The sequence below is a fragment of the Vibrio sp. OPT41 genome (assembly GCF_015163595.1).
GTDB lineage: Bacteria > Pseudomonadota > Gammaproteobacteria > Enterobacterales > Vibrionaceae > Vibrio > Vibrio alginolyticus.
Genome location: NZ_JADDYH010000014.1, coordinates 1 through 57,671 on the forward strand (window position 1 = coordinate 1; position 57,671 = coordinate 57,671).

Below are 57,671 nucleotides of genomic sequence, written 5' to 3' on the forward strand. Positions count from 1 at the left end.
TCAAGAGTGATTCGGCACGCGTGGCATTTTTACTATGCGTTGGTTTTAGTGGTTAAGGTGGTATGCGGAAGCTTCGGTATTGCGCGCCTCACACCTTAACAAGGCGTTAGCTAAAAGGGGTAGATATATTGTCAATTGATCGTCCTAAGCTATATAAAAAGCTAGAAGAGAATGAGATCGAAAAAGTATTGTTTTCAGATCCTCTTACTGAAACGACCAGAAAATCACGCAGAAATTTAATGATTGCATCTGTGATGTGTTTACTAATCTCAATTTTAAATCTAAAAGTCACAGGGTTTCTTGGTCTCAAAGCGGAAACTGAAGCAATAGAAAGTGAGTTAGTTAAGGGGATTGGTGCAATTATTGTTATCTACTACTTTGTTGTTTTTATTCTTTACGCCACCATAGACATACTCGCATGGAAGTTTGATCGAGAAAAAACATTAATATCTGGGCATCAAGAGCTTGTCGAAGCTATCGAACGGCACTTTTCAGTTACGATTGAGCATATTGACTATTCTGTACGCGACTTAAGTAATCTATCTCCAGACAGTAGAATGCAAGACCAAATATACAATAGTGAAGCTATTGGTAGGGCAACACAGCTAATACAAGGAACTAAAGATGGTATCGATAGCTTCCGCAAAGATGCTGAGCCATTTATCAATCAATGGCTCAAACGAGTCAATAAAACAAGTATTCTCAACACTAGGTTTTTTATTCGCTTAGTAAGCCTATATGGCTTTGATTTAATCTTTCCATCTTTGATGGCTTGTTTAGCTGTTTACAAATCATACACAGGTATTCATTTAGCTGTGACGGCAATTTTTAGCTAACAAATTGTTCAAGAGGGATTCGCAACGCGTGGCATTTTTACTATGCGTTAGGTTTTGTGGTTAAGGTGGTATGCAGTGGCATCAGTATTGCGTTGCTCACCCCTTAACAAGGCGTTATATTTTTTGAGGGGCTATGAAGAAACAATTAGCGTTAATTTTTTCATCAGCTACAACTATATTGAGTGCAGTCTGGTTGTGGAAAGAGGGCGGTTATGAACCAGCAATTGTTTTAATTGGTGGTGTTGGTGGTTTGATTCTTTCCTTGTACCCCACTAAGGATGAAAATTCTGATAAGTTTCCAGCCCCGACACATATAGAGCATGAAGTTTTAGATGAACTCTATATACACATCTTGCATGTTGAAGGAACTATTAATAAGAGTTTTCTTGATCGACGACTTTGGAATGAACTTCAAGACAACTTAGATCAACTAAAGCGTTTTTATCATAAAAATAAGATTAAGTTCCCTGATACATTAGATCAAAAGGTGCTTGAGGTTATTATGATTGGGCGGAACGTGATGAGTTCGGAAATTAATCAATCTATACCAACAGAGCTAGCAAGTGCTTATCGTAGTTCAAAAGACAATGTTATCGCTGAAATTCGGTTACTAAAAGGTATCGAGCACTAAAATATAACAAACTGTTTAAGAGTGATTCGCAACGCGTGGCATTTTTACTATGCGTTAGGTTTAGTGGTTAAGGTGGTATGCGGCGGCTTCGGTATTGCGTTGCTCACACCTTAACAGGGCGTTATATTCTAAGGAGAAAATTTGAGCAATTTTGATTTTAAACCCAAAGATAAATCTGAGTATATTTCTATATTCTCTCTATGGGACAAAAAGTTAGGGGTTATCGCCAACCTCAAGTTTCTGATTATTGAAATGTTTTTTGGCATCCAGATTGTAGAATTATTGACCGATACAAACTCTATTGAGTTGTCAAAATCAGGACCTATTTCCTTGGGTAAGGCTGGTGAATCCGACAATGGTATGGTTGGAGGTTTGAGTAAGTTTATTCCTGCTACGTTAATGACAAAAGTAATCGAGAAATCGATTGCTGAAATGTTGTTCTATAAATACTTAGGTACGTATAAGTTCATTATTATTGCGGATAAAGACTGTATACCTTCTGGTTCTTGGCGAGTTGCAGAAGTAACTGAAGTTCTTTATCGGTTAAATAAACATGAAGCACACCAGTTGGTACCATATAAAGGAAAAATGACTCTGATTTGGACGTCTTTGGAAACGCTTGTAGCTTCAGTTTCATGGATTAGCACAAATTCACTTGAAATTACGTTGTTGTTAACTGGTGTAATGGAGTTTCTTCGTAGGTTCCGAATATAACAAACAATTTAAGAGTGATTCGTAACGCTTGGCGGTTTTACTATGCGTTGAGTCATGTGTTTAGGGTGCAATACTGTAGCTTCGGTGTTGCGTTACTCACACCTTAATTGGGCGTTACATGCTTTTTAATATCTGAGCTAGCGTTTAAAGAGTGCTACAAAACTTAAGGATATAGTTATGAATGAAGGCGATCATTTAGTTTCACCCCGGTTGGGCTACACCCATCATGGCTTATATATCGGAGACGGTATGGTTATTCACTATTCGGGTTTTTCAGAGTTTTTGGATAAAGGTAGTATTGAAATCACGACGCTTAGCGAATTCTCACAAGGACATAATGTGAGTATTAAAACTCATTTGGTTCCAGTTTATACTGCAGAAGAAAGGGTTCAGAGAGCTTACGAAAAGCTCGGAGAAGATAGTTACAACTTAGTTTTTAATAATTGCGAGCATTTTGTTAACTGGTGTTTTAATGGTTTTAAATCTAGCTCGCAAGTAAATAATGTTGTTTCAGTAGCTGGGGCAGCAGGACATGAATACATGAAAAGAAAAGCTGTAGAAACTACAGCTTCAGTAGTGGCACAGCAAGCAACTAGAATGACCGCAACCAAGACAGCGGAGGTAGCTTTAACTTCTGCAGTTGCGAAGACAGCTGTGTCTACAACAGCAGGAACTGTAGCTGGTGTAACAGCCGCTAGTACAGTAGGAGGTTCAGCTGCCACTGGTGTTGTCGCCGCTGTTGCTACTGGGTCTCTTGCCTCAGCTGCTGCGCCTGTCGCTATTGCTGTTGGTGTTGGGTACGGCGTTAAGAAAGTGTTTGATTGGCTTTGGGATTAAATAGTGACAATCATGTAACAAACTGTTCAAGAGGGATTCGCAACGCGTGGCATTTTCACTATGCGTTGGTTTTAGTGTTTTAGGTGGTATGCGGCGGCTTCGGTATTGCGTTGCTCACCCCTTAACAGGGCGTTAGCTTGCGATGTCAATATTTGAGGCTATTCGCGTCAAAATTAGAATCAATTTTATTAGTGATAGTAATATGAATTATAAGTGTTATGGGCATTTCTACTCATCTAGTGAACTAAATTTTCGGGATGTGCTCCTAATTACAGACTTAGATGATATTTCGGATGACACCCAGATTGATTTACTAATGGTTATGATGAACCCAGGTAGTTCTGAACCAAAAGACCAGAATGTTAAAGTCACAATATTCTCAAAATCATGTGTGCTGACAAAGCCAGATAATACTCAATCTCAAATTATGAAGGTCATGGCCGATAACAACTTTCGCACTGCTATTGTTATAAATTTATCAGATGTAAGAGAATCGAAAAGTAGTCTGTTTACAAGAAAGTTAAAGGGGCTTTCATTTGGCTCGTTTGGCGACAGGCACTCGATCTTCTCCGAGAATAGGAGCGAAGAACTGGATCAGATTTTAGAAAAATGTAAGACATCCTCAGTTGTTTTTGCTAGTGGGGTTAATTACAAACTACGTTTTCTAACATCCCGAGCAGTCTCTAAGTTTGATGCGTATCGAATAGCTGGAAACAAGAGTAAAAAAGGTCTTTTCTACCACCCGTTACCTCGTTCAAAAGAAAAGCAGCGGGAATGGGTTCGTGATATAAATGAACAACTTAAACGCTTAACAAGCTAACAAACTGTTTAAGAGGGATTCGCAACGCGTGGCATTTTTACTATGCGTTGAATTTAGTGATTAAGGTGGTTTTCGGCGGCTTCGGTATTGCGTTGCTCACCCCTTAACAGGGCGTTATGTAGCAAGGAGGATAGATATGCTTAAGTTTATGAATAAAAAGGCTTATGTTCAGTCAGTGGCTAAAGATGTAGCTCCTAAGCTGTGTGCTAAATTTGGGAAAAAGAACACCTATTCGTTTCATGAGATTAGTTGGGTATTGAACCAGATTAATCGCAGCAATGACCGATTCTATAAGTCAGTTTCTTATGGCATGTTGCTGCCATACAGTAAAGAGTTGGCTTTGGAACTACATGAAGATCTAGGCGACTTGTTGGATTTTCAAAAGTCTGTTGGAAAGATCCTATTTAACGTATCTGAAGTCCCATCATTTGAAAGCTACTTACTATATGCAGAAGTAAATGTAGAACCTAATAGTAAAGTGACGAATACCAGTCTAGATAGTTCTGGTGGTATAAACCTTTTTGATTTGGGTAATGGCGAATAGCTACATAACAATCTGTTTAAGAGTGATTCGCAACGCTTGGCATTTTTACTATGCGTTGCGTTTAGTGTTTAAGGTGGTATGCGGAGGCATCGGTATTGCGTTGCTCACACCTTAACAGGGCGTTAGGTTTTCTGGAGACTTTATGGATATATCGGATTGGCTGAAAATCCCTGCAGCACTATCTGCTTTTGTCGTTTTGAGCAAGTTTCTATACGACGTAGCTAGTGGTAAACGAACAAAGCTAAGAGAAGAATACAGGTTTGCTAAAGAGTTGCTGAGTGATATTAGTACAGAGGAATTACATCCCTATGTGAAAGAAAAGGGTTATCAAGCGTTGGTAGGTTCTCCGGATATTTCCGTAGAAGAAATCGAGTACATTCTAACATTAAAAAATCCAGTTAAATGTTTAAAGGATTATGTTCTTGCTCGCGGATACTTAGAGAAAATAGAATCTAGGGGAAACACGCATCTACGATTTAAGCCTAAGTATCAATCGAAAAGAAAAAGGCTTATTTTAATCATTTGGTATCTCGTGTGGTACGTTGTGTTTGCTTTTTTAGTCGCGAGCCCATTTGTTTTGAATCATTGGTATGACTTTACGCCTACAGACCTTTTAATACTTGTTAGTATTTCTGGTGCTACTTTTGCTTTCCCTGCATGGATAAGTTTGCAGAGTGGGGCAAGAATAGTTAGGGGGCAAAGTTTGGTGGAAAATCAAAGGTGTCATTCGTGGGAGCTAGTGACACAAACCTAACAAAGCATTTAAGAGTGATTCGCAACGCTTGGCAGTTTCGCTTCGCTCAAGTTTAGCCAAGCGCCACTCACACCTTAATGCGGCTTTAGCCGAATTTGGAGAGTTCAGTGGAATTTTATAGAGACCTATTTACAAGTGTTGGCTGGTTTATACCCTCTAACTCTACAATGGGCTATATCAGTACTATCGCAAAAGAAATCGAAAGTACTGAAAAGCCAAATATTGAACCATTTCTCGAAGAGCTGTATTCCAGCCTTAATCAAGCTGCTATGGTTACTGAGCGCTATCCTGCTGTGCCTTATATTTGCGAGTATAAGGATATTATTGCTGGATCCATTGAAGCTCATTTTTTGGGGCTAAACTATGCGGCGGTGACGACTTTAATGCCAGTGGTTGAGGGAGTTGGTAATAAGTTAGTAGATGAGTGGGGAGTTGAGCGGAAATTTTGGAATGGCAAGAGGATGGTAACAAAAGGTACAAGAGTTTTGTTTTCCGATCTAGCCAAAAAATGTAGAGAACATGTTATAAGTAATGAACTTGGCATGGTAAGTGAAATAGTTCCCGCTTTAGAAGCATTTGAGCACTATTTAAAGAATAATTTTTATATTAGCTCTACTAAGTATGCTTTTGAAGATAAAACTAATAGGCATGGAATTTTACATGGCTCATTCAAAGATTCTGATTATGGTGTACCAATGAACTTTTACAAAACTATTGGTGCTGTAGAGTTTTTGTGCTTCATTATATCTCTTAAAGAGCCTATCAGTTTTTTTGCACCGTCACCTACAGATAAATCCTATCAGCTTGCTTCATACTATGATTCTTGCAAAACAAACAGTTTAGTCAGGCGAAAAATATTCGGCTAACAAAGCATTTAAGAGTGATTCGCAACGCTCGGCATTTTCGCTTCGCTCAAGTATAGCCGAGCGCAGCTCACACCTTAATGCGGCGTTATGCGCTCGCAGAAATGGAGATAATCAATCATGGAAGATTTAGCTAATTCGTTAAGAAGTTCTGGCCTAAAAGTCAAAATTAAAAAAGGAAAAATTGCAGTTCGGCTTGACGGGCTTTCAAATCCGGTTTCGATAATAAAAGATATACCTGCTGATGAGTATAAAGTGAAAACTAATGATTCGATTCTATCGATAATTGCCTGTCTTTTGCTATTTATTGGTCTGTCAGGTATTTATGAGTTTAGTGGTAATGCTTTGATAAATATTGCACTTATCTCCGTTTCTATATTGTCTTTTGTTACAGTGTTACTTACAGAGTTTAAGCTGACTAAATTACGCGCTACTGTAGTTGCGTTCAATCGTGGAGAACGCGCATAACAAATTGTTCAAGAGTGATTCGGCACGCGTGGCATTTTTACTATGCGTTAGTTCTAGTGGTTAAGGTGGTATGCGGAAGCTTAGGTATTGAGTGCCTCACACCTTAACAAGGCGTTATGCAGCAAGGACGACATTGGTGTTTTGAGATGAACATTGATGAAAGAATAAAATCACTTAGTAAAGTTCTTAATAACTTAATTAGCGCAAAATCAATAATGTATAACGAGTGGTCACCAAAGTTATACTCGAAAGAGTTGCAAGGTTCTGCAGGGGTTTATCATTTCTACGAGGAATCCGGCAAAGGCATAAGATCACTGTATATTGGTAAAGCTGGAGTAGGCAAAGGTGGCAATTGGGACCTGTACCAAAGGCTGAAACAGCATTTTCAACCATCTCAGGAAAACACTTACCTGGGTAAATTTGCCAAATCAAAATCGTTATCTGGAGAAGAAGCGTTGGAACTTCTCAATGGTTCTCAAGTTAAACTTCAATGGGTTAGTTTTAAACCAACTAGCAACCTTGAGAAAAAACTCATGAACATCGAGTGTTTCTGCAAAGCAGTTTTAGATCCTAAATATACCGATGAATGATCTGCATAACAAAGCGTTTAAGACGGATTCCCAACGCTTGGCATTTTCGGTTTGCTTCAGCTTTAGTGATTACGGCACAATGAGTTAGGTAAGGTGGTAGCGTTGCTCACCACTTAACGCGGCGTTAGGCACTTAAATTTAAGTATGTAAGATGAATATAATTGAAAAAACAGAAACCCTATTAAAGAGTTATATCGAAGATATAGGTAGTAATGATAGCCTGAGAGATCATGACAGGAGATTTGGAGAGCATTCTAATCAATTAGAAAAAAAGTTTAAAAATCTTACTCCACCATTAAATGTAATATCTAAAAGATTATATAAAATATCAAAAGATGCGTTCTATTTAATAGAGCTTTTTGATTACAAGATTTACCTTTTAGCTAAAGGTGTTTTAAGTAGCATTGAAACAAAGAATCCTCTTACTTTGGCAAATAATACAAGAGCCATAATGGAGCAAATGGCAGTGTATCATCATTGTATGTCTTCAATTAATGATATGCTCAATAACTTAAAAGATCAGGGCTCTTTAGAAAAGATAAATACAATTATCGAAAAGTGTGAAAAAACACTGCATAGAACATACTCCGGACAAGGCAAAGCCTACGCAGATGACGGAGCAAAAGCAATCCATATTAATGAAGCCATTAAATCACTAAGTAATGAAGTTAATGATGCTCCTAAAGTGTATGCTTATCTGTGTGAGTTTGTACATCCAAATTATGGTGGCAACCTTTTGGTTTCATCAGGTGACCTTGGTAAGGGAATCATTGGGTCGAAAAAACTAGAAGATAAAAACATTGAAAAAATGTTAAACGTTATTTGTTCAGTAATTGAACATTTAGGCTTCAAGAAGCTTGTAAATCCAACATTGACTTGGCAATTAGAGCACTACGTAGAGCTTTGCTTTATTCCAAAAGCTAAGCTAAGTAGTATCTTTTCCGTAAAAAAAGCAGTTCCAGTTGGTGATGGTAAAACGATCAAGACTGCGTTTTTCTTTAAAAATGCAAGAACTTCACAAGAAGCAATGCAACTTATGTATAAATATCTCACTGATATTGGATATGAGCCAAACTTAAATGATCGCCATCAAGTTGGGGATATTGAGTCAATAAAATCAGGGTATCACATTGACTGTTGGGAAACCGATAAAGGGAAGCTCTATTTTAAAACAATGAGGTACAATGGGTTATAATTGCCTAACAAACAATTTAAGAGTGATTCCCCACGTTTGGCATTTTTGGTTTGGGTTTAGTTCAGTGTTTATGGCGTCCATATTAAGTTTTGTGGTGGCGTGGCTCACACCTTAATTGGGCGTTATGCCTATAAGAGGAAGTATGGATAGTAAATGGGAGTGCTTTGGGTGCGGGCATAGCAATGAGCACTCATCATTGAAGTGTGAAAAGTGCGGGTCTTTAGGCAAAGAGCTTGCAAACAAGCAGATGGCAAACCACCTGCTAGGGAATGACAAAGTGAAATCGAAGTTCGAATACTGCTGTGATAAATGTGGTTCAGAGTCATATGAGGTTGGTGAGTTAAGAGCCAGTGGTGGATTTTGGAGTACATTTTTCAATTACAACAAACACCGTTTTTATTTCTTATCATGCAGTAGTTGCGGTCACACTGAGTTTTACAAACGAGGTCTAGGTACTGGACAAAAAATACTTGATTTTCTAGGTGGTTAGCATAGGCATAACAAACTGTTTAAGAGTGATTCTCAACGCGTGGCATTTTTACTATGCGTTGCTTTTAGTGTTTAAGGTGGTATGCGGAAGCATCGGTATTGCGTTGCTCACACCTTAACAGGGCGTTATGTACTTTGGAGAAAATATGGAAGTAGTCGCTACGGAAAAACACGTCTCAGAATATCCCAATCCGTTTTATTTGAAACAAGGTGATAAAGTGGCTCTCGGTGCAATTGACGACGAGTTTCCCAATTGGATTTTTATAACCAGTAGTGAAGGTCTGCAGGGTTGGGCTCCAGTTCAATATATCGAAAAGATTGAAGGAATCTCAGAAGGTGTTTTGCGTTATGACTATGACAATGTTGAGCTCAATACAGTCATTGGTGAAAAGCTGTCAGTGCAGTTTGAACTCAATGAGTGGTATCGAGTTTCGAGGTCAACGGGTGAAATTGGTTGGGTACCAGTGCGCTCGGTACAACGTACATAACAAATTGTTCAAGAGTGATTCGGCACGCGTGGCATTTTCACTATGCGTTAGGTTCAGTGGTTGAGGTGTTATGCGGAAGCTTAGGTATTGCGTGCCTCACACCTTAACAAGGCGTTAGTTGCCAGTGAGGCAAACGCAGCTTAAACAGAATGTTTAGAGTTAAAGTTAGTGTGTTTTTGGTGGGGTTTCGTACTTCAATTTTGAATCGTTCGGGTTCGTGAAAATCGTTCTCAGGTTTCTTTTGAGGTTGGATTTTCTGTTTCAGAAACCGGTTTATATGTTGAAAGTTAGCTCTGTAACATTGTCTGTCTAAAGGCGATTTTTGGTGTTGTTAGCCCGTTTTCTACGGCGTTGTATGTTCTAGGTGGTTTCAGTGACAGGCGCTTGGAAACTGCGCCTGATTTGAGTTTCTTAAAACACTTAAAAGTAGTGTTGGCAAAGCGGTAATTGACTTCAAATCAAAGTTTTAGGCTTGGCAACTAACAAGGCATTCAAGAGGGATTCACAACGCTTGGCAGTTTTGGTTTGAATCGGCTTTAGTGTTTACGACACAATGGTTTAGAACGGGTGGTAGCGTTGTTCACCCCTTAATGCGGCGTTAAGCACCTTCAACGTGCTCGCATCAAGAAACTTTAAGGATTTATATGTGGATTAAAGAAATAAATATCACAGGTGTCGGCGGGATAGAAGATCTTCATTTAACCTTAGATCCTAAGATGAATTTAATATGTGGACCTAATGGGATTGGAAAGACAACTATCCTTGAATCAATTGCCCACACTTTCTCAAATGGGAGAACAAACGTACTTAAACGAAACGCTAAGTCAGGAAAAAGTCATATTCGCGCGAAAGTAGATTTAGATGGCGGAGAAAGAATATCAAATGTTGAGTTTTCTGAGTTTGTTCCCAGTCAGCAGGCTCAAATAAATGGACTCAATGATCTATCGACAAAATTACTCTCGTTAAAAATTAATAGAACCTTCGAATATCAACCTCTTCAAGCTGTCGGAAAGGATACAGATAAACCTAATAGTAGCGCATGGAGCGAGGCTAGAGCAGGTGTTAGGTTAGATGACGTAAAAAACTGGTTTGTTAATCGCTACCTGTATTCACCTCATGGGACGTTGACTGATACCCAAATAGCTAACTATGAATTGGCTAGAGACAGCTTTTCAGCATTAAATGAAAGTTTCACCTTTAGTCGAGTTGACGCATCATCAAATGAGATTTTAGTGAACACGCCTAGTGGAGAGATTTATTATGAATACCTATCTTCTGGCTTTAAGTCATGTCTTTCAATTATATTTGGTATTATAAAAGAAATAGAGTTTAGATTTGTCGATCCTAAAATTAAAGCTAATGACTTTGATGGTATCGTTTTGATTGATGAAGTTGAACTTCATTTACATCCAGAATGGCAAGCAATAATAACTGCAGTCCTTACTGAAATATTCCCCAATGCCCAGTTTATTTGCACTACTCATAGTCCTCATATTATTCAATCGGCACAGCCTAACCAAATAATTGCAATTGAAAGCGTCGATGGAAAAGCTACACAGCGGTCATTGCCAGTCTCTCAACATGGGTTCAAGGGTTGGACTATAGAAGAAGTACTTATGGACGTTATGGGTATGTATGACTTGAGAACGGATGTTTTTACTGATTCAATTAATAGGTTTGAATCTGCTATAGAACAAGAAAATTATGAAGCTGCTTTACGCGCGTATAACTCTTTAGATTCTATGCTTCATCCGAGTAATCACATGAAGAAAATGCTGAAATTTCAGCTTTCTTCTATCAAGGGGGCTGCAATTGATTAAGCTACAAAAGCCGCTTGCTCCTGATTACCTTGATGATGAGACAGTTACTCGCCTTACAGAAATATTTAAAAAAACTGGGAAAAATGTATGGAACCACGAAAAGATTAAAGAGGCATTACTTTTAAGTAGCTCTAGTAAGTGTGCTTATTGTGAATGCAAGCTAAACTCAGAAAGTAATTATATGGAGGTAGAGCATTTTGAAGATAAAAGCTCAACCCCAGATAAGGTTGTACTTTGGGACAATCTTTTACCTTCTTGTAAACGATGTAATGGGGCTAAGGGAACTCACAATGTGTCCATCGAGCCTATCGTCAATCCTTTTGTAAATGACCCTAAATCTCATTTAGGGTTTAAATTGTACCGATTAACTGACAAGACAGATATTGGAAAAAATACAATAGATGCGCTAAATCTAAATCATTCAGAACGCGCCGTATTTAAACGTTTTGAGATTGGTGAGCAAGTTTTAAGTTCTATAAATGATGCTCACGACAGATATCATATCTGGTTAAATAGCGGAAAAAGCACACGTTCTAAAAATATACTAGTGGGTGGTGTTGAGGGTATTCTTTTAGAGTGCCAGCCAAATTCATCATACTCAGCTACTGCTGCAACGGTGTTACACAGCGAGTCACGTTATGTTCAATTGGTGGACTTACTTAAGACAGACGGTCTTTGGAATGATGAACTAGAAGAATTGCACAACCTGTCATTGAGTCTAGTTCTGGAATGTGCTTAACAAGCTGTTTAAGAGTGATTCGCAACGCGTGGCATTTTTACTATGCGTTGCGTTTAGGCGATTAAGGTGGTGTGCGGCGGCATCGGTATTGCGTTGCTCACACCTTAACAGGGCGTTAGCAGTCAAGGATGAATATGAAACAAAACTACCAAGTTCATGAACACATGTATGTTGAAGCTCGCGAAGCTGGCTGGGAAGGTTGGGGTGGCAACGAGCGAATGTCTAAAGCAGTTTTAGTTGAGCGTTTTCTCGAGCTATTTAAACGACCGGTGCAAGGTAAACTGCTCGAACTAGGTTGCGGTGAAGGACATCATTGCAGAGCTTTCCAGAAGTTAGGCTTTGAGGTGGCAGGTATAGATATTTCACCAACCGCAATTGAATGGGCAAAGGAAAAAGCCAGAGCAACAGGAGTCGAGGGTAATTATTATTTAGCGGACCTAACGGTAGCGTCTCTTGAACTTCCAGAACGTTATGATGTTGTCATTGACGGTAATTGCTTGCATTGCATTATCGGTGCAGATCGAGTCATATTTTTGAGTCATGTTTATCGTTCACTGTCTGAAAACGGGGTATTTTTTGTCAGTAGCTTGTGCTCTAAAAATGAAATTAGCTATGAAACTTATAGGGATGGCAGTCCATATCGTCATGTTACCTCTGAAAGTGATCTAGTTGTTGAACTAGAGAAAGCAGGGTTCCAAGTGCTTCATGTCAGTGTTTATGAGCGTGAAACTTCAAACCACATAACGGTGTATGCGATAAAAGCATAATTTTGTGTAGAAAAAACTGCTAACAAATTGTTCAAGAGTGATTCGGCACGCGTGGCATTTTTGCTATGCGTCAGGTTTAGTGGTTAGGGTGTTATGCGGAGGGTTCGGTATTGCGTGCCTCACACCTTAACAAGGCGTTAAGGCTCACGGAGTATTCATGAAATTTAAATATTGTATGCTTGTTGGTGGTCAAAGTATTCATCTGCGAGTAGCTGCTGATGTTATTGAACAATCAATAGAAGAATTCGAACTAGCTGGAGGTTGCTTTGACCCGAAAACATTTTCTAATGTCCCAAGCTTTAAAATCGACCAAAGGGTATATGCTGATGCTGGATTTACTAATGAGGTTCTTGTTGGCATTTGCGTTTTCTTTAGCACGTGGATGGGTAACATGATCTTAGATGAACTGTACGATAAAAGTCTCAAGTTCAGTTTCAAACGTTTTACTCAAGCTTTTCGTGCTGACAAACGTTGTGCCGAAAATCAAATAAGCCTGCTTGCATGTACCTACTTTTCAGATCTTGACTTAACAGTAGCCATCCGTCTAACGTCTAGAAATAAACTCGAAGAAGAACAACGTGATAGCTTGTTTGAGCAGGCTCATCTCAATGCAGCACAGTTTATTAGTGAAAATGGAAAACAGGCTCCAGTCCATTACTATCACATCCAAAATGGCACATTGAATCTTGAACCTTTGTTAAAAGAATCTATTGAACAAATACAGCGTGAGAAATGAGCCTTAACAAACTGTTTAAGAGTGATTCACAACGCGTGGCATTTTTACTGTGCGTCGGTTTTAGTGGTTAAGGTGGTATGCGGAAGCTTCGGTATTGCGTTGCTCACACCTTAACAGGGCGTTATACGAATAGAGGGAAATTATGTACAAAAGTAATGATTTTAACTTGGATTCAAAAGAGTTCAGGTTTAAGAAAGACTCATATCCTTTGTCTAAGATAAACAATGTTAGGGTTAAAAAGTTAAGTTTTCTTGATAATTTAGGTCAAGTTTTATTCTGGGTATGTGTTTTTTCAGGGGCAGTTTGGTTAGTTATTCCAAGGTTGGAAGAGGTGCCACAATGGCTACTAGTTTTAGTTCTTAGTCTGACGGTTGTAGGTTTGGTTTTTGCTCTTTTTCGTTGTTCTAAATATGCACTTCAAGTCGAGTTTCGTCACATAGATGAAACGGGCGTTCAATGGGTTAATGTCGCTAAGTCATACTCAAAGTCAGATTGTGAGTTATTTGAACAGCAAGTGTTGGCACTGAAGAAATTCGTATAACAAATTGTTCAAGAGTGATTCGGCACGCGTGGCATTTTTACTATGCGTTGGCTTTAGTAGTTAAGGTGTTATGCGGAACCTTCGGTATTGCGTGCCTCACACCTTAACAAGGCGTTAGCACAGGGTTGGCATCAAAGGCTAAAAGTTTCTGTTTTTATTGGTTTCTTTTCCTCGCTTTGCACCGGATAAAATGTGCCTTTCAGGTTCGCTCCGGTGGCACTAGATGTGAAGTTTTCGCTTTGAGTTTATCGTTTACGGATTCTAACTTTCGGGCTATTTCTCTGGCGTGGTTTCTTTGGCGCTGAGAAATTTTCGGCAAAACAAGCGTTTCTTTGACGCTGTTGTTCAAGTTCGAAGCCCGTATTCTTTGCTAATTTGAAAGCAGTGAAAAAAGGGCAGTTAAGCATGTTTTTCTTCAAGCCAACTTACGTCTTGATGTTTGTTTTTAGTTTGGCAGTTGTCCGTTTGGTTTGGTGTTTTAAGCCATAAGTTTCGTGCTATATTTCAATATCTTGGCGTGTACCAAAAGCTTAAAGGGCAGCGTGCTAACAAACAGTTCAAGAGGGATTCAGCACGCGTGGCATTTTTGGTATGCGGTGGTTTTGGTGTTGAAGTGCCATGCAGTAACATTGGTATTGCGTGCTTCACCCCTTAACTGGGCGTTAGCATACTTTGATAGGAGTTCAGATGACTACGATAGTCGAACAAATTGTTAATCGTGAAATTGACTCGGTCATCGTGTATGAATCTGACCAAGTTATAGCTTTTGCAGATCATGACCCAATCAACTTTGGACATATTTTAATCTGTCCTAAGACTCAATATCGTACTTTCATCGACTTGCCTGAGTCTGTGTTTTTAGAGATCACCGACGTTGCAAGAGATTTATATAAACGTATAGAAGCTAAGTTCAATCCCGATGGTATCGGCTTTATGCAAAACAATGGAGAGGCACCTCATTTCAACGAGCTCGATCACTACCATTTGCATATTTTCCCTAGGTTCCATGGCGACCAGTACGGTTGGGTTAGTAGTGAACTTGGAATTCAAACTATGGATAAACTAAGAGAATCACTTAAAGAACTATGAGCATTTAAAAAGTATGCTAACAAATTGTTCAAGAGTGATTCGGCACGCGTGGCATTTTTACTATGCGTTGGTTTTAGTGGTTAAGGTGGTATGCGGAAGCTTCGGTATTGCGCGCCTCACACCTTAACAAGGCGTTAGGAGTTTGCGCATGAAATTGATTTTTAGTGTCGTTTTAACATTGTTTGCATTCAGCTCTAACGGAGCAGAGCAAGTAACCACAAAAGATTTGTACGAGAAATTCAACATGAGAACTGTCTATAGCTCTTATGGTCAGAATTTAAAGTGGTATTGTGAAAGTTATCCTAGAGAGTTCTTTTCTACAGAAGAGGCTTCGTTTGTTTCTGATAGTCGACTTGAGTTAGTGTCAGGTGACAATGTTTGGATTTTCACTATTTCAGAGCCAAATATAGTTACTATTGGAAATCAGATAACATCGGGTACATATAACAGCGTCTCAACGTATGAGCTTTACTTTGACCCTCGGACTCAGGACTGGAGGGCAAATGAAACATATATAGACATACCGAAAGATTGTGAACGCTATGAATAAAACTCCTAACAAACTGTTCAAGAGGGATTCGCAACGCGTGGCATTTTTACTATGCATTGGTTTTAGTGTTTAAGGTGGTATGCGGCGGCTTCAGTATTGCGTTGCTCACCCCTTAACAGAGCGTTAGCTGCTTAGAGGAAAAATGATGCTCCAAGATAAAGCTACATCAAGTTCCAATTACATAAGATTTATCGACAGAGTAATCGAAAATCGAACTGTTTGGGGACTTCAGCATCCTGATGGTGGTTGGGCAGTTTGTAATTCGAATCTGTATCCAGACGCATCAGTTTATGTTTTTTGGTCAGATAGAGCATACGCAAGTCGGGTCGCAATTGGTGATTGGGGGTTGTATGTCCCAAGTCCAATTAACCTAGATTCATTCGTTGATAATTGGCTAAAAGGTATTCATAGCGATGGACATCTTGTGGGTCTCAATTGGAATCCAAACCTCTGTGGTACAGAAGTTGTCGCAATTGATGTGGCAAAAATGTTGGTACGCAGCTAACAAACTGTTTAAGAGGGATTCACAACGCGTGGCATTTTTACTATGCGTTGGTTTTAGTGATTAAGGTGGTATGCGGTGGCATCGGTATTGAGTTGCTCACCCCTTAACAGAGCGTTATGTGCTTGGTGGGAAATAATGAATTCAAAGGAAGTCGTCTTAGCTTTTTGGGACGCAATGAAAACTAATGATTTCGCGAAAGCAAGTGAGTTGCTTAGCCCAGATTTTGAAGGGTTTTGGCCTCAATCTGGTGAGCTTATTGTTGGAAAAGACAACTTCACAGCAATCAACACTTACTATCCAGCAAATGGTACTTGGCAGTTCGTCGTTCAATCAATCGTCTCCGATGGCGAAACAGTAGTCACTGATGTTTCTATAACTGATAGCGTTCAAAAGGCGCGTGCTATTACTTTCCATACGGTAGAAAATGGGCTTATCCGTAAACAGAAAGAGTTCTGGCCAGACCCAATGGAAGCGCAGGAGTGGCGTTCCAAGTGGGTGAGGGTGGTGCAAAAGCAGGCACGCACATAACAAAGCGTTCAAGAGGGACAGTCAACGCTTGGCGAGTTTGTCTCAGATCTTGGCATCTGTGTTTACGGTGGTAAATTGAAGTTTAGTGGTAGCGCGTTGCTGCCCCTTAACGCGGCGTTAACTTACTGCATATAAATCAGCGTTTTAAAGCTAGTTTGAAATCTGATTTTTACATCAATCAACGTGCTTGTGTAAGTTGCTTGTGAAAGCGTCAAAAGTCGTCAAAGTTCTTCTGGGTTCTGGGTTCTGGGTTCTGGGTTCTGGGTTCTGGGTTCTGGGTTCTGGTTTTTTAGTTGGGGCTATTGGCAATGGTGAGCGGCGAAAATCGCAATTCCAATCCAAGCATCGGTGGGTGAATTTCCGTGAGACTCTCAGGATGGCATTAATGGTTCAAATTCAAGCCAGTTCAAAGTTCGAAGTGGTTCCAAGGAAAGTTTCACTTTTCAGTTGTAGAATCAATTAATAAACAGGCTAAAGTATTGAAAGTAATAAGTTAACAAGGCGTTCAAGAGGGACAGTCAACGCGTGGCGAGTTTGGCTCTTGTTTTGGCATTTGTGTTTACGGTTATAATTTGAAGTTTGGTGGTAGCGCGTTGCTGCCCCTTAACGCGGCGTTATGAGCTTCAAAGAAAGGAAGGGATATCTACATTGATTGATGTAATTGTATTTGTTGTCCTTGTAGGGTTCTATTTTTACTCAGATGGTAGTGAAACGTCTCGAAAGGAGGCTTGCATTGCTATTGGCGTTTATGGGGCATATCTGGCTATTTATCAATTGATTGGTCCATTTCCAGAAGTAACGTCGAAATATATGGGGCAGCTCTATGGTTTCTTACCAATGTTATCTTTTGGGGTCATTCTTTTCCCTCATTTCAACACAAGTTCACCAGAAGTTGTCACTAAGACTCTAGGTTGGCTGGGGCTGCTAACCGCCTTTGTAATTCTTAGTTGCTTTAAATTGTTCGTTTGGTAGTGGTGACCACGCTCATAACAAGGCGTTCAAGAGGGACAGTCAACGCGTGGCGACTTTGGCTCAAATCTTGGCAATTGTGTATATGGTGGTAAATTTAAGTTTGGTGGTAGCGCGTTGCTGCCCCTTAACGCGGCGTTATGTTCTCGTCGTTAAAAAAGGGGTATGAGTCGAGATTGAGTCCTTTTCATACATTTTCCTTTTGAGACTCTTTCATACTGTTCGAGCGGAGGACAATATGAAAGAGTTAAGATTAACAAATGCTATGATCACGTTCATACTAGGAATGATTATCGCGGGTTTAGTTTCAAAAGGGAGTTTTTTGGGGACGGCGTTCAAATATCCTTCAGACTTTATTTTTATAGTTTTTGGTGGTCTATTAGCATTCCTGATTTCTGGAGTTTCAATTCGGTACTTGCAGAAAGGTTATTGGAAAGAGTCAGCGTTAATGTATCCAATTTACTATTATGGTTCTTTTGGGCTTTTTGCAGATGGTCACTTAGCAGGTTGGACGCATAGTGGCGGTGTGGGGGAAAAGCTAATGATGTCTCAAATATACATTTTGCTGTCACTCGTTTCGGTATTTATTCCACTTATTATCGCTACAATCTCGATTGCTCACATTGTTCTATTGAGAGCAGAGGTGAAAAAAGTACGAACATAACAAGGCGTTTAAGGCAGATTCGCAACGCGTGGCATTCTCAGTTCAAATTGATTTTTGTGTTTAAGGTGTAATAGTTTAGGTTAGGTGTAGGCGTCGCTCACTACTTAACGCGGCGTTAGGATTTTCGAGGGAAACATGGAAAGAGATATCATACTATTTGTAGTTTCGTTAATTGTGAGTTTTATCCTTGGTTGGTATTTTTCGTCCAGGAAGAAGAAGTATTACGAGGTATTATCTGATCTCGAGAACGAGTTAAGTTACATCAAAAAAATTAAAGAAAGTCCGCTGGAACTAGTAAGGCATGCATTCTCAAAACTATTCCTAATTCTGTTTCTTATTTCGTTAGGGCTACTCATTCCATCAGCTTTTAAGTTCTTTTTGAATGACGGCTTAGAAAACCTAGTTGTATATGTACAGTTCATTGTATTCTTCTCAGCTACTGCTTTTTCGTTTTGGACATACAAGCTGTTTAGCAATGTAATTAACTACGAGGTAGCGGCAAGGAAGTTAGAACGTAAAATCGAGAAAATGAAGTCCAAAATAGAACAATCCTAACAAGCAATTTAAGAGGGATTCACAGCGCTTGGCACTTTTACTTCTACTTCAAATTTAGTGTTTACGGTGCAATGTGTTAGGTTGGGTGGTGGCGTTGTTCACCCCTTAATTGGGCGTTAGGCGTTGTCCAGAAAGTATGGAGAGATAAGATGGATAGAACTTTTCCAGATCAATTGAAAAAACTGCACTCAATAGAAATTGACTACGCGGACGGTGAGGGAATTGATTTTGAACCATATGATGATTTCTGTTCGCAAGAGGAAACATCAGAATGGATTAAAGCATGGACTGGTAATTCTTCACTCAATGGCCATGAATATTTAATTTTTGGTCAAGATGGTTCTGGCGGCTACGCTGCTTTTTGGCTTGTCGCCAATGTTGAAGATCTTTTGCAACAACCTATTGTTTTCTTTGGCTCTGAAGGTGAAGTTGGGGTGGTTGCACAAAATTTTGGAGACTATGTTTGGTTGTTTGCACATGGTCTTGGGCCATACGAGGCTGTTGCTTCTCCTGATTTGAAGCGCCCCCTAAATAGTAAGTTTTTGGACTTTGCTCAGGAGGTTGCCCCGTCAAATGAAAGCTCAGTGTCTAAAATCATAAGTGAGGCCAAATCAAAGTACCCTAACTTTGAGCAAATGATTGACGAACTTTGCCAGTAAGCCAAGCGCCTAACAAACTGCTCAAGAGGGATTCGCAACGCGTGGCATTTTTACCATGCGTTGATTTTAGTGAATAAGGTGGTATGCGGCGGCTTCAGTATTACGTTGCTCACCCCTTAGCAGGGCGTTATGTAGCCGCGAGAGGACGGTAAGTTAAAAGGATTTATATATGTTAAATATTCGGCAAGCTCGCATTGAAGATATCAGTGTTATCAAGAAACTACAGTTTCAGCTTAATGAGTATCATCAAGCAAATTTACCTGATGACTTTTTGTCACCGGAAGAAATTGAACAAAAAATAGACCTACACAAGATAATCAAAAGTGAAAGCTCGATTTTTCTGGTAGCCGAAAGCAAAGGGCAGTTAGTAGGTTTTGTTTTTGGTGAGCTATGGGTTCGTAAGTCTTGGACGCTCAAAGAGCGAAAGATCGCAAACGTTGAACAGATTGTAGTGGATTCATGCTTTAGGAGTCAAGGTGTTGGAGTGGCGCTAATAGAGGCATTTGAGGAAAGGGCTATTTCTAACGGCGGAGAAGAGCTGTGGTTAGAAGTATATTCTTTCAATGAATCAGCTCTAGCTTTGTATCGCAAAGCTGGTATTGAGCCCAAGATCCAAATTGGACAGAAAGCACTAACCTGAAAGTCGGCTACATAACAAATTGTTCAAGAGTGATTCGGCACGCGTGGCATTTTTACTATGCGTTAGTTCTAGTGGTTAATGTGGTATGCGGAAGCTTAGGTATTGCGTGCCTCACACCTTAACAAGGCGTTAGGCGATTAGGAGAGTTCATTGTTCGAAGTTGGTAAAATCTATAACCGTCGCTCTGATATTCACGGCGTATACAAAGGGCAACAGTATGGTGGTATCGCTACGCCAGCTAATCATTCTTATGTATTTATATTTACCAGTGATGCTGGTGAAGAGTTCGGCTATTCCGATGGTTTTGGTCCTGATGGTACGTTTAGGTATACAGGCGAAGGTCAAGTAGGTGATATGCAGATGGCCAAAGGTAATTTGGCAATCTTCGAGCACCAGCAAAACAAAAAAGAAATCTTGTTGTTTGAGTCGACGACCAAAGGCTTTGTGCGTTTTGCCGGAGTATGTAGTTACATTGAACACCACATCGAGCAGCGACCTGACAAAAATGGTCAGCTTCGAGATGCTTTCATTTTTCACTTGGACGTACTTCCGCAACCAAGGCTTCCGGGAGTGGAAAATGGCAAGGCTCCTTACTTAACCAAACCGACTAAAAGCAAATCACTTAAGCAGTTGCGCGATATTGCTACGGCTGTGACCCCGAATGATGTGGACGTTAAAGAACAAGTTGCTCATGTCCGTTATCGCAGTGAGGCTATAAAGTTATATGCCAAAAAGCGCGCAAATGGGGTTTGTGAAGGTTGCAGAATCGGGTCACCCTTTGAAACTAAGGCAGGACCTTATCTAGAAGTCCATCATTTAACTAGGCTTGCTGACGGTGGTGCTGACTGCCCGGAAAATGTTATCGCTCTATGTCCTACGTGCCATAGGAGAGCGCATTATTCAATCGACAGCAAAGAGTTCAACGAACAGTTGTTAAGAATAGCCCTTAGCATCGAAGAAAAAATCGCCCAACAAAGCATTTAAGAGTGATTCGCAACGCTTGGCGGTTTCGCTTCGCTCAAGTATAGCCAAGCGCCGCTCACACCTTAATGCAGCGTTAGGCTCTTTAGAGGAAAATAATGAACGAAAGTATAATTACGCTAATTGGTGCCTCAGTTAGTTTAGTGATTGCTCTGCTCTTTGCACTTTGGCAGATTTTGACTGTTTTGGTGGATGTAATTAAGTCTAAGAATGATCGTAAGCTAAAAGAAGACATTGCTAGTGCACTTAAAAATGGTGTGCCAACCTGGGAACATATCAAAGTAATCGAATCATGTTACTCTTTGCTGTCTCCCAACTCCTTAAAGCGAAGTTTAAATAACCTAATAAAGCAAGAGGTTGTAAACGGAGTTACAGAAGATAGTAAATCCTTAGCCTTACTTGAGGAGTGGGCAAACAAGCTTAAGTCAGATGAACCATTTGAGGGAATACCACCAGAATTAAAGCTACCATTAGAACGAATAAGGCAAGAAGCTCCAGAACATCAACATATGATAGAGTTACTTGTTTCCCAACTTCAAGAATATACAGATCAAGCTAGAGGAGAGAAAAAACGAAACTCCGTAATTTCTATTATTGGTCTTCTAGTCGGTATTGGTGGTTTTGCTATTGGAGCGTATCAAATCTATGTTTCAGCTGACTCTGAGCATACTAGCCCACAACAAGAGGCAGTATTGACCACAGAGCCTAACAAATTGCTTAAGAGTGATTCGTAACGCGTGGCATTTTTACTTTGCGGTGGCTTAGGGTGATTAAGGCGCCGTGCGGTAGCTTTTGTATTGCGTTACTCACACCTTAGCAAGGCGTTATGCCTTATCAAGGAGTAATTATGTGGAAGCATCTAGTTAGTACACTAGAAAACAATAGTAGGTTTGAAAGTCCTGCGAGGAAGTTAGATATCGATAATGCTGAAAAATTACTCAATGTTTCGTTCCCGCGCCAATTGCAGGAATGACTTCAAGAAGCAAATGGAATCTATGGAGAGTACGATTTAGGATTGGTATGGCCATTGGATAAAATTGTTCATACAAATCTTCAGTTCCGCCAAAGCCCAAACTACAATCAACTATATATGCCGTTTGATTCCTTGCTATTTTTTGCCGATGCAGGCAATGGTGATCAGTTTGCATTTCCTATTCAGGCAGAACAAATCAGACGAGATGATGTTTTTGTATGGAATCATGAGGATGATAGCCGGTTTTGGGTTGCACCTGATTTGGAAAAATACATCGAGTGGCAATTAACAGGAAAAATAAGCACCTAGGCATAACAAAGCGTTTAAGGCGGATTCACAACGCTTGGCGACCTTAGCTTAAGTTGAATTTAGTGTTTACGGTAGAATGGTTTAGGTTTGGTGGTTGGCGTTGTTCACCACTTAACGCGGCGTTAGTTTGCATGGATAAACTCTCACCCCAGTTATTATTTCTAGGGTGAAAGTCGTGTTATTTCAGATGATTCTGGGGTAGCTGTGATTGACCCAAGACAGCAACGACTAAGATAAAGTCATGTTCTTTGGTGAAATAAGCTGTGTGTTTTCCAATCGGGAAATAAAAGCCATTTGGGTATATCTCGTCACAATTTCTTCCTAAGCCTGGATTATCAGCTAGCATCTGAAACCCTGATAGCAGAGTATCTTTGTAGTTACGCCACTGTAATTCAGAAAAGTTTTCAACAGTGTAGTTTTTTACTTTGCGCAAGTGAGATTGCGCTAAGTTACTTAGCTTGTATTTGTTCTTTTGCATAAGTTAGTTACAGCGAGTTCAGAAAGCTTTCGCCATCAACAGTGTTTCCATTGTTCAAGTCTTCTTTAGCTGACTTAAAGCAGTGTTTGAGGTACTCAACTTTCATAGCTTCTAGCTCTTCAAAGTCACGAATGGACATGACAACGACAGTATCTTTACTGTTTTTGCTGATTTTTACTGGCTCGCGTTGTGCGCTCAGAAGTAGTTCGCCGAAATTTCGTTTGGCATCATTGGCTGTTAATGTATGCATGGTCAGTTCCCAATTGAGTGTACAGTTAGATTATAATGCATCGCATGAAATGTTCAATTTAATTAAATCGTGCGATTTGTGTGAAATGCAAACTAACAAACTGTTCAAGAGGGATTCGCAACGCGTGGCATTTTTACTATGCGTTGGTTTTAGTGGTTAAGGTGGTATGCGGGGGCATCGGTATTGCGTCGCTCACCCCTTAACAGGGCGTTAGTTTGCAAGAGGAAAAACGCAACTATATCGCAAGCTCTAGTGGTAAAAGCTCAAAGTCTAAATTGTCGTATCGGCGTTCAATTTCAGTGTTAACTAGCGTGGTGGAAATCCAAAATTGGCATCGTTTCAACGGTTGATTTGTTCTTTGGTTCGGCGACTTTTTGGTTCACTGAGTCGAACTTTTTTGTTGAAACTCTGTTCGTTGAGTTTGTTGGTACAAAAGCCGATTTTCTCGCTGAAATGACGTTTTCTCTGGTGTGGTAAGTTCATGTGGTTTCATTGACTAGCCGCTTTGAGACTACGCCTGACTTAAATGCATCAAAGCACATAAAGCTTGTTGTTCGCAAAGTTTAAAATAAAGTAAAATCAATCCTTTGGGCCTGCAAACTAACAAACTGCTCAAGAGGGATTCACAACGCGTGGCATTTTTACTATGCGTTGATTTCAGTGATTAAGGTGGTATGCAGCGGCTTTGGTATTGCGTTGTTCACCCCTTAGCAGGGCGTTATGCCGCTATATGAAAAACGGGAGAGGACATGAAAGGGGAAATTGTTCGCTGGGTTGATGAGCGCGGTTTTGGGTTCATAAATTCCAATGAACTGGATGGTGACATTTTTGTTCATGTATCCAAGTTCAAAAAAGGATACCGACGCCCCCGAATAGGGGACCAAGTAGAGTTTCAACTGGCAAGTACTCAGCCTAAGTTAAGTGCGGAAAGTGCTCAGTTAGTCGGTGTCAAACCACAGAAAAGCAATTCTTTTTCAGTTGTATTATCAGCAGTTATCGTCGGTCTAATAGGCGCAGCCTTCTATCTGTTTTATATAGAGCCTAAGTTAAACCCTGCATATGAAAATATGGGGTTCAGTTGTCAAGGCAAGACTTACTGTAGCGAAATGGCGTCTTGTGATGAAGCAAAGTTTTATTTATCAAATTGTCCAAATGTCAAAATAGATGGCGACAATGATGGTACTCCTTGCGAGAGTCAGTTATGTGGTAGTTGGTAGGATCGGCATAACAAACTGTTTAAGAGTGATTCGCAACGCGTGGCATTTTTACTATGCGTTGGTTTTAGTGTTTAAGGTGGTATGCAGCGGCATCGGGATTGCGTTGCTCACACCTTAACAGGGCGTTAGAGGGCTTATGAAAATAATACAACTGTTGATACTTGCTAAAGCTATATTTTTAAGTGGGTGTGTTGTTTACTTAGATCATCCTGATGCACAAAGAATAAGTGGCAAAGTTATCTGGAGAGACACAGGAAAACCTGCCGAAGATGCTAATATAACAATTTGGGAGGGGAGGACATTTTTCACTTTGTTTCCCATTTCCTATCCCGCAGCAGGTTGGGCAACTTCTGACGCAGAGGGTAATTTTACTGTTGTTCTAGAAAACCAATGGCCTGCAGACGTTACAGCACATGTTCCCTGTGGGTTTGGTAAACGTATTGTCAATGAAAGCGAAGTTAATCAAATCATTATAGAGTTGGAAGAGTCATCTTCTAGCGAGTGCTTAACTCCGATAGTTGATTGAAGACGCACAAAACTAAATTGGTGTTGTATCGTTCAGTAATGATCGACCAACTCAACCCCGCCCTCTAACAAACAATTTAAGAGTGATTCAGCACGCTTGGCAGTTTTGGTTTGGGTTGAGTTCGGTGTTTACGGTGGTCAAATTGAGTGTCGTGGTCGCGTGCTTCACACCTTAATTGGGCGTTATGTGGAAAGCCTAGCCAATCGGATGTGGCTAGGCTGCAAGCTATTTATTTGAAAATCTCGTTAGCCATTTTCAGTAGCACGTGGCTGATGAAAATAAACATCACCGTATAGATGTTGAGGTCTGGGGTTGCCTCTAAAAAAGGCACATTGGTCGAAATAATTCGGCTAAAGACCAGTAGTCCTGTAAATAGAGAAAATGAGCCTAGAATCTTGTTGATACACATGGTAGCAATTCGAGTTTGTTGATGCTGAAACCTATCGTACAAAACGTTTAGTACGAACATCAGGACTGCAAGAGCCATCAGAGCATAAACTTTCGTTGTTTCAAACGGTTTTAGCAGATAGTCAGTCCAATCAGGGACGGAAGAGCTTAGAGTCATATCGTTACTAATAATATAGTAAGAGCATAAATCTGCCAGTGTTACAAAGACTGCGATAAATACCATTTGGCTAATACATAGTCGAGAATGCGAAGGTAGTTTAGTTTTGAAAACGGTGTTGGTTAGAATGCTTTTTAGTAAACTTGTCATTATTACTTCTTGGGTTTTTTGTTAATTAAGAAACACGAACCAAAAGGTTAAAATGGATCGTGACTTCACTTGAAGCTAACTCTAGATGAGGGCTTTGCTCAAAAAATCAAGTGCTTACTGTGATTTTTCACATAACAAACTGTTTAAGAGTGATTCGCAACGCGTGGCATTTTCACTATGCGTTGGTTTTAGTGATTAAGGTGGGGTGCGGAAGCTTCGGCATTGCGTTGCTCACACCTTAACAGGGCGTTATACAAACGGAGGTAACTGTGAGTTTAGAAGAACTTAATCTTGAAAATCTTCCCCTTCAAAATGAACTGGTTAAATCTGCTTGTTCTGCGTTTATTTGCGAAGACAATGTGGTTGCCGCTGTGCTATTAGGCTCATTGGCTTCAGGTAAGGGTGACCGAGTATCTGACGCTGACATTTTGATTCTTACTCAAAATGAATTCCATAAATCCACACAAGAGTGTTTCTCAGCTTTTGAGCGTGGCAAAGAAATTTTCTATCGTAATCAAGGCTTCCATAACGAGAATGCTTACTTTACAAAGTACATCTTTACGGATTTAACCAGCACAGAGATTCATTGCCTAGATCTAAGCGAACCTTTTGATATATCAAGACCTTTCAAAGTGCTATTTGATAAATCGGGTGCTGTGGAGTCTCGATTAACCGATGCTCCAGCACCAAAGCATGAAGACTTTCCTGCATATACAAATGGTGACCAAGGCTTAATCTGGGAGCTTTTAGAGTGTATAAAGTGGTTAAGCCGAGGTAAAAATGAACTAGCCAAATCTTACCTTAAGAAGTTGGCGGCTAAGCTGTAAAAGTTTGTATAACAAAGCGTTTAAGACGGATTCACAACGCTTGGCAGTTTTGGTCTAATTCAGCTTAAGTGTTTACGGTGCAATGGTTTAGGTGAGGTGGTCGCGTTGTTCACCCCTTAACGCGGCGTTAGTTGCCAACGAGGAAAACGCAGCTAAAGCAGAATGTTTAGAGTTAAAATTAGTGTGTTTTTGGTGGCGTTTCGTACTTTAATTTTGAATCGTTCGGGTTTGTGAAAATCGTTCTCAGGTTTCTTTTGTGGTTGGATTTTCTGTTTCAGAAACCGATTTGTTTGTTGAAAGTCAGCTTTCAATATTGTCTTCTCAAAAGATTTTTTTGGTGTTGTTAGTCCGTTTTCTACGGCGTTATCTGTTCCAAGTGGTTTCATTGGCAGGCGCTTTGAAACTACGCCTGATTTGAGTTTTTCAAAGCACGTAAAAACAGTGTAGGCAAAGCGGTAATCAACTCCAAACCTAAGCCTTGGGTTTGGCAACTAACAAAGCATTCAAGAGGGATTCACAACGCTTGGCAATTTTGGTTTGAATCGGCTTTAGTGTTTACGGCACAATGGTTTAGGTTAGGTGGTGGCGTTGTTCACCCCTTAATGCGGCGTTATGGCGCAGGGAAAAAATTCAGCTAAGGGCACTAGATGAGTGATAAAGTTAAAGTAGCCTTGCAGTGGCTCAAAGAAATCTTGGATGCAGAGGGTGTGGAGTATCAAATAGTCGGTGGCTTAGCGGCAACTATTCATGGTGGAAGTCGGGAAATAGCAGATATAGATCTTTATATTCGAAACTCAGACGCAGACAAGGTGTTAGCGCACGTAGCTAAATACATATCCAAGCCGTTAACTCATTATGCCGAATACGGTTGGGATCTAGAGTATTTTCAGTTGGTTTACCAAAATCAAAAAATTGAAATCGGTTTATCTGAATATACGAAGATACAATCACATCAGGATGGATCTTGGCACCAGCTTGAAATTTACTTTTCAGAATCAGTTATTAAAAATTATCAAGGTATCGATCTGCCAGTGATCCCAGTACATCGTTTAGTCGAATACAAGCGTATATTGGGCAGGGAAGTAGACCAAATTGACATACAAGAGCTAACGTTGAGTGCAGCGCCATAACAAAGCGTTTAAGACGGATTCACAACGCTTGGCATTTTCAGTTTGAATCAGCTTCAGTGTTTACGGCACAATGGTTTAGGTTAGGTGGTCGCGTTGTTCACCACTTAACGCGGCGTTAGGTATCTACTCGTCTTTTGATAAATATCATGGTGATATGAACTAAGTTGAACTAATGTCGCGAAAATTTCTTTTCAGGTCATTTAATTTATGAGTACATCGGATTATAAAGGGATATCGGGCTGGCTGGTTTTAGTCGCCTTTGGGTTGGTGGTGTCGCCATTCAGGTTTTACTTCACAACCTTATCAATGTATCCAGGTTTATTTGAAAATGGAACGTGGTACTTACTTACAAGTCCAAATTCTGCTGAATATGTAAGAGGGTTTGGAACCTTGCTTTATTCGGAAATAGTATTCAATCTATTTCTTTTTGTAAGCCTTATTTATCTGAACTTCCTCTTTTTTTCAAAGAAGTCAGATTTTCCTAAAGTATATATAGCTATTTCATTAATAGGACTGTTATTTATTCCTATCAATGCTTACTTTGCTAACCTTCTATTCCCTCAAACACCTCTTTTTGATGGTGAAACTATTAGAAACTTTTTTGTTTCATTGTTATCTGCTTTGATTTGGATTCCTTATATGATCAAATCTAAACGTGTTAAAAACACGTTTATTGAAAATCATAGTCTTCGCAAGACAGTTTTATCAATGATTACATTGTCATGTGTTGTTGCAGTTGGTTATTCTTTTTATCTAAAGCAGGTTAGTTATATACCAGAAACTGTAACTATTGAAGATAGGCTAAATCAACTAACAAACGACATGAATCGAGAATTACCTATTATGCTCGATTCTGAAACTAAACTAGACGCGGTCTATACAGAGTCGAATAACTTACAGTATCGTTATTCTCTTGTAAATTACAGCGTTAGTGACATAGATGCCAATGCTCTGAATAAAAATATGCGCCCTAGTTTATTGCAAACTGCGTGCTCGAACAGTGCCACTTTAACTTTTATGCAAGAAGGTGTCATTGTCTCATATACCTATTATGACAAGTTGGGTAAACTCATAACCTCAATCCAAATTAATAGCTCGGACTGTGTTTAAAGATACCTAACAAACTGTTTAAGAGTGATTCGCAACGCGTGGCATTTTCACTATGCGTTGCGTTTAGTGTTTAAGGTGGTATGCGGACGCGTCGGTATTGCGTTGCTCACACCTTAACAGGGCGTTAGGCTTCAAATCAAGAGGAGGTGAAAATGTCTAAAAAATTGAAAGATCATGTTGTCGATGGAAGCAATATAGAGCTCAAGAAAAATATCGACAAAATAGTTAAAAAATCAAAGTTTATAATTAGGTGGATTGATAAGAATGTAGAAAGAACGGAAAAGTCAGTTCTGTTAGTTAATATTCTTAATTCAGTGTGTGATTACCTAGAAGTTACAAAGGTATCGATAAATCAACATATTTCCATATTAGCCACCTCAACTCGAAGTATTTATGAATTGAATGTTAGGTTAAGAACTCTCTCAGATGAAAATGAACAAAAAAAATGGGCGTCAGAAGCACTAACAGATAAAGTTCAAACCCTTGAGGGAATCCTTTCGTTAGGGAATGGAAATGAAAGAACTCAAGAGAGAGCAATTTTGGAGTATGAAATTACACGGTTAAAAAACTTAGCACAAAAATATAACTTACCAGTTATTAAACAACCTGCAAGTACGGGCAATTTAGCAAAAACTGTAGAAATGGAATCAGAGCACAAAGGATTGTTTAAGCTATATTCTAAATTGGTTCATCCAAGCTCTTACTTAGTTAATGATTATGGCAATGCTGCATCAGTTGAAAATCAAAAAGTACTTCAAATACATGCTCAATTGTACGCACATGATACGCTATCCCGAATTTGTGAAGAGTTATCCATTCCTTATGAGATAAGCAGACCATACGGCGTCGAAGCCTAACAAACTGTTTAAGAGTGATTCGCAACGCGTGGCATTCTTACTATGCGTTGGATATAGTGTTTAAGGTGGTCTGCGGCGGCATCGGTATTGCATTGCTCACACCTTAACAGGGCGTTATGTAAATGGAGAAAAAATGACACTTCAGGATTTGGAAAGTATATCTGTTATTGCTGCTTCTTGGTTTGGTATTTGTGCCACCGTCGTAAGCATCTTTAAAAAGAGTAAACCAGAAACTGGCTTGAATGAATCGACAAGTAGTTCTTCAGGTAAATCTGACCGGATTTCGCTACTAAAAAGACTTTGGAAATACATTCTCGCAATATTCCTGTTTTGCTTCGCAATCATCCGAAATGTTACTGGCGAGTCAAGTGTGGACAAACTGGATGTTTTGTTAATTTCAGGGTGTGTAGGCGTAATAATCTTACTTCTAGTAAGGATGATGTATATCTATACATTATGGTCTGTCAGTAAGTACTTCGAAAAGGATTCGGCAGCCTATTAGAATTTACATAACAAGTTGTTCAAGAGGGATTCACAACGCGTGGCATTTTCACTGTGCGTTGGTTTTAGTGTTTAAGGCGGTATGCAGCAGCTTCGGTATTGCGTTGTTCACCCCTTAACAAGGCGTTAGAACTTACTACTCAAAAAATCATAGAGTTAGAAATGAAAGAGTTACTTTTATTATCAGTTTTGCTATTTGGAGCAAACGTTTTAGCACAAGAAAAAAGCGACTTTGATAGCTCCTATCAGGAAATCGTTCCTAATGGTCATACCATAATTGAGGCTATTCATGGTGACCTAAATGGAGATAGTCGAGACGATATTGTTTTGATGATACAAGGTACAGATCAAAACAAAATTGTCACTGATGAGCTCCGTGGTCAGTTAGATCTCAACCGAAGAGGAATTATTGTTGCTTTAAGAAATAACAACAAGTACGACGTTGTTGTTGAAAACGACAATTGCTTCTTTTCTGATGATGAAGATGGAGGTGTATATATGGTTCCATATATCGAAATAAGTATAAAAAAAGGAAACTTATATATTCATTTTGCACATGGTCGATATGGGTATTGGAGGTACAACTTCCGTTACCAAGATTCGGATCTTGAGTTAATCGGTTATGATGAAAGCGCTAATCGAGGTCCGAGAGTAGAGGAAGTTACTAGCATTAACTATCTGACAAAAAAGATGCTCACTAAAGAAAATGTTAATGAGCTTGACGATTATGACCCCATATTTAAAGAGGAGTGGTCAACCTTTGTCCTTGAACACAGGTTTAAGTTAAGTCAAATCAGCGACTTTACTGAATTTGGTGATGGTGTCAGAAATTAATAGACTCGCACCGAGACGTAATTCTAACAAACTGTTTAAGAGTGATTCGCAACGCGTGGCACTTTTACTATGCGTTGCGTTTAGTGTTTAAGGTGGTATACGGAAGCATCGGTATTGTGTTGCTCACCCCTTAACAGGGCGTTATGTGCTTGGAGGAAAAATGGAATATTTTCAGTACTATGGAATCGACTGGGTTGCAATGGTACTTACGTTTCTTGCAATTTGGCAAATTGGAAATAAGAACAAAATCGGTTTCATTTTAATGATGTGCGGTAACACTAGTTGGTTAGCAGTTGGTTATCTTACTGGCAGTGTGGCAATGATAATTGCAAATATCATCTTTTTCTCAATGAACCTTAGAGCAATCATCAAATGGTCGACGCCAGAGAAAGAGCCTAAAGTTAGTGTTGCTGAGCAGTCATCTACAAGCTAGAAGTTCGCACATAACAAACTGTTCAAGAGGGATTCGCAACGCGTGGCATTTTCACTATGCGTTGATTTTAGTGATTAAGGTGGTTTGCGGCGGCCTTTGTATTGCGTTGCTCACCCCTTAACAGGGCGTTATGGCGCAGGGCAAATTCAGCTAAGGGAACTAGATGAGTGATAAAGTTAAAGTAGCTTTACAGTGGCTCAAAGAGATCTTGGATGCAGAGGTTGTAGAGTATCAAATAGTAGGTGGATTAGCGGCAACTATTCATGGTGGAAGTCGGGAAATCGCAGATATAGATCTTTATATTCGAAACTCAGACGCAGACAAAGTGCTATCGCATGTAGCAAAATACATATCCAAACCGTTAACTCATTATGCCGAATATGGTTGGGATCTAGAGTATTTCCAATTGGTTTACCAAAATCAAAAAATTGAAATCGGTTTGTCTGAACATACTAAGATACAATCACGTCAAGATGGCTCTTGGCACCAGCTTGAAATCTACTTTTCAGAATCAGTTATTAAAGATTATCAAGGTATCGAGTTGCCAGTTATCCCAGTTCATCGTTTAGTCGAGTGCAAGCGGATATTGGGCAGGGAAGTAGACCAAATTGACATACAAGAGCTAACGTTGAGTGTAGCGCCATAACAAACAATTTAAGAGTGATTCAGCACGCGTGGCATTTTTGGTATGCGGTGGTTTCTGTGTTGAAGTACCATGCAGCAGCATAGGTATTGCGTGCTTCACACCTTAATTGGGCGTTATACGGAGATATGAATATTGAAGAACGTTGAAGCTTTTTTGGTTAATTCCTTTACTTCGAATGGAACTGGTGGGAATCCTGCTGGTGTAGTGCTTCACGCTGATCACTTGTCGAACGAAGAAAAATTACAAATAGCACAAATTGTAGGTTATTCGGAAACTGCGTTTGTATCTCGCGATGACGAAGCCGACTTTGAGCTGTCTTTTTTCACCACAACAGGTGAAGTTGATTTCTGTGGACACGCCACCTTGGCGGCATTTTCGACAATGTATCAAGACGGGAGCATAACTGAAGGTAAATACCTACAAAGGACTAAAGCAGGTTTGCTGGTGGTAACTATAGAGGCTAATGGTCATATAGTTATGGACCTGAAGTTACCAGAATTCCGTGGCGAGTTTAGTTATGAAGTTATATCAGCGTTAATTGGACTAGATTCGACACTACTTGAGTCAAGTCGGTTACCGATTGAAGTTATTTCAACAGGCCTCGCTGACATTATTGTTCCAGTGCCTTTTGGGTATCTTGATCAAATCCAACTGAATGAAAAATTAACCAGTGAGTTCTGTGAAAGGCATGGTGTCATTGGTATACATGCTTTTGAGCTGTGTGAGAACACAAGTGAAGTGACTGCTAGTTGTCGTAATTTCGCTCCATTGGTTGGGATCCCAGAGGAGTCAGCGACAGGAAGTGCGAGCGGTGCATTAGCTTGTTACTTAGCCAAACACCTTCCTAGTACACATTCCAAGAATTTTACTTTTGAGCAAGGTCGGGCAATGGCCTGTGTTTCAAGAATTACAGCGTCTGTGGAGTCGAACGACCAGGGAATCATTAAGGTTAAGGTTGGTGGTGTTGCTCATAAAATCGGTAGGCAGGAAATCTCCTTATAACAAAGCATTTAAGAGGGATTCTTGTTTTTTGTTCAAGCTTTTGTTTTATATGAATAAAATAAATTTTGCCCTAGGTTGGGGTGACATTTGGGGTTACACCGGAAAATAACTTTTAAATGTGATTTGTATCACGTTATTTTTGTGGGTGATTCTTGTTGAATGGTCTTGTTCCATGCTCAGCCACTTTAGGTGGGCAGTGGTATTTTGCTGACCGAAACTTGCTTCATCTGGGAACCTACATTTACCACTTCAAGTTCCATGTGTTCTGGGATCTTGATGACTTCAATTTCGATTTTTTTTAAAGTCGTCTTGGGGGCTCTGGGATTGATTGGGATGTTTGTTTGGGGCGTGAAGTTATCTAGGAAAAACCATGTGATTGAGCAATTAGTAGATTGGATCCGGATAATAGTGCTTACCAAACCTTCCTTAACAATATAAGCATGAATATCGCGATCAGTTAATCGCCCACCGGATGAATCCATCGCTCGGGTCATAATATACGGGCGTAACTGCTTACGCTCCCCCAGCGCTAAGAGAAGCTGGTTGATCATTCATGTAATCCTTCAGCCCCCTCAGCTAGGAGTATTTGTACCTATTTGTTCAATCTGCTTCAGCTGATTTCGAGGAGCCTAGTGATTTGGATTCGAGACTGCGCGTCTTTGAAATGTGCTAATGCGAGCAAGCGCATAAACCTGCAAATCACCCGCAGCCCCACAATACATAATCTGCTGAGTTCCTAGTGATGCAATTCTTAGACAACCAAATCCTGTTTGAACTCTACCACAGCAAGTTAGAGCAGGAGAAAGAAGAGTAATGATATTTGAAGAACTAAGGTATAAAAGCGATAAACAAACCGAGCAAGACGCAGTTCAATCAGTACGCAATGGGAACTGAACTGGTGGTTAGTGTTGTTTTAGATCCACAAAACCTAGGCTAACACTTGAGAAAAGTGATCAAAATACAGCTGATTCGTCGAACGCATTTTCGACCGCGTCTATGGTTGGAGTAAAGGAGCCGGATGAAGTCACTAAAGACTGGTTTGTTTCCCCCCGACTTCATGACCTTACACCATAGTAGCGAATTGGGAATTTTGACAAATGACAAACCAAGATAGAATTGAGTAGTTTTCCACTATTTGCAGTATTTTTTCTAGAGAGCAGGCTGTTTCACGATCCTTATAAGCCTGCTCCGACTTCCCTAGATGGTCAGCTGCGATAGCACGAACATCAAAGTATACGGCTTTAGTCGGATCGAGTGCAATCGCCTTATTCAAATCAGCAAGAGAGGCATTATAGCGTTCTATAAGCCCTAAACCATATCCACGGGAAGCAAATAAGTTTGCCATTGTGATCTTGTCTTCGCTTCCGTCTTCTTTGATTGCTCCCAGATCGATCAGGTATCCACAAGCGCTGATTGATCTGATACCCGAGTGTATCCCAATAGGAAGGAGCGGACTCTGGGTTAGCTCTCTGAACCCGTTTGATGAGATCGGAAAGTAGTGCTTTAACTTGCCTGCAATTCGCTTGCCCCTTACAGAACAGTCCTGGTGGAATAAGTCCTCGTCGCGTTTCCTCTCCTGAAGCCTGATAGCTAAAAATGCCATCGTCAATACAATCGCGCCATCCTATTTTCTCTTTATCCTTAGTGTAGCCAAACTGAAGAATGGCTCCTTCACCTACAGAAATTGTTGAAGTCGGTTCAATAATATCAAGTGAGAATGGGTCTGCTTTTAAAAGATCGACCATTAGGTTTGAAACATTCCATTGTCGCAGGTCTTTCGGACATCCTTTAATAAGGCGCTCTCCTTTCGTAACAGGATGGAGATCACTTTGAGGGCCATCGCTGACGCAAGTCACGTTAACGATCTGAAGATGACCTGATAGGGCGGGACGCAATGTCGCAGGGCTGGCTTTATATTCTATACGGTTCTTACCATACATGATCCACTTGCCACCACGTACAAGTTCTTTGATTTGGTGCAACAATGCTCGCTCTCCTTTTGCCTCCAGACGCGGTTTGAGGCGGTTGGAGGCAGAGATTCCCGATTGGTCGGCTAACGTAGGAATTCTGACCAGTTTTGACCTGAATTGTTTGAAGTCCTCTAGAAATTTTTCTTTAAATTCGATGAGACTGATATTTGCCTCATCCAGTTTTCCAGAATCTGCAAGCACGAGAATGAGAGCCTTGCGTGCTTCAACATTACTTGGTGCTATCGCAATCAATCTCCGGTAGTCCGTGATCGCTTCAGGAAATTGTCCAGCTTTTGTCAGAACTTGTGCACGATAAAGGAGATGACGATTATAGCTGTCACTTCCGGTATCTGACATTGAAAGAGCAGTTGTGTAGTCGGTTATTGATGAAGTTAAATTGCCTATACTGGCGTAACTGCTGGCGCGGTTGGCATAAAGCGCAGCCGATGGGATGACTCGGATAGCTTGGGTGTAATCTGAAATAGCGTCGTCATGTTTCCCTGCAAATGTGAATGCCATGCCTCGGTCAAAATGGGCACTAGCGCGTTCGTAATCGTTACGAGCGAGTATTAGGAATTTGCTTCGAACTTTTGCTGATTCATCGAACTTACTATTTGCGGAATAAGCTTGGGCGATGGTATCGAGTAAAACAACATTATTGGGCTGTTGGATTAGATCATAATTCGCGGCTTTGATGATGAGATCAGGGCAGTAAAACATCGCACCGGGATCTTCGGTGAGCTTATTGAGTTGTGGCAGCAATCTGAAGCCTCCTCTCACTGATTCAGTTTTGTTGACATCAGCGCTTCGAGCGTCGGAATATTTCTGGTGTCAGTTCAACGGCTTCGCACATGGCGGGAATATCTAGCAGCGTGATATGACTTTCGCACTCAGTAATAAAACCATCGTTTTTCAGTTTTTTGAACGTTCTAGAAAGCGTCTCTGGCGTCATTCCTAGCTGTGTTGCAAGCAGCTTTTTCGTCACGGGTAACGTGATTTTCCCTTCGCTTCTCGATTGAGCGCGATAGAAGTCAGCCAGCTTCATCACCAGTCTTTGGTTCGCGTTTACTTGCGTCAAAATGTTCACGGTATCCATCAGCTGGTGGATGCGATTGGTCATGTAGTTCATGACTTTTAATGAAGTCTGTGGAGACTGAGTAAACACCGTCAACACATCTTGGTAGTGGAACACAGACAACTCCGTATCCTGATCGACACGGGCACTCATCGGATAGGTTCTTGGGGACATAAACATCGCCATTTCCGCAATCATTTCTCCCGCCATGAACACCCGAAACAGCTTTTCGTCGCCGTTTGGCATCAAACGAAACAGCGAGACTTTTCCTCTCTCGACCAAATACATATTTTCCGCAGGTTCCCCACGTTCAAACAGTTGATGTCCTGCATCGCAATGCAAAGGCGAGCGTTTTGAAAAGAGTTGCGTTTTTTCTTCTTCGTTAAGTAGCGAAACAATAGAACCGGGCACGCTGTTTTCCTTAGCTTGATAATTATCAAGCAGCAAATTCGGACTTGGGGGATAAGATACAAATAATAATCATTATTGATTAATGTGCCAACTTATCCAACCTGAGAAAGGAGAACAGTTATGGACGGTATTAGTCACGTATTTCGATGGGTTGCCTTGTGCGGTCTGGTCGTTCTTTTTGTTCCCGTCGCCATCTTTGCTTAGGAGTCATTATGTCTAAACGATTAGCCATGCCCAATGAAGGGCGAGAAGTGACAAAAACACCGGGACACTGGGTACTCGCTCAACTGGGTAAGAAAGTGCTGCGTCCTGGTGGCAAAGAACTAACACAAAAAATGCTACAAGGGTTGGCGATTACGCGTGATGACCTCGTTGTCGAATTCGCGCCCGGTATGGGTTACACGGCACGTTTGTGCTTGGAAAAATCCCCTGCAAGCTACACCGCTATCGAACAAAATGAGCAGGCAGCGGAGATTGTTCGCTCTTACTTACAGGGTGCAAACCAACGTAGTCATGTCGGGAATGCACAAGAGACAGGGTTAGAGCCAGAATGCGCTTCTGTGGTTTATGGCGAAGCTATGCTGACGATGCAATCCGATGCGCGTAAAAACGAAATTATTGCTGAGGCTGCTCGAATCCTCGCAACTCATGGTCGTTACGGTATCCATGAACTGTGCATTACGCCAGATACTATCGATGAAGATAAAAAGCGCGCAATTCAAAGAGAAGTTTCCGAGACCATTCAACACCCCGCCAAACCCATCACACCCGCAGAGTGGAAAGCACTGATGGAAGAGAATGGTTTTGTCGTTGAATTTGAGGCTGTTGCTCCAATGCATTTACTCGAACCAAAACGTGTTATCGCTGATGAAGGCTTGAGTGGGTTCTTAAAAATCGTGAAAAACGTACTGACTAAACCGCAAGCAAGAAAGCGTGTGTTCGGCATGCGTAAGATTTTCCGCAAACACGAAAAGAACCTATCTGCGATAACGCTTGTCGCAAGAAAGAAGGAAAGCTAAATCATGTTTGAATACACTTTATATGAAGATCTCGCCAGCGAAGTGGATATCCCCAAAGCGGGTATCACGAGTTGCCCTGTGTACAAAAGTGAGCGTTTGCGAGGTGTTATCTTCGGGTTCGCCGAAGGTGAAGAAATGAGTGAACATACTGCAGCAGTACCAGCGATTGCACAAATACTCGAAGGAGAATGTACGTTCACATTAGAAGAAGAGGCGAAGGAACTAAAAGCTGGCGCTTGGCTACTAATGGACGCGCATTTGCCTCACAGCATTATCGCGAAAACGCCATTGAAGCTGATGCTGTACCTGTTGCGCGAGCCTAAGTAACACGCAGTATTGAAATACAAACCAATGTAAATTCAGCCCCAATCAAGTGTTGGGGCTTTTGCGTTTATTGCTGTCGGTACTTATCTGACGAAGTTCTGCAATCCTGCCACGCTGGCAAAGTTATAGAGAATAAAGCCCGATGCCACCATGGTGACTGCTAACACGAGGTTAAGCGTATTGCTCAAGTTGGCATTGGGTTTGGCGCTGTGATTTTTCATTTGGCGTTGAATCGCTAAAGCGTTGAACACCAATATCGAGTTGGTCATTGCCGTTCCTAAAGCCATCACGAATGTCGCGACCATGCCCCACATTAAGCTGCCTAGCATGTTAGAGAGAAACAGAACCAACACCGCACCAGTACAAGGGCGGAAGCCGATGAGTAGCAGTGCTTTCCATGAAATATTGTCATTAGAACCTGCGGAATCATCATCTTCTTGAGATCGTGTTTACTTGATGCGGCGCTTGACCACCGACGCAAACTCTTTCAGCGCCAATAAAACAATAAACACCGCACAACCTTGCGTCAGCAGACGAACATTATCGGAAAGGCTGAAAGCAAACTGCTCTGCAATCTTGGCAGTAATCACGAAAAGAATGCACGCGCTCGCGGCTTGTAGGGCGGCAATAATCGCCATTAACACAAGTGCTTGTCGGCGACGGTAGCCATGAATCAAGCTCATTGACGTCACTGCCGTTTTACCGTGTCCAGGGGCAACCGAATGCAGTAAACCATACAGAAAGCTGAAGCCCAACAAGTACAACAGTTGCCCTTGGCTGATGAGCATCAGGTATTCACTGATATACCGTAGTTAATCATTTTAGCTTTGTGAAGAAAAAAATGGATTCCTTTGGAATCCATTGAGTTGACTAATTGCGATTCTTTATTTTGTCTTTGGTAGGGAGTAATACTATTCTCTATACATGCCGTACACACAAGTCACGATGTACTTAATAAACGTTACGAAAAAGCAGATTTATCTGCCTTAATAGACAATACATCCTTAAGTTACTATATAACAATAACATCGGAGCACTTTGTGTTGTTAGAATTGGTAATCAGCCACAAGACCGAATGTACGAGGTCCGCCCATTTCGATAAGATCATTCTTATGGCGAAGAACGTAATCTTCATCTGTTGCATTCTTAATGTAGGCCCGAATGGTGAGATCATTCATGGCATAACCTGCATTGAGATTCAATATGGTGTAGTCGCCTGCTGACGTACTTCGGGTGTTGGCGAGATCTGTAAAGTAATCCGTTACGTGATTAACACGAGCACCAAAGAAAATGCCCGAATCTAGCTGTTGGGTGAAGCCAAGACCAGCCGACACTTCAGGTGCATAGCTGAACTCATTCCCATTTAAGTTTTCAACAGTACCGCTTGGTCCTTCGGTGATTTCTGTTTTTAACAAGCCTACAAATGCGAATACGTCCAGACCTGAGTCAAACCAGTAATTGGTTTCAACTTCAGTACCGTATGTTTTTCCTTTAGGGATGTTTGCTATGTAATTGTCGAAACGATTTCCACTGTCACCATACACGACCGTTTGATAGTTTTCATAGTCGTTGTAGAAGACATTTGCAGTCAAACCAAGTCTATTTTCAAGGAAAGTTGAACGGGAACTTAGCTCATAAGTCCAGACTTCTTCCTGCTCAAACACAAAGACCTGTTGTTGGTACTCGTTGTATCCAAGTCCGCCAGCGTTGTATCCTTTACGAGCAGTAAGTCCAAGCATTGAATTGTCTGATACATTTAAAGTTACACCGACTTTTGGTAGCAAAATACCGTTACTTTCATCAGCATTGAAATCGAGTGGGAACCTTGCGTGGTCAAAATCACGCTTCAGCTCATCTTTTTCGTAACGAGCGCCAAGTAGCAAGCCCCAACGGTTATTGAGCTGGACTTTTGAATCGAAGTAAATTGAGTTGGTCAGAACTTTATCTTTACGCTTCATCGAGTCTGTTTGCGTATCCTGATCTTTGTAAAAACTGCTTACCCCGACAATGGCATTGTATTTGTCATCTAACGAGTTATAAGATAGCTTCGCTTCTGCGGTGTAGTTTTTTTCATCAACATCACCCCACCAGTCCGTACGAGGATAAGCTTTGAATTTCGTATTATAGTCTCGGCGCGCAAGCAATACATCAAGGGTTAATTCATCATTGATTAAGTAATTTATGTCAAAATTTGCATTCCAGCTTTCGGTTGTTTGACGTCGAGTACCGTTTTCATCAATGTATTCAAACTTACCTTTTTCAGAAACCAGATTTGTATATTGACCTTCTTCATTACGGCTAGCCAATGTTAGTTTTAGCGTAAGCTTATCGTTAGACATCGGTTTGAATAACAGCTTACCTCTCACATTATAGGATTCAACTTCAGAAGGGTCCCATGGATATTGGTCATTATCGGGCAGCGAGTAATCAATTGGTGTATTACCCTTTGTGCCCTCGGCGGCTAATCGAAATGCGAGCTTTTCAGACACGATTGGGGCAGAAACAACACCAGCTAAGTGATATTTGTCATCTTCGTTTTCGTAGCCACCACGAACTTTACTTTCAAAGTGGAACGTTGGATCTTTGGTTTTGATGACCACCGCGCCGCCAATACTATTTCGGCCTTGGTTGGTTGATTGAGGGCCTTTATAAATCTCTACTTGTTCTGTATCCCACAATCCGGCTTTACCAAAGGCTTCACCAGTCCATGACTCTGACACGCCATCAACGGTTGTATTCACCCTTGGTGTCGCTCCTGTCATGAAGGAAAGGAAGCCTTCACCAGGCCCACGACCATCGACACCTCGAATATGTGGAATACCAGAAGGGGCATTCAGTACATTCGGGACGCGATCGAGTAGATCGTAGTATGTTTGATCTTCGCCATTGTCTGCTTCATCAGTAAAAACGGTGACTGAGCTTGTGTTCTCAGCAAGTGTACCACCGAGTTTTTCACCAAGTACCACAATGGTTTCTAGGGTTGTTAGGGTTTCTTGGCCTTTCTTAGTATTGCTGTTGTCCACTTGCTCTGCTGAAAGAGTGGTGCTGGCTCCAAGGCAAATTACACCAATGAGCATGGCAAGTTTAGTCTTGCCAGTATTAGTGATGGTGATGCCACTGTTTAAATCCATGGGCTTCATGACCTGAGTATTCCTTAATAAAAAAAGAAGAAAACATTTGATGTTGTAACAACATTTATGTAAAAAAGTGTTGCGGCAGTAATACTAATGATAATTATTATTATTTACAACAATGATGATATAAGTTTGTGCTATCTCATTACTAGAAGATATGCATGAAGTATCAACGTACAAGTTGGATTTGTGATGGATATAAAGGCTTTTCGAATAATAGAAAATAAGAATATCAATAGTGTTTTAAGTGGTTTGCTTGAAGATAATGAAGAAGTAGGAGCCCCATGTTGGTGGAACGAGGTGCAGACAAAAGGAACACCTTTTATCCTTTCCCAAGATAATACAAGCGTTGAGCTGCTATTTCTTTGGCGAAACACGGATGACAGTGTTAAGGAAATATACATTGATATCAATGGTATTACTGATCATCACAGCTTTGATATGGCAAGGCTTACTCATGTCAAAGGAACGGATGTTTGGTTTTATAAGGCAAGGGTAAACAGTACGTGGCGTGGGAGCTACACGTTTATTCCAGTGACACATGAACGCGTCCAACCAGCGTACCACGGAACATACCAAGAGAAACGCACCAAGCATCGGGAGTGGTTGAGAACCATTTTTCCTCTTAGTGTTCGCGATGATTTAAGTAAAAACAATTTGTCAGCCTGCGAATGGGGACGTTCGAAAACGCCGCTATCTATGCCAAAGGCAGTATCGCAAAGTGCTTGGTCAAGGTTCGATACAAAAAATGGCAATGTTCAGGCAGGAGCGGGCATGCAGCTGGCTTGGACTAGCCAGTGTTTAGGTAATGAGCGCTATGTTTGGTTGTATTCGACAGCCAGCGCTGACCAAATGGCTGAACTGCCATTGGTTTTAGTCTTAGATGGTCAATTTTGGTCTCAATCCATGCCTCTGTTCAGTGCGCTGACCGATGCGACGAGCAGCGGTCAGCTTCCACCTGCCTTGTATGTCTTCATTGATGAAATCAATGGAGCGCTGCGTAGTGAAGAATTCAGTTGCAACCCTTTGTTTTGGCAGGCTATCACTCAAGAACTGCTGCCGTTGGTTGGTCATTATTTCCCAATTACTAATGAGGCTAATCGTACGGCTGTTGTTGGGCAAAGCCTTGGTGGTTTGAGTGCGATGTATGCCGGATTGAACCATCCGGACCGTTTTGGTGCGGTTGTTTGTCAGTCGGGTTCATTCTGGTGGCCTGATTTTTCGTTAGTGAAGCCACCTAGTGAATATTCTCCTCTTCAAACAAGCGAACCTTTAACTCAAATGAGTCAATTGGTTCATTCTGGCCTTGGTTCTAACGTAAAGCTAAGTGTTTTTATGGAAGTTGGGTTAGGGGAAGACATCATGGTGGACTTGAGCCAAGACCTATACCAGCGACTTAAGCAACAAAACCATCGGTTATCGTTTCGCACCTTTGATGGTGGACATGAACGCCTGTGTTGGCGCGGAGGCATCATTGATGGGTTGTCATATGTTTTTAATTTTGAATCCTGATTTTTCTATGATTGGAGTTAACTATGTCTGAGAAATACATTAATCCTTTTGACGAACCTGAAAACCAGTTCTTTGTGCTGATTAATCACAACAATCAATATAGTTTATGGCCTGAGTTCAAAGGGATCCCTCCTGGCTGGAAAAGCACATTTGGTCCGTCACTAAAGCAAGACTGTATTGATTATATCGAAGCGAATTGGCACGACATTCGTGTGTAAAAAACAAACAAATAGCCACGACGATAATAATTAAATTTCTAAGGAATAAACCAATGCGCACTCAACAAGTGCAAGATAATTTATGGCCTCTATTGGGCACACAACAAGGAATTTGGTTCGCTCAGCAAGTGATGCCAAACCCTGAAGAATTCAACGTCGCACATTATGTAGAAATTGAAGGTCAAGTTGATACGTCGGTTTTTAGGCAGGCAGTGGCCAAAGGGCTTAACACTGCAGATTCATTACATTGTCGTTATGTAGAAGTCGAAGGCGTAATCAAACAGCAATTTCTAGCCGGAACGGCTTTAGAAGATGTTCTGGAGGTTTTCGATTTTTCCCATTTAGAGCAGCCAAAAAATGCTGCATTGGAATGGATGGAAAAAGATCTGCAAACAGCCATTGATATTCAAGGCAATGTAAGACGCTACCGTCACTGTCTAATTCAAATTGGCTCCAAGCAAGCACCAAAGTGGCTTTGGTACCAGCGTTATCACCATATTGATGTTGATGGATTCAGTTTTAACGCAATTAGCCAAAATATCACCCGTCACTACAATCACATGACACTCGGAACGTCCGAGCCTGAAGGTTTTACACCAATGGCCAAGGTAGTCGCGGAACATGGTCAATTTATCGAATCAGAGCAATACGACAAAGCACGATATTTTTGGAAGGAGGCCGGAAGGTCGTTGCCCGCTCCGCCTTCTTTAACCACAGGTGGAACCGATAAGGCACGTTTTGGTGTTGTTAAGCATCACATTAGTCTTCGTGGTGGCGATTGGCTACATGCGCAAGGCAATAATGTACTGCCTTCAGAGCTCGCAATGGCTCTTGTGTTTGCGTATTTACATTTACACAGTGGCAATGACGAAGTCTGTGTCGGCTTCCCGTTTATGCGCCGAATGGGCAGTTCGGCAATGAGTGCCTCTGGTGCGGTTGTGAATGTACTACCTTTGGCATTTTCTGTTGATAAAACTATGAGTATTACTGATGTCGCTCGGGTGATGAATAAAGCCATCAGACAAGCTCGTCGTTACCAAATGTATGATGCAGAGCAAATCTCGCGTGATTTAGGCAAAGTAGGGCAACCCTTGTACGGACCAATGCTCAACTTCAAGCCATTTGAAGATGAACTGCATGTTGGTAGCAATAAATCGAAAACGAATATCTTATCTGCAGGTCCGATCGATGATATTGAATTTTCTCCTGCATTAAGTAACAGCAAGCTCGAGATTGAGATCACAGCCAATGCGCAAAAGTATAATACCCAATCATTAACGATTCATGCTAATCGATTTGCCAACATGGTAGAGCAAATCGCGCAAACCCCATCCATTACACTCGCTGAAATTGCACTTGCTCCTCAAAGTGAACAGCAAAGTATTGATGATTGGTCTGTTGGCAATCGATGGCAAGATCCGTATCAAGATAAGTCTGTTCTTGATGTTTTGGAACGCAATGCTGCACAAACACCAGATGAAACTGCGCTCGTTTATAAGCAACAAAAATGGAGCTTTCAGTCACTGCGTGAAGCCATTGAGCAGCGCGCTGCTCAGTTGCGTACTTTGGGTATAAAACAAAAGCATGTTGTAGGCGTGGCATTGCCTCGAAGTCCAGAAACCGTGGTTACTATGCTGGCTATCATGCGCTGTGGTGGGGCTTACTTGCCAATAGATCTTGATTATCCCCAAGAGCGTATAGAGACTATCCTTGAACAGGCTCAACCTCAAACAGTTATTGTTGAAGATAGAGAAAACCTGTCATGGGGGGAATTAGCAAACTGCACAACACTTGCTGAATTAACCGCTCAACAGATTTCAACCCCAGAACAGATTGATATCTCCAAGCATGATGTCGCCTATATCGTATTTACCTCAGGCTCAACAGGTAAGCCGAAAGGGGTTATGAACACACATGGCGCGTTACTTAATTTACTTCATTCTCATCAAAACTCTATCTTTGGGAAGGCGATATCAAGCCTAGCGACAAATCGTTCAACTGAGCCGGAAAAGATTACGGTCAGGGCCTCACATACGACTTCATTTTCATTTGATGCTTCTTGGGAACAAGTTATTTGGATGCTATGCGGGCACACGCTTTATCTTTACGATGATGATCAGCGCAAAGATGCCTATGAATTAGTTAAATGTGTAGAAAACGACCGCATCGATGCAATGGACTTACCCCCATCGCTGTTTAATCAGATGCTTGATAGTGGGCTTATGGAGCAGGTTTATACTCCGACTCTGGTTCTCATCGGCAGTGAAGCGATACCAGAAAAACTGTGGGAGCGGGTGGGGAATTACCCTCAATTGTTGGTAGAGAACTTCTATGGCCCAACAGAATTTACCGTAGATGCCGTGAGTGCTCCTCTAAATGCAGATACCACCCCTGTGATTGGCCGTCCGATACTCAACGCTAAAGCCTATGTTTTGAACAATGCATTGCAAGAAGTGCCTGTCGGCGTAGCCGGTGAGTTATACCTTGCAGGTGCAGGGCTGGCGAAAGGCTATTTGAATCAACCGGGAATGACAGCAGATCGATTTGTTGCCAATCCATTTGAGCACGGTCAGATAATGTACCGTACGGGTGACTTAGTAAAATGGCGCGAGAATGGGCAGTTAGACTTTATTGGTCGAACGGATGATCAAGTCAAAATTCGTGGTTTCCGTATCGAACTTGGGGACGTAGAAAGCGCAATCAACAATATCCCAGATGTGGATTCATCCGTGGTGATTGCAGAACGTTTTAGAGATTCACACCGTTTAATTGCGTATTGCACATTAGTCAGTCATGCGAAGGGGCATACCTCTGAGCAGCAATTACTCGATGAAATGAGTCAGGCATTACCAGAATACATGGTTCCGGCAGGTTTGATGATCCTTGACGCGTTTGCGTTAAACGTCAACGGGAAAATCGACAGAAAGTCATTACCAAACATTGATCTTACCAATCGCGAAGAAGTGATAGCTCCGGTTACAGCAGAAGAAGTTGCTCTATGTAGTGCCATTGCAGAATTGCTTGGTGTTGCTGATGTTGGCATTTCAGATGATTTCTTTAACCTCGGTGGGGATAGTATCTCCGCAATGGGGCTTGGCACCATTTTGCGTAAAGTTGGCTTCGAACTCCGCCCCAAAGAAATCTTTGCCGCCCGTAGAGTCGGTGATATGGCAAAAGTGATGAAGCTACTTAACCAGCAAGAGCATGTGGCGCAAGAAGGGCAAATAAAGCCGTTGCCAATGTGGCGATGGTTTGAAGATACCTTCTCGGAGGACACCAACTATGTTCAAAGTGTCTTTGTCGAAATCGAAGCTGATGTTACGTTGAGTGCGCTACAACGAGCGCTGGTGAAACTGGTATCGATGAATTCGGTGTGTCGCTTAATAAAGAAAGAATCGCAATATTATATCGAATCGATAGATCAACTTGATGTCGCATCGTGGGTGGAGCATCTAACAGTAGGCGAGCTAAAACATGCCGATATTGATGCCATATTTGATCAGTATGGTAAGACAATGAGCTTGGCTAATGGTCAGTTATTACGGTTAGTGATGTTAAGTGATAGTAAAGGGCAATGTGGCCTGATGATCTTAGCCCATCACTTGTTGATTGATGGTGTCTCTTGGCGTGTGTTATTGCCTCAGCTTAAATCACTAACTCGCGCGGAAGTTTCCGGTCATGACATCGTCATTCCAAATGAAGTCACGGGTATCAATACCTGGTCTCATGCGCTGCACAATTATTTGGATGTTGCTGCTCAGCAAATGGCGGATTGGCGAGTACGAGAAAGTCGTCCTGTCATGCCGTTCAAACCTGCGCAAGAGGATTGCCGGGTTAAGCATTGCCGAAATAAACTGGCAGCCGCTACCACAGAGCGTGTGCTTGAGTTCGGTCAACTGTCAGAGTCGATTGATATTGAAGAAATCTTACTTTCATCCGTAAGTGCAGCCATTGCTAATGTGTTTGGCAACGAGGCGATTAAATTCAATCTTGAATCTCATGGGCGAGAAGAGTTTGACTCGTCCATCAACCTAAGCCAAACCATAGGTTGGTTTACCACAGAGTATCCTTTGGTTGTGGAGTTGCCGGAATCAGGGACAACGGTTGACTTGCTGCGTGAGGTAAAGCAAGCCAAACGGAGTATCAAGGATAAAGGGTTGGGGTATATGGCCTTGCTCCATCTTGATAATCCTCATCGTAACGAGTTAAAAGAACTAGCAAGTCGTTATAAGTCGTCGGTACTCTTTAACTATTTGGGCCGATTTGAGCAATCGTCAGAGAAATGGTCGCCACAAAGTCGAGCTAGAAAATTTGCTGATACCTTTGCTGTTCTGTTAGACAGTGAACAAGCACTGCAGCACGATCTCGAACTGAATATTTTTGTCGATGAAAATGCAGCCGCGCCCGTATTTGCATTGAACTGGTCATGGAACGAATTCCAGTTTAGCCAAAATGAAATCGATGTTATTAGTGATAAAATTGAAGAGAATCTGAATTCCATAGTTGATTGGCTTTCTTCGAGAACAATGTTGGCTGAAGAGCTAAAAGTGCCAGCTGAATTGACGGTTGTCGGTATTTCATTGCCACAAGCTTCAAGTCTTGAAAAGCGATATGGTGAGCTTGCAGATGTGCTTCCGGCCTTGCCTTTACAAGAAGGATTGTTATTCCAGTCACAACTGGGTGATGAGAACAGTAATTACAATTCAACAACGCGCTTAACCTTTAACGGTGAAATCAATATTGGACATGTTAAGCGTGCTCTTAATGTGGTGATAAGCCGTCATCCTCAATTAATGGCTAAGTTTGATAGTGATATACTGGGTAAAACCGTTCAGCTTATTCCTAAGGAGCTTGGTGAGTGGCCAATCGAGAGTCATAGCATTACTTCGATGGAAGAAAGCGAGCAGCAAGCGTATCTGACTTGTTATGAGAAAAGTGAGCTGACGCGTCAGTTTGATCTCAGCAACCCTGAACAATCACTATTAAATGCGAGTGTGATTTATCATGGTGATAACCAAAGTACTTTGTACATCTCAGCTCATCACTTGGTGGTTGATGGTTGGTCGACGCCGATTTTGTTGAGAGATTTCCTAACGGCATATGCAAGTAGTGCTGATGTTTTAACGCCGATTAGTGCAAGTTATGCCAGTGTTGTTGAGCAGCTTACGGGAAGAGATAAAAAAGCCGCTCAGCAACGATGGGTGGATGTGTTACAGGGCGTGAACCCAGCCATTGCATTTGAAGATATTCCCGTCACAGATAGGCTCAACGAGCTCGAACTGTTTATCCCAGAAGACAAAACTCGAGCGATCAATCAGCTACTTCGCCACTATGGCCTTACCATGAACTCATTAATGCAAGGTGTTTGGTCGAGCATTCTTGGCAGCATGATGGGCAGAGAAGATGTAGTGTTTGGTACGCCGATATCAGGTCGTTTTGGTCATGTGGAAGGGATTGATGAACATATTGGTTTGTTCAGTAATACCATTCCGGTAAGGATGAAACTCAAACCAGAGCTAAGTTTGCTTGAGCAGCTAATAGCGCATCAAGAAATTCAGATTCAATTACTAGAGCATGATGAACTTGGTTTGGGTGAAATTCAGCAATTGGCTGGCGGCGAAACGCTATTTGATACGCTGCTGGTGGTTGAGAACTATCCAGACCATTCTGATTGGTTTAACAAAGACTATGCAGGGGCGCAGCTGTGCGATATTCATAACCGTGGCTACACTCATTACCCATTAACGCTCTTAGTGTTACCGGGTGAGCAGATCCATATTCTGTTTGAATACCGCGATACAGCGGGTGTCGCTGAGCAAGTAATGCAGCGCTTTGAACAAGTGTTAGATGCGATTATCGCGTCACCAGAGGCAAGTTTGACCCAGTTAGATTTACGTCTTGCTGATGAAATTGAGTTACAGCAACGTATTAACCAGACCAAAGTTGCGTTACCAGAGCAAACCTTGCGTTCGTTGATGGCGCAACAAGCTGAGAAAACGCCCGAGAAGCTTGCTTTGATTGATGAAGACCGAAGTTTCACTTATCGCGAAATGAGAGGGCAGGTGAAAGCGATAGCAGAGTTATTTTGGCAGCACAAAGTGAGTGTTGGCGATATTGTTGCCGTTGCGTTGTCACGAAGTACGAAGTTAAGTCTTGCGTTCAATAGTATTATTGAATGTGGGGCCGCTTACTTACCGCTTGACGTGGGTTATCCAGACGAAAGGTTGGCGTACATGGTCAATGATGCGAAGCCTAAGCTGATCATCACGACATCTGAGCACCGAGCGCGCTTTTCTGCATTCGGAGAGTTGCTGATTTTGGATGAACTTCCTAAACCAGTGGCTTCCACGCTGACGGAAGAGAAGGATGGACTTACGCCTTATCATGGGGCCTACATTATCTATACATCTGGCTCGACAGGGAATCCGAAAGGCGTGTTAGTTTCGCATCAGGCTATCGTAAACCGCCTGAAATGGATGCAGCATGAATATACACTCAATGCGCAAGATGTGGTCTTGCAAAAAACGCCATGCAGTTTTGATGTTTCCGTCTGGGAGTTCTTCTGGCCGCTGATTGAAGGTGCGAGCTTGGTCATGGCACCACCGGAATCGCATAAAGATCCGGAGTGGTTAATGCAGATCATCAATGACTACAAAGTGACAACCATGCACTTTGTACCGTCTATGCTTGCTGCGTTTATGGCATCGATAGAAAACAGTCATGAACAAGGTGAGCGTGTCGCTCGAAGCTTACAGCGTGTTTTCTGTTCTGGTGAGGCATTATCGAAAGAACTGTCTAATCAATATGCACGCTGGATAGAGGCGCCATTACACAACTTATATGGTCCAACTGAGGCGGCGGTTGATGTGACGTATTGTCCGGCTTTTGGTTCTATTTTAGCTGAAAGCTTAGGGACGAGTGTGCCGATCGGTCTACCCGTATGGAATACGCAGGTGTATGTGCTAGATAGCTTCCTGAGAGAAACGCCAGTGGGTGTCCCCGGTGAGTTGTATCTAGCTGGTGATCAATTGGCTATCGGCTATTTGAACCGCAGTGGATTAACGGCAGACAGGTTTATTGCGAATCCGTTCTCGAGTGGGGAGCGTATGTATCGTACAGGAGATGTTGTTCGTTGGCTACCCTCTGGAAAAATCGAATACCTTGGTCGAAGTGATGATCAATTAAAAATTCGTGGTCAACGGATTGAACTGGGAGAAATCGAAACGGCGCTTCAATCGCTTGCAGGTGTTAAGCAGGCCCTTGTCTGTGCAAAATCCTTGAGTAATGAAAAGGCCATGGCGGGTGCGGATGATCGCCAGCTTGTGGGTTATGCGATCCTCAATGATGGTGTCGAAACGGAGAGCGAAACTCTGCGCAGCAAACTGGCAGAGCATTTGCCAGCTCACATGGTTCCTGTTGCCATTATCTTGATGGAAGAATACCCATTAAGTGCCAACGGCAAACTTGATCGCAAAGCGTTGCCTCTCCCGAGTGACGTTGTTACTGGTTCTGGGCGAACGGCACGACCAGGGATGGAAACTCAACTTGTGAGCATATTTGCTGACGTGTTAGGGCTGGATACTCTGTCTGCAGAAGATGATTTCTTTGCCTTAGGTGGTCACTCATTAATGGCAATGAAGCTGGCAGCAGATATTCGTCGAATTCTTAATGTTCCTGTGACCATTGGTCAAATCATGGTGAACCCAACACCAGAGAAACTGACGGCATTATTATTAGACGATGAAGCGCTAAACGATCCAACTCTTGCTGGCTTTGGTGAAGTCCTGCCAATAAGAGCGGGATCTGGTCCTGCGCTCTTCTGCATCAATTCCGCCTCTGGCTTCGCGTGGCAATATACAGGTTTACCTAAATATCTGGATGGTCACTATCCAGTGTTTGGTCTGCAATCACCACGTCCAAATGGTGCCATCTCTGCGGGGCGAGGCATGGAAGATGCTTGTGATATTCATATGAAAGCATTGAAGCAATTACAGCCTGAAGGGCCATACCATTTACTAGGCTATTCCTTTGGTGGAACAGTAGCTCAAGCATTGGCATCTAAACTGCGACGTCAAGGTGAAGAAGTTGCATTCTTAGGCTTGCTAGATACCTACCCACCTGAAGGCCAAGATTGGGAAGGGCCAATGAATGAAGAGGCGCAAGACGAGATCGAAAGAGAAAAGGATTTGTTCTTAGCAGCAAATGACATTACAGATGATGAATTGGACAAGCAACGTATGGCGATGTTTAAAGATATTACATCGAACTATGAAGATGCTGTTCGGCTATTATCTAGCGCAAAATCATCACTTTATGATGGTGAGGTGAATTTGTTTGTGGCTGAACGTACCTTACCGGAGGGGTATGACATTGATGCGCATTGGAAGCCATTTATTACCAGCTTGCACAAGCATTATTTCGAGTGTTCGCACGAAGATATTATCGCGCCTGAAAACGTTGGTGATGTTGGGGAGCAGCTAAATACGTTGCTTAGTGGACTCCCAAGTTTGAAGTAACAAAAATAAAACCGGCGAAATCGCCGGTTTTTTATTGGTGTAAATTCTTTATGTGAAACGCATGATATCGTCAGAAACGCTAATCGACTCTAGAATCTCGAGGAATGATCATTGGCGTCTTGGTTAGAGGGTCGGGCATTATTAAACAACGTAACCCATATACGTGTTGGATCAGTGTTTCTGTGATCACCGTATTGGGTGTTCCTTCTGCAACGACTTGTCCTGAATTCATCACGATTAAGTGATCAGCATAACGACATGCATGATTGAGATCGTGCAGCACCGCAACGATGGTTGAACTGTTTTGCCGATTCAGTTTTCTAAATAGATCCAATAGTTCAATTTGATGTGCAATGTCTAAATAAGTTGTCGGTTCATCTAACAGTAAATAAGGTGTTTTTTGCGCCAGAACCATGGCAACCCAAACACGTTGCCGCTGTCCTCCGGACAATGCTTCAACGTTTTGCCCTAGTAATGGCTCAACCTGAGTTGCCTCTATCGCTTGTTGTACGGCCTGTTCGTCAGCTTGTGTCCAGCGTTTCAAAAATGATTGATGAGGGAAGCGCCCTCGACATATGAGATCGTGAACAGTTAAGCCAGATGGCGCAATTGCAGATTGGGGCAGTAGTCCCAGCTGCTTTGCCAGTTCTTGACGAGGAAAGTGGCAGAGATTTTTGCCATCTAACAAAACAGATCCAGATTTGGGCATGAGCAGATTGCTTAATCCGCGTAGTAATGTTGATTTACCGCAGCCGTTTGGTCCTAAGATGACAGTGAATTTATTGTCTGGGATGCCAACTGACAAAGATTGAGATATGACGTTATCTTGGTAGGCGAGTGTGACTTGTTCCGCCTGCAATCGATAGCGCGAGTTTATTTTATGTTGTGTTGCGTTAGTCAAATTATGATCTCTCTGATTGGCGAATAAGCAAATACAGCAAGTAGATACCTCCAATACTTATGGTTATTACGCCGACGGGTAATTGGTGTGGTGCAAATAAATTAACGGCAGTGAAATCGGACAGAGTGAGTAACATCGCTCCCATCAATGCTGAGGCCATCAGTCCCACCGAGCCATCTTTGGTTAGCTTTCTAGCAAGTTGTGGAGCGACTAAAGCGATGAATGAAATCGGGCCCGTAGCGGCGGTGACTGCTGCTGTCAAAATAACGCCAGATAGCATCGCTAACCGCCGAGTGCGTTCACCACTTACGCCAAGCATTGCGGCATTGTCATCACCCATTTCTAAAAGGTTTAACTTTCTGACAAGTGTTGCAGATATGACAAAAGCGACAGCAATAAAAACAAATGATGGCAAAATTTTATTCCATCCCAGCCCATTCAGTGTACCAGCACCCCATATGGCGGCTGTCATCGCTGTCTCCAACTTGCTTGTGAGCATCAGCCAGCTATTAAAAGCGCTTAACATGGCGCTGATGCCAATACCAATGATGATTAATCTAAATCCTTGGATTCCTTGTTTGTATGCCAGCAGGTATACAGCCGTTGCTGCAATTAAGCCGCCTGTGATTGCACCAAATGCAACCTCAAAATAGCTTCCCCCAAATACAATGATGACGACTAGTGCACCTGTGTACGCGCCAGTGTTAAAGCCAATAATGTCAGGGCTTCCTAATGGATTACGGATGAGTGATTGAAAAAGTGCACCACTGACTCCGAGCGCTGCGCCAAAAACAAGCGATGCAAATAACCTCGGTAGTCGCCATTCAAGAATCACAATTGAAGTGAATTGTTCAGCTGTGCCGAATGCGACCTCAACAAGATCGGTCGGGCTTGTTCTTAGCTCTCCTTGAGATAAAGCGAAGGTGGCAATGATTGTTGTGGCTATTGTAAGCAAAATGCACCAAGCGACAGTTCGTTTGGATATTAGAAAATTGAAACGGCCGCTTTTGCGGCCAAGTAGGTAAGTGCCTGATGGTTGCATTAGAGTTTACCAAAGGAGTTCAGTTTACGAGCGAGGTAGATTAGGACTGGGGCCCCGACAAATGCTGTCACAATAGAGACTCGGACTTCATTGACAGCGATAACACGGCCAATGATATCGGCGCTAATCAAAAGGAGAGGACCAAGAACCATTGCATAAAGCGTTAACCAGCGTTGGCTTGAAGAAGCCAGCTTTCGAGCTACGTGTGGGATCATCAAGCCAACAAAGCCAATTGGGCCAGCAAGCGCTGTGGCACTGCCACATAAAATAGCGATCACCAGCAGGGCTAAAGCTTGCGTCTGTTTGACATTCGTACCCAGTCCTTGCGCAACATCTTCACCAAGGGCTAAATTGTCCAACCCTGGGGCAATCAATAACGCGACGATCAATGCAAATGTAATGGGAGCGATGGCCGTAAAGGTCAAAGAGAGGTTTCTGATATCTAACGAGCCAGCGTCCCAGAAACGCATTTCGTCAAAGGCTTGAGGGTTTAAAAGCGTAACCGATGACGACACTCCCGCAAGAAGTGCACCTAGAGCCACACCGGCAAGCGTAATTTTTAATGGATTCACTCGGGCTTCTTTATATGTTCCTATGAAATAGACAAACAAACTCGTAGTGAGAGCACCGAGAAAAGCGAACCACAGGTGTTCACTCATCAAATGGTTACCGAAAATTGCGACACCAATAAGCACGAAAAAGCTGCTACCAGCATTCACACCAAGGATACCGGGGTCTGCAAGGGGATTGCGTGTCAAAGATTGTATTAACGCACCTGCCACAGCTAACGCCGCTCCGACCGGCAACCCAACGAGGGTTCGTGGGACTCTTGCTTCGACGATTATTTGGCTTGCTGTTGATGTTACTGTGCCTCGCAAGCTTTCAAACACAATGCTTGGCGATATACTTTTGGCACCGATCACCAAGCTTAAGATGCATGTGAACAGCAGTAAAGCACATAAAGAAAATAACGTTAAAGAGTGGCGATAAGTACGTTTTTTACGGGAGTCTGGCGTTTGGGGGAGTGCCGTTTTACTTGGTAAGAGAGAAGAGATTAAAGGCAACTTATGAACACTCATAAATACAATTGTAAATAATTATCATTGCCATTATTGTAACTTGATGCGTAGAATGTTCAAGCAATAAGCATCCTCTTTCAACGTGTTGATTTCACGACTCACAATATTTGACGTAAGAAATAATGAAAATGCCCAAAATTATGCTGGATTTCAGCTTACTTAAAGAAAACCCGAATTTTAGAATGGTATTTATTGCAAGGATGATGTCGATTCTTGCTCTTGGCATGATGACCGTCGCTGTACCAATACAGATACATCAAATGACTGGCTCAACCCTTCAAGTCGGAATGATCATGGCATTAGATGGCATCGGCATGTTTGTCGGGTTGCTCATCGGGGGCGTTTTGGCAGATAAATACGACCGACGCAAACTCATTCTATTCGCCAGAACAACGTGTGGCATTGGATTTGGGGCGTTAGCCTTAAACAGCCTATTGGCGGAATCTTCCTTGGTTGCACTTTATGTACTTTCTGTGTGGGATGGCTTTTTTGGCGCGATGGGAATGACGGCCTTGATGGCTTCGTTGCCCGTTATTGTTGGGCGAGAGAATTTGCCCTCAGCGGCGGCACTGAGCATGCTTACTGTTCGCATGGGAATGGTTTTGTCACCAGCGATTGGTGGGTTGCTCATCTCGTTTGGTGATGTCAGCTGGAACTACCTTGCTGCTTCAGTTGGTACCTTGTGCACCTTATTCCCGTTGTTCAGACTTCCTTCCATGAAACCGAGTCATGACGCACCAGAAAATCCGTTGTTGTCATTGTATGAAGGCGTAAAGTTTCTCTTTTCGAACAAGGTAGTTGGGTGTGTGGTTGTTTTTGGCACCTTAGAAACACTCGCAACAGCGGTTAGAGTTATGTTTCCCGCGTTGGCTCTTGAGACATTTACCGGAAATGCCGCGAATGCCGGATTGATGTACTCAGCGATCCCATTAGGCGCAATGGTCGGTGCATTGACGTCAGGTTGGGTAAAGCAATCTCAACGGCCGGGAATGGTTATGATCTATGCAACTATGGGAACATTTTTAGCCATTGTGGCCATGGGATTGGCAGGAAACTATTGGTTATTCCTTAGTATATTGGTGATATACGGATACTTAGGTTCTGTGGCTTCGCTTATTCAATATTCTATTGTCCAAGGACATACCCCGGATCATTTATTAGGCCGTGTAAGCAGTTTATGGACAGCGCAAGACGTAACTGGAGACTCAATGGGTGCTATTGGATTAGGTGCTTTAGGTAAGGTTATGGCGCCAGCAATGTCGATATTTTCATTTGGATTGGGGGCGACAGGGGTAGGGATGTTAATGGTTATTCTGTTCCGCCCGCTGCGCCGAGCAAAGCTATTTGATCCTGCTTTGGCTCCGCCACCAGAGCCAACCGGTTCAGCAAAAGAAGCCACAGCGACAAGTTAGAATAAACCGCCCTATATGGGCGGTTTGTTTTCTATTGAGCACTGAAAAGTGTTTCAATGTTCTCAAGTAAATTCATGGAGCTGTAATAATCAAGTCTAAATGAATCATTACCCATTGCGTAAACATGGTGATCTCGAACCGCTTTCAAATGGGCGATGAACTTATTTTCTCGTAATTGCTGAATCACAGGTGCTTCTGCGGCGAACAAAAGTATGGATTGACCTGTTATCGCATCGGCAAAGTTCTCACCATTGACTGGAACAATATCTTTTCGTTGTCCCATTTGATGATTGTCTGTGAGTGGTTCTGGGATTTCACTTAACTCAAACCCTAAAGCTTGCAAAACTCTTCCTTGGGCGGAGTTTACTGTCCAAAAATTAGCGCCACGACCATCGCCATAATACACCATAGCAGTCGTTGGTTGAGGTGGCAGTTTAATGCGTTCTTTGATTTCTGCGACCCTATGATTGAAGCGTTGAATTGCGTTTTCCGCTTGTGTTTTCCGATCAGTAAAGGATGCCAATAGTCGGGCAAGCTCTTGCCAGCTTTTATCGTCGTAATTAATAACCAGAGTCGGAGCGATAGCTGAGAACTGGTCATACATTTTTATTGCAGAGTCACCACCCGTTGCGGACACAATAATCAAATCTGGTCGTTCTTTGGCGACGGCTTCTGCATTAGCTAGGCCTTGATATAGTGGTTTAACGTTTCTTTGATTGGCAACGGAGCGCCATTGATAAAAATACCCGTCTTTATCTGCGACAGGACTGTTGGAAAGCGTCCCTCCCGAAGCAATTACTGGAGCATCAATAGCCAAAAGTGTTCCTGTGATCGAAACACTGGTGGAAACGATGCGCTTGGGTGGTGATGTCAGTGTGATGTCACCATAGCTTGACGTTATTTTCTTTGGCCAACCGTCTGAAACAGTTAATGGCTTAGACGTCTGGTCTGAAATTGCAGCATCATTGCATGCCGACAATAAGGTTAGAAAAAGCAGCCCTATAAAAATTCTCGCATAGTGGTGTCTCATCATTAGTTCCCGTGGTTAATCGCTCTATAACGAACGCGTATGACTTCATTATTGGTAGAAGGTAGCTACTTTATTGCGAACTACTATCATTATCAATTGATTTTGTCTTTGCTGCTGCTTACTATTGGTTAAATGATAATTGTTACCATTTGTTTCTTTGTTCATAAACAACGTCGACCAATTCCTATATAGGAAATAACTTACTAAGGATTATAAAAAATGGCGATTCCCAAGATTGCTGGCTACGAAATACCAGAAGTTGATACTTTCCCTGATAACAAAGTCAACTGGAGTATTGAGCCAGACAAAGCGGTGTTATTGGTTCACGACATGCAGGATTACTTTATTAACTTCTTTGATAAAGCCAAGCAACCTATCCCACACTTACTTCGCAATGTACAAAACGTTGCGCAGGCTGCTCGTCATGCGGATATTCCCGTGGTTTATACAGCGCAACCTGCGAATCAAGATCCTAAGGAACGTGCTTTACTAACGGATTTCTGGGGAACGGGGCTCACGCAAGAAACAGAAATCATTGCAGAAGTTGCTCCAGAACAAGGTGATATTCAGTATAAAAAATGGCGCTATAGCGCGTTTAAGAAGACGCCTCTGTTAGATTGGATGAGAGAAGCGGGGCGTGACCAACTGATTATTGTCGGGGTCTACGGTCATATCGGTATTTTGTCCACTGCGCTTGATGCATTTATGCTAGACGTTAAGCCCTTCATTGTCGGGGATGCGATTGCAGACTTTTCTTTGGAAGATCATCAGTACGCGTTGAAATACGTTGCAGGCAGAGCGGGTTGCATTAAATCAATGTCGCAGGTTATCAATGAAATAGCACAGGGTGGGCAACTGAAGTCAGAGCTGAGCCTAGCTTCCATGCGTGTTGATGTCGCAGAGATTCTAGATATGGATCTTGAAGAAGTTGATGTTGATGAGAACCTAATGTTTTTAGGCCTAGACTCCATAAGAGCAATGACGTTATTTGAAGCTTGGAGAAAGCAGGGCATTGATATTGCCTTTTCGGACATCATGCAAAAAACCACCTTAAGAGAATGGTGGCAAATGATTGAATCGAATTTGGAAGTTGCCGCTTAGAGCTAAAGTAAAAACCGATTTCTGATGAAATCGGTTTTTTTATTATGAAGAGAATTGTTCTCTTAACACTTTCTTGTTTATTTTGCCTACCGGAGTTTTCGGTAAGGCTTCAGCAAAATGGATTTGGTCAGGAATCTTGAATTGAGC

Annotated in this window: 61 protein-coding genes and 1 pseudogene (1 of these 62 running past the window's edge); 47 read left to right on the top strand and 15 right to left on the bottom strand. The window is 41.9% G+C overall.

Features of this window, described 5'->3' with window-relative positions:
- Positions 1 to 128 precede the first annotated feature (128 nt).
- The 29 genes and pseudogenes from IQP38_RS03490 to IQP38_RS26195 all read left to right on the top strand — a co-directional run.
- On the top strand, positions 129 to 836 hold the full coding sequence (locus tag IQP38_RS03490) for a hypothetical protein (protein ID WP_193837313.1): 708 nt from the start codon (positions 129 to 131) through the stop codon (positions 834 to 836).
- A gap of 133 nt (positions 837 to 969) precedes the next feature.
- Positions 970 to 1,467 carry a hypothetical protein gene (locus tag IQP38_RS03500; RefSeq protein WP_115386084.1) on the top strand — a complete coding sequence of 166 codons (498 nt, stop codon included), beginning with the start codon at positions 970 to 972 and terminating at the stop codon, positions 1,465 to 1,467.
- Positions 1,468 to 1,608: 141 nt separating this feature from the next.
- On the top strand, positions 1,609 to 2,181 hold the full coding sequence (locus IQP38_RS03510; RefSeq protein WP_193837314.1) for a hypothetical protein: 573 nt from the start codon (positions 1,609 to 1,611) through the stop codon (positions 2,179 to 2,181).
- Between the two features lie 177 nt (positions 2,182 to 2,358).
- Entirely contained in the window at positions 2,359 to 3,018 is a 660-nt protein-coding gene (locus IQP38_RS03520; RefSeq protein ID WP_017633721.1) for a lecithin retinol acyltransferase family protein, read from the top strand.
- 142 nt (positions 3,019 to 3,160) lie between these two features.
- Positions 3,161 to 3,838 (top strand): DUF1643 domain-containing protein, encoded by a 678-nt coding sequence (locus IQP38_RS03530; protein ID WP_193837316.1) that lies wholly within the window; start codon positions 3,161 to 3,163, stop codon positions 3,836 to 3,838.
- A gap of 136 nt (positions 3,839 to 3,974) precedes the next feature.
- Positions 3,975 to 4,382, top strand: a complete 408-nt coding sequence (locus tag IQP38_RS03540; RefSeq protein ID WP_176225793.1) for a hypothetical protein — start codon at positions 3,975 to 3,977, stop codon at positions 4,380 to 4,382.
- Positions 4,383 to 4,524: 142 nt separating this feature from the next.
- Complete coding sequence (locus IQP38_RS03550; RefSeq protein ID WP_193837317.1) at positions 4,525 to 5,136, top strand: hypothetical protein; 612 nt, start codon at positions 4,525 to 4,527, stop codon at positions 5,134 to 5,136.
- A 107-nt stretch (positions 5,137 to 5,243) separates the two neighbouring features.
- The gene (locus IQP38_RS03555; protein ID WP_193837318.1) at positions 5,244 to 6,002 is read left to right on the top strand and encodes a hypothetical protein; all 759 of its coding nucleotides are present in this window, start codon (positions 5,244 to 5,246) and stop codon (positions 6,000 to 6,002) included.
- 117 nt (positions 6,003 to 6,119) lie between these two features.
- A complete protein-coding gene (locus IQP38_RS03560) occupies positions 6,120 to 6,467 on the top strand; it encodes a hypothetical protein (RefSeq protein ID WP_031780756.1) in 348 nt (115 codons plus the stop codon).
- A 146-nt stretch (positions 6,468 to 6,613) separates the two neighbouring features.
- A complete protein-coding gene (locus IQP38_RS03570; protein ID WP_017635413.1) occupies positions 6,614 to 7,057 on the top strand; it encodes a hypothetical protein in 444 nt (147 codons plus the stop codon).
- Between the two features lie 151 nt (positions 7,058 to 7,208).
- The gene (locus tag IQP38_RS03575) at positions 7,209 to 8,252 is read left to right on the top strand and encodes a hypothetical protein (protein ID WP_193837320.1); all 1,044 of its coding nucleotides are present in this window, start codon (positions 7,209 to 7,211) and stop codon (positions 8,250 to 8,252) included.
- Positions 8,253 to 8,394: 142 nt separating this feature from the next.
- Positions 8,395 to 8,742, top strand: a complete 348-nt coding sequence (locus tag IQP38_RS03580) for a zinc ribbon domain-containing protein (RefSeq protein ID WP_005448158.1) — start codon at positions 8,395 to 8,397, stop codon at positions 8,740 to 8,742.
- A 145-nt stretch (positions 8,743 to 8,887) separates the two neighbouring features.
- Positions 8,888 to 9,229 carry an SH3 domain-containing protein gene (locus IQP38_RS03590; RefSeq protein WP_017635398.1) on the top strand — a complete coding sequence of 114 codons (342 nt, stop codon included), beginning with the start codon at positions 8,888 to 8,890 and terminating at the stop codon, positions 9,227 to 9,229.
- Positions 9,230 to 9,873: 644 nt separating this feature from the next.
- Positions 9,874 to 11,049, top strand: coding sequence for an AAA family ATPase (locus IQP38_RS03600; protein ID WP_017635397.1), 1,176 nt, complete (start codon positions 9,874 to 9,876; stop codon positions 11,047 to 11,049).
- On the top strand, positions 11,042 to 11,788 hold the full coding sequence (locus IQP38_RS03605; RefSeq protein ID WP_193263331.1) for an HNH endonuclease: 747 nt from the start codon (positions 11,042 to 11,044) through the stop codon (positions 11,786 to 11,788). Before IQP38_RS03600 ends, IQP38_RS03605 begins: the two co-directional genes overlap by 8 nt.
- Before the next feature lie 128 nt (positions 11,789 to 11,916).
- Complete coding sequence (locus IQP38_RS03615; RefSeq protein ID WP_005382559.1) at positions 11,917 to 12,555, top strand: class I SAM-dependent methyltransferase; 639 nt, start codon at positions 11,917 to 11,919, stop codon at positions 12,553 to 12,555.
- A 157-nt stretch (positions 12,556 to 12,712) separates the two neighbouring features.
- On the top strand, positions 12,713 to 13,291 hold the full coding sequence (locus IQP38_RS03625) for a hypothetical protein (protein ID WP_193837322.1): 579 nt from the start codon (positions 12,713 to 12,715) through the stop codon (positions 13,289 to 13,291).
- Between the two features lie 142 nt (positions 13,292 to 13,433).
- A complete protein-coding gene (locus tag IQP38_RS03635; RefSeq protein ID WP_025539256.1) occupies positions 13,434 to 13,832 on the top strand; it encodes a DUF6232 family protein in 399 nt (132 codons plus the stop codon).
- Positions 13,833 to 14,519: 687 nt separating this feature from the next.
- On the top strand, positions 14,520 to 14,921 hold the full coding sequence (locus tag IQP38_RS03650) for an HIT family protein (protein WP_017636213.1): 402 nt from the start codon (positions 14,520 to 14,522) through the stop codon (positions 14,919 to 14,921).
- 148 nt (positions 14,922 to 15,069) lie between these two features.
- Positions 15,070 to 15,471, top strand: coding sequence for a hypothetical protein (locus IQP38_RS03660; RefSeq protein WP_053304463.1), 402 nt, complete (start codon positions 15,070 to 15,072; stop codon positions 15,469 to 15,471).
- Positions 15,472 to 15,613: 142 nt separating this feature from the next.
- A complete protein-coding gene (locus IQP38_RS03670; RefSeq protein WP_025998600.1) occupies positions 15,614 to 15,976 on the top strand; it encodes a DUF2750 domain-containing protein in 363 nt (120 codons plus the stop codon).
- 135 nt (positions 15,977 to 16,111) lie between these two features.
- Entirely contained in the window at positions 16,112 to 16,504 is a 393-nt protein-coding gene (locus IQP38_RS03680) for a nuclear transport factor 2 family protein (RefSeq protein WP_017634384.1), read from the top strand.
- 648 nt (positions 16,505 to 17,152) lie between these two features.
- Positions 17,153 to 17,476 (top strand): hypothetical protein, encoded by a 324-nt coding sequence (locus IQP38_RS03685; RefSeq protein WP_017634385.1) that lies wholly within the window; start codon positions 17,153 to 17,155, stop codon positions 17,474 to 17,476.
- A 235-nt stretch (positions 17,477 to 17,711) separates the two neighbouring features.
- Positions 17,712 to 18,137, top strand: a complete 426-nt coding sequence (locus tag IQP38_RS03690; RefSeq protein ID WP_017634386.1) for a hypothetical protein — start codon at positions 17,712 to 17,714, stop codon at positions 18,135 to 18,137.
- A 704-nt stretch (positions 18,138 to 18,841) separates the two neighbouring features.
- Positions 18,842 to 19,351 carry an SMI1/KNR4 family protein gene (locus IQP38_RS03695; RefSeq protein WP_025998675.1) on the top strand — a complete coding sequence of 170 codons (510 nt, stop codon included), beginning with the start codon at positions 18,842 to 18,844 and terminating at the stop codon, positions 19,349 to 19,351.
- A 169-nt stretch (positions 19,352 to 19,520) separates the two neighbouring features.
- A complete protein-coding gene (locus tag IQP38_RS03705; protein ID WP_005377057.1) occupies positions 19,521 to 19,991 on the top strand; it encodes a GNAT family N-acetyltransferase in 471 nt (156 codons plus the stop codon).
- Between the two features lie 150 nt (positions 19,992 to 20,141).
- Complete coding sequence (locus IQP38_RS03715) at positions 20,142 to 20,975, top strand: HNH endonuclease (RefSeq protein WP_054577369.1); 834 nt, start codon at positions 20,142 to 20,144, stop codon at positions 20,973 to 20,975.
- A gap of 95 nt (positions 20,976 to 21,070) precedes the next feature.
- On the top strand, positions 21,071 to 21,706 hold the full coding sequence (locus IQP38_RS03720; protein WP_017633505.1) for a hypothetical protein: 636 nt from the start codon (positions 21,071 to 21,073) through the stop codon (positions 21,704 to 21,706).
- A 251-nt stretch (positions 21,707 to 21,957) separates the two neighbouring features.
- Positions 21,958 to 22,254: pseudogene (locus IQP38_RS26195) on the top strand (SMI1/KNR4 family protein); the annotation flags it as partial.
- 178 nt (positions 22,255 to 22,432) lie between these two features.
- Here the strand turns inward: IQP38_RS26195 and IQP38_RS03730 are convergent.
- Positions 22,433 to 22,732 carry a type II toxin-antitoxin system RelE/ParE family toxin gene (locus IQP38_RS03730; RefSeq protein WP_017633502.1) on the bottom strand — a complete coding sequence of 100 codons (300 nt, stop codon included), beginning with the start codon at positions 22,730 to 22,732 and terminating at the stop codon, positions 22,433 to 22,435.
- Between the two features lie 7 nt (positions 22,733 to 22,739).
- Positions 22,740 to 22,982: a type II toxin-antitoxin system Phd/YefM family antitoxin gene (locus IQP38_RS03735; protein ID WP_005442033.1), complete on the bottom strand. Its 243-nt coding sequence runs from the start codon at positions 22,980 to 22,982 to the stop codon at positions 22,740 to 22,742.
- Between the two features lie 749 nt (positions 22,983 to 23,731).
- Between IQP38_RS03735 and IQP38_RS03750 the strand changes: the two genes are divergently transcribed.
- Positions 23,732 to 24,199, top strand: a complete 468-nt coding sequence (locus IQP38_RS03750; RefSeq protein WP_029804521.1) for a cold shock domain-containing protein — start codon at positions 23,732 to 23,734, stop codon at positions 24,197 to 24,199.
- A 136-nt stretch (positions 24,200 to 24,335) separates the two neighbouring features.
- Positions 24,336 to 24,725, top strand: coding sequence for a hypothetical protein (locus tag IQP38_RS03760; protein ID WP_017633499.1), 390 nt, complete (start codon positions 24,336 to 24,338; stop codon positions 24,723 to 24,725).
- Positions 24,726 to 24,954: 229 nt separating this feature from the next.
- Here IQP38_RS03760 and IQP38_RS03765 read toward each other — a convergent pair whose 3' ends face one another.
- Entirely contained in the window at positions 24,955 to 25,440 is a 486-nt protein-coding gene (locus tag IQP38_RS03765) for a hypothetical protein (RefSeq protein WP_017633497.1), read from the bottom strand.
- A 269-nt stretch (positions 25,441 to 25,709) separates the two neighbouring features.
- On the opposite strand from IQP38_RS03765, the gene IQP38_RS03775 reads away from it, so the two are divergent.
- From IQP38_RS03775 to IQP38_RS03845, 9 genes are all read left to right on the top strand, one after another.
- Positions 25,710 to 26,267: a nucleotidyltransferase domain-containing protein gene (locus IQP38_RS03775; RefSeq protein WP_017634132.1), complete on the top strand. Its 558-nt coding sequence runs from the start codon at positions 25,710 to 25,712 to the stop codon at positions 26,265 to 26,267.
- 647 nt (positions 26,268 to 26,914) lie between these two features.
- Complete coding sequence (locus IQP38_RS03780) at positions 26,915 to 27,397, top strand: hypothetical protein (protein WP_017634133.1); 483 nt, start codon at positions 26,915 to 26,917, stop codon at positions 27,395 to 27,397.
- Positions 27,398 to 27,604: 207 nt separating this feature from the next.
- Positions 27,605 to 28,507 (top strand): DUF2569 domain-containing protein, encoded by a 903-nt coding sequence (locus tag IQP38_RS03785; RefSeq protein WP_005462147.1) that lies wholly within the window; start codon positions 27,605 to 27,607, stop codon positions 28,505 to 28,507.
- A gap of 152 nt (positions 28,508 to 28,659) precedes the next feature.
- A complete protein-coding gene (locus tag IQP38_RS03795) occupies positions 28,660 to 29,364 on the top strand; it encodes a DUF5677 domain-containing protein (RefSeq protein ID WP_054577330.1) in 705 nt (234 codons plus the stop codon).
- A 133-nt stretch (positions 29,365 to 29,497) separates the two neighbouring features.
- Positions 29,498 to 29,866, top strand: a complete 369-nt coding sequence (locus IQP38_RS03805) for a hypothetical protein (RefSeq protein WP_053304440.1) — start codon at positions 29,498 to 29,500, stop codon at positions 29,864 to 29,866.
- Between the two features lie 161 nt (positions 29,867 to 30,027).
- Positions 30,028 to 30,699, top strand: a complete 672-nt coding sequence (locus IQP38_RS03815) for a hypothetical protein (RefSeq protein ID WP_017634336.1) — start codon at positions 30,028 to 30,030, stop codon at positions 30,697 to 30,699.
- A gap of 160 nt (positions 30,700 to 30,859) precedes the next feature.
- Positions 30,860 to 31,132 (top strand): nicotinamide mononucleotide transporter, encoded by a 273-nt coding sequence (locus IQP38_RS03825; protein ID WP_193837325.1) that lies wholly within the window; start codon positions 30,860 to 30,862, stop codon positions 31,130 to 31,132.
- Positions 31,133 to 31,295: 163 nt separating this feature from the next.
- Positions 31,296 to 31,778, top strand: a complete 483-nt coding sequence (locus IQP38_RS03835; RefSeq protein WP_172563603.1) for a MazG-related protein — start codon at positions 31,296 to 31,298, stop codon at positions 31,776 to 31,778.
- Positions 31,779 to 31,910: 132 nt separating this feature from the next.
- Entirely contained in the window at positions 31,911 to 32,780 is an 870-nt protein-coding gene (locus tag IQP38_RS03845) for a PhzF family phenazine biosynthesis protein (protein WP_017634334.1), read from the top strand.
- Between the two features lie 185 nt (positions 32,781 to 32,965).
- On the opposite strand, the gene IQP38_RS03850 is transcribed toward IQP38_RS03845, so the two are convergent.
- The 4 genes from IQP38_RS03850 to IQP38_RS03865 form a co-directional block, all read right to left on the bottom strand.
- Positions 32,966 to 33,331 carry a hypothetical protein gene (locus IQP38_RS03850; RefSeq protein WP_021707818.1) on the bottom strand — a complete coding sequence of 122 codons (366 nt, stop codon included), beginning with the start codon at positions 33,329 to 33,331 and terminating at the stop codon, positions 32,966 to 32,968.
- Between the two features lie 512 nt (positions 33,332 to 33,843).
- Positions 33,844 to 34,125, bottom strand: a complete 282-nt coding sequence (locus IQP38_RS03855; RefSeq protein ID WP_193837326.1) for a hypothetical protein — start codon at positions 34,123 to 34,125, stop codon at positions 33,844 to 33,846.
- A complete protein-coding gene (locus IQP38_RS03860; protein ID WP_193837327.1) occupies positions 34,070 to 35,512 on the bottom strand; it encodes a tetratricopeptide repeat protein in 1,443 nt (480 codons plus the stop codon). Before IQP38_RS03860 ends, IQP38_RS03855 begins: the two co-directional genes overlap by 56 nt.
- Positions 35,513 to 35,549: 37 nt before the next feature.
- Positions 35,550 to 36,236 carry a Crp/Fnr family transcriptional regulator gene (locus IQP38_RS03865; RefSeq protein WP_054730694.1) on the bottom strand — a complete coding sequence of 229 codons (687 nt, stop codon included), beginning with the start codon at positions 36,234 to 36,236 and terminating at the stop codon, positions 35,550 to 35,552.
- 212 nt (positions 36,237 to 36,448) lie between these two features.
- Between IQP38_RS03865 and IQP38_RS03870 the strand changes: the two genes are divergently transcribed.
- A complete protein-coding gene (locus IQP38_RS03870; RefSeq protein WP_054730697.1) occupies positions 36,449 to 37,255 on the top strand; it encodes a class I SAM-dependent methyltransferase in 807 nt (268 codons plus the stop codon).
- 3 nt (positions 37,256 to 37,258) lie between these two features.
- Entirely contained in the window at positions 37,259 to 37,582 is a 324-nt protein-coding gene (locus IQP38_RS03875; RefSeq protein ID WP_009698239.1) for a cupin domain-containing protein, read from the top strand.
- Between the two features lie 80 nt (positions 37,583 to 37,662).
- Here IQP38_RS03875 and IQP38_RS26210 read toward each other — a convergent pair whose 3' ends face one another.
- The 3 genes from IQP38_RS26210 to IQP38_RS03885 all read right to left on the bottom strand — a co-directional run bounded on the left by IQP38_RS26210 (position 37,663) and on the right by IQP38_RS03885 (position 40,719).
- Complete coding sequence (locus tag IQP38_RS26210; RefSeq protein WP_228009977.1) at positions 37,663 to 37,929, bottom strand: hypothetical protein; 267 nt, start codon at positions 37,927 to 37,929, stop codon at positions 37,663 to 37,665.
- A 99-nt stretch (positions 37,930 to 38,028) separates the two neighbouring features.
- Entirely contained in the window at positions 38,029 to 38,367 is a 339-nt protein-coding gene (locus tag IQP38_RS26215) for a hypothetical protein (protein ID WP_228009978.1), read from the bottom strand.
- 258 nt (positions 38,368 to 38,625) lie between these two features.
- Positions 38,626 to 40,719: a TonB-dependent receptor gene (locus IQP38_RS03885; protein WP_017634328.1), complete on the bottom strand. Its 2,094-nt coding sequence runs from the start codon at positions 40,717 to 40,719 to the stop codon at positions 38,626 to 38,628.
- A 186-nt stretch (positions 40,720 to 40,905) separates the two neighbouring features.
- Here IQP38_RS03885 and fes point away from each other — a divergent pair, with 186 nt between their 5' ends.
- The 3 genes from fes to IQP38_RS03900 are packed head-to-tail and all read left to right on the top strand — an operon-like array spanning position 40,906 to position 50,959.
- Positions 40,906 to 42,225, top strand: a complete 1,320-nt coding sequence (gene fes, locus IQP38_RS03890) for an enterochelin esterase (RefSeq protein ID WP_054730699.1) — start codon at positions 40,906 to 40,908, stop codon at positions 42,223 to 42,225.
- Positions 42,226 to 42,248: 23 nt separating this feature from the next.
- Positions 42,249 to 42,443, top strand: coding sequence for an MbtH family protein (locus IQP38_RS03895; RefSeq protein ID WP_017634326.1), 195 nt, complete (start codon positions 42,249 to 42,251; stop codon positions 42,441 to 42,443).
- Positions 42,444 to 42,496: 53 nt separating this feature from the next.
- Positions 42,497 to 50,959 carry an amino acid adenylation domain-containing protein gene (locus IQP38_RS03900; RefSeq protein WP_193837328.1) on the top strand — a complete coding sequence of 2,821 codons (8,463 nt, stop codon included), beginning with the start codon at positions 42,497 to 42,499 and terminating at the stop codon, positions 50,957 to 50,959.
- Positions 50,960 to 51,038: 79 nt separating this feature from the next.
- On the opposite strand, the gene IQP38_RS03905 is transcribed toward IQP38_RS03900, so the two are convergent.
- From IQP38_RS03905 to IQP38_RS03915, 3 genes are read right to left on the bottom strand one after another with little or no spacing between them, the layout of a single operon-like run.
- Positions 51,039 to 51,860 carry an ABC transporter ATP-binding protein gene (locus IQP38_RS03905; RefSeq protein WP_017821440.1) on the bottom strand — a complete coding sequence of 274 codons (822 nt, stop codon included), beginning with the start codon at positions 51,858 to 51,860 and terminating at the stop codon, positions 51,039 to 51,041.
- Between the two features lies 1 nt (position 51,861).
- A complete protein-coding gene (gene fepG / locus IQP38_RS03910) occupies positions 51,862 to 52,902 on the bottom strand; it encodes an iron-enterobactin ABC transporter permease (RefSeq protein WP_193837329.1) in 1,041 nt (346 codons plus the stop codon).
- Positions 52,902 to 53,981, bottom strand: coding sequence for an iron chelate uptake ABC transporter family permease subunit (locus IQP38_RS03915; RefSeq protein WP_017821442.1), 1,080 nt, complete (start codon positions 53,979 to 53,981; stop codon positions 52,902 to 52,904). Before IQP38_RS03915 ends, fepG begins: the two co-directional genes overlap by 1 nt.
- A 128-nt stretch (positions 53,982 to 54,109) precedes the next feature.
- Here IQP38_RS03915 and entS point away from each other — a divergent pair, with 128 nt between their 5' ends.
- Positions 54,110 to 55,393, top strand: a complete 1,284-nt coding sequence (gene entS, locus IQP38_RS03920; protein ID WP_010648822.1) for an enterobactin transporter EntS — start codon at positions 54,110 to 54,112, stop codon at positions 55,391 to 55,393.
- A 31-nt stretch (positions 55,394 to 55,424) separates the two neighbouring features.
- Here the strand turns inward: entS and fepB are convergent, their stop codons facing one another.
- Positions 55,425 to 56,423, bottom strand: coding sequence for a Fe2+-enterobactin ABC transporter substrate-binding protein (gene fepB / locus IQP38_RS03925; protein WP_193837330.1), 999 nt, complete (start codon positions 56,421 to 56,423; stop codon positions 55,425 to 55,427).
- 219 nt (positions 56,424 to 56,642) lie between these two features.
- Here fepB and IQP38_RS03930 point away from each other — a divergent pair, with 219 nt between their 5' ends.
- Complete coding sequence (locus IQP38_RS03930) at positions 56,643 to 57,524, top strand: isochorismatase family protein (RefSeq protein WP_017821445.1); 882 nt, start codon at positions 56,643 to 56,645, stop codon at positions 57,522 to 57,524.
- Between the two features lie 42 nt (positions 57,525 to 57,566).
- On the opposite strand, the gene IQP38_RS03935 is transcribed toward IQP38_RS03930, so the two are convergent.
- A protein-coding gene (locus IQP38_RS03935; protein WP_170897317.1) for a (2,3-dihydroxybenzoyl)adenylate synthase crosses the window boundary here: on the bottom strand, positions 57,567 to 57,671 show its 3' portion. It continues 1,515 nt past the right edge of the window; 105 of the gene's 1,620 nt are visible here — the last part of the coding sequence; its start codon lies beyond the right edge, outside the window — the gene reads right to left on this strand; the stop codon is at positions 57,567 to 57,569.

Coding starts and splice junctions, on each gene's coding strand:
- IQP38_RS03500 (WP_115386084.1), top strand. CDS start 970: ATGAAGAAACAATTAGCGTTAATTTTTTCATCAGCTACAACTATATTG.
- IQP38_RS03520 (WP_017633721.1), top strand. CDS start 2,359: ATGAATGAAGGCGATCATTTAGTTTCACCCCGGTTGGGCTACACCCAT.
- IQP38_RS03530 (WP_193837316.1), top strand. CDS start 3,161: ATGTCAATATTTGAGGCTATTCGCGTCAAAATTAGAATCAATTTTATT.
- IQP38_RS03540 (WP_176225793.1), top strand. CDS start 3,975: ATGCTTAAGTTTATGAATAAAAAGGCTTATGTTCAGTCAGTGGCTAAA.
- IQP38_RS03550 (WP_193837317.1), top strand. CDS start 4,525: ATGGATATATCGGATTGGCTGAAAATCCCTGCAGCACTATCTGCTTTT.
- IQP38_RS03560 (WP_031780756.1), top strand. CDS start 6,120: ATGGAAGATTTAGCTAATTCGTTAAGAAGTTCTGGCCTAAAAGTCAAA.
- IQP38_RS03570 (WP_017635413.1), top strand. CDS start 6,614: ATGAACATTGATGAAAGAATAAAATCACTTAGTAAAGTTCTTAATAAC.
- IQP38_RS03575 (WP_193837320.1), top strand. CDS start 7,209: ATGAATATAATTGAAAAAACAGAAACCCTATTAAAGAGTTATATCGAA.
- IQP38_RS03580 (WP_005448158.1), top strand. CDS start 8,395: ATGGATAGTAAATGGGAGTGCTTTGGGTGCGGGCATAGCAATGAGCAC.
- IQP38_RS03590 (WP_017635398.1), top strand. CDS start 8,888: ATGGAAGTAGTCGCTACGGAAAAACACGTCTCAGAATATCCCAATCCG.
- IQP38_RS03600 (WP_017635397.1), top strand. CDS start 9,874: ATGTGGATTAAAGAAATAAATATCACAGGTGTCGGCGGGATAGAAGAT.
- IQP38_RS03615 (WP_005382559.1), top strand. CDS start 11,917: ATGAATATGAAACAAAACTACCAAGTTCATGAACACATGTATGTTGAA.
- IQP38_RS03625 (WP_193837322.1), top strand. CDS start 12,713: ATGAAATTTAAATATTGTATGCTTGTTGGTGGTCAAAGTATTCATCTG.
- IQP38_RS03635 (WP_025539256.1), top strand. CDS start 13,434: ATGTACAAAAGTAATGATTTTAACTTGGATTCAAAAGAGTTCAGGTTT.
- IQP38_RS03650 (WP_017636213.1), top strand. CDS start 14,520: ATGACTACGATAGTCGAACAAATTGTTAATCGTGAAATTGACTCGGTC.
- IQP38_RS03660 (WP_053304463.1), top strand. CDS start 15,070: ATGAAATTGATTTTTAGTGTCGTTTTAACATTGTTTGCATTCAGCTCT.
- IQP38_RS03670 (WP_025998600.1), top strand. CDS start 15,614: ATGATGCTCCAAGATAAAGCTACATCAAGTTCCAATTACATAAGATTT.
- IQP38_RS03680 (WP_017634384.1), top strand. CDS start 16,112: ATGAATTCAAAGGAAGTCGTCTTAGCTTTTTGGGACGCAATGAAAACT.
- IQP38_RS03690 (WP_017634386.1), top strand. CDS start 17,712: ATGAAAGAGTTAAGATTAACAAATGCTATGATCACGTTCATACTAGGA.
- IQP38_RS03695 (WP_025998675.1), top strand. CDS start 18,842: ATGGATAGAACTTTTCCAGATCAATTGAAAAAACTGCACTCAATAGAA.
- IQP38_RS03705 (WP_005377057.1), top strand. CDS start 19,521: ATGTTAAATATTCGGCAAGCTCGCATTGAAGATATCAGTGTTATCAAG.
- IQP38_RS03720 (WP_017633505.1), top strand. CDS start 21,071: ATGAACGAAAGTATAATTACGCTAATTGGTGCCTCAGTTAGTTTAGTG.
- IQP38_RS03730 (WP_017633502.1), bottom strand. CDS start 22,732: ATGCAAAAGAACAAATACAAGCTAAGTAACTTAGCGCAATCTCACTTG.
- IQP38_RS03735 (WP_005442033.1), bottom strand. CDS start 22,982: ATGCATACATTAACAGCCAATGATGCCAAACGAAATTTCGGCGAACTA.
- IQP38_RS03750 (WP_029804521.1), top strand. CDS start 23,732: ATGAAAGGGGAAATTGTTCGCTGGGTTGATGAGCGCGGTTTTGGGTTC.
- IQP38_RS03760 (WP_017633499.1), top strand. CDS start 24,336: ATGAAAATAATACAACTGTTGATACTTGCTAAAGCTATATTTTTAAGT.
- IQP38_RS03765 (WP_017633497.1), bottom strand. CDS start 25,440: ATGACAAGTTTACTAAAAAGCATTCTAACCAACACCGTTTTCAAAACT.
- IQP38_RS03780 (WP_017634133.1), top strand. CDS start 26,915: ATGAGTGATAAAGTTAAAGTAGCCTTGCAGTGGCTCAAAGAAATCTTG.
- IQP38_RS03785 (WP_005462147.1), top strand. CDS start 27,605: ATGAGTACATCGGATTATAAAGGGATATCGGGCTGGCTGGTTTTAGTC.
- IQP38_RS03795 (WP_054577330.1), top strand. CDS start 28,660: ATGTCTAAAAAATTGAAAGATCATGTTGTCGATGGAAGCAATATAGAG.
- IQP38_RS03805 (WP_053304440.1), top strand. CDS start 29,498: ATGACACTTCAGGATTTGGAAAGTATATCTGTTATTGCTGCTTCTTGG.
- IQP38_RS03815 (WP_017634336.1), top strand. CDS start 30,028: ATGAAAGAGTTACTTTTATTATCAGTTTTGCTATTTGGAGCAAACGTT.
- IQP38_RS03825 (WP_193837325.1), top strand. CDS start 30,860: ATGGAATATTTTCAGTACTATGGAATCGACTGGGTTGCAATGGTACTT.
- IQP38_RS03835 (WP_172563603.1), top strand. CDS start 31,296: ATGAGTGATAAAGTTAAAGTAGCTTTACAGTGGCTCAAAGAGATCTTG.
- IQP38_RS03850 (WP_021707818.1), bottom strand. CDS start 33,331: ATGATCAACCAGCTTCTCTTAGCGCTGGGGGAGCGTAAGCAGTTACGC.
- IQP38_RS03855 (WP_193837326.1), bottom strand. CDS start 34,125: ATGGCAAACTTATTTGCTTCCCGTGGATATGGTTTAGGGCTTATAGAA.
- IQP38_RS03870 (WP_054730697.1), top strand. CDS start 36,449: ATGTCTAAACGATTAGCCATGCCCAATGAAGGGCGAGAAGTGACAAAA.
- IQP38_RS03875 (WP_009698239.1), top strand. CDS start 37,259: ATGTTTGAATACACTTTATATGAAGATCTCGCCAGCGAAGTGGATATC.
- IQP38_RS26215 (WP_228009978.1), bottom strand. CDS start 38,367: ATGCTCATCAGCCAAGGGCAACTGTTGTACTTGTTGGGCTTCAGCTTT.
- IQP38_RS03885 (WP_017634328.1), bottom strand. CDS start 40,719: ATGAAGCCCATGGATTTAAACAGTGGCATCACCATCACTAATACTGGC.
- fes (WP_054730699.1), top strand. CDS start 40,906: ATGGATATAAAGGCTTTTCGAATAATAGAAAATAAGAATATCAATAGT.
- IQP38_RS03895 (WP_017634326.1), top strand. CDS start 42,249: ATGTCTGAGAAATACATTAATCCTTTTGACGAACCTGAAAACCAGTTC.
- IQP38_RS03900 (WP_193837328.1), top strand. CDS start 42,497: ATGCGCACTCAACAAGTGCAAGATAATTTATGGCCTCTATTGGGCACA.
- fepG (WP_193837329.1), bottom strand. CDS start 52,902: ATGCAACCATCAGGCACTTACCTACTTGGCCGCAAAAGCGGCCGTTTC.
- IQP38_RS03915 (WP_017821442.1), bottom strand. CDS start 53,981: ATGAGTGTTCATAAGTTGCCTTTAATCTCTTCTCTCTTACCAAGTAAA.
- entS (WP_010648822.1), top strand. CDS start 54,110: ATGCCCAAAATTATGCTGGATTTCAGCTTACTTAAAGAAAACCCGAAT.
- fepB (WP_193837330.1), bottom strand. CDS start 56,423: ATGAGACACCACTATGCGAGAATTTTTATAGGGCTGCTTTTTCTAACC.
- IQP38_RS03930 (WP_017821445.1), top strand. CDS start 56,643: ATGGCGATTCCCAAGATTGCTGGCTACGAAATACCAGAAGTTGATACT.